The organism is Pseudovibrio sp. Alg231-02, assembly GCF_900143565.1.
Classification (GTDB): domain Bacteria; phylum Pseudomonadota; class Alphaproteobacteria; order Rhizobiales; family Stappiaceae; genus Pseudovibrio.
On sequence record NZ_FREX01000006.1, the window covers coordinates 285703 to 337023 of the forward strand.

The 51321-nt window shown below is 49.7% G+C and carries 34 protein-coding genes and 2 pseudogenes (1 of these 36 only partly in view); 16 read left to right on the forward strand and 20 right to left on the reverse strand.

Annotated elements, in window-relative coordinates; genetic code table 11:
- The 3 genes in view from DHN43_RS17445 to DHN43_RS17455 are tightly spaced (at most 60 nt apart) and all read right to left on the reverse strand, a layout consistent with a single transcriptional unit that may run on beyond the window.
- A protein-coding gene (locus tag DHN43_RS17445) for a nuclear transport factor 2 family protein (RefSeq protein ID WP_108819446.1) crosses the window boundary here: on the reverse strand, window positions 1-4 show its 5' portion. Its footprint begins 374 nt before the window's first position; 4 of the gene's 378 nt are visible here — the first part of the coding sequence; the start codon lies at window positions 2-4; its stop codon lies off the left edge, out of view.
- 60 nt (window positions 5-64) lie between these two features.
- Window positions 65-991, reverse strand: coding sequence for a DMT family transporter (locus tag DHN43_RS17450; RefSeq protein ID WP_108819447.1), 927 nt, complete (start codon window positions 989-991; stop codon window positions 65-67).
- Window positions 991-1962, reverse strand: a complete 972-nt coding sequence (locus DHN43_RS17455; protein WP_108819490.1) for a glutathione S-transferase family protein — start codon at window positions 1960-1962, stop codon at window positions 991-993. Before DHN43_RS17455 ends, DHN43_RS17450 begins: the two co-directional genes overlap by 1 nt.
- 114 nt (window positions 1963-2076) lie before the next feature.
- On the opposite strand from DHN43_RS17455, the gene DHN43_RS17460 reads away from it, so the two are divergent.
- Window positions 2077-3021: a LysR family transcriptional regulator gene (locus DHN43_RS17460; RefSeq protein WP_108819448.1), complete on the forward strand. Its 945-nt coding sequence runs from the start codon at window positions 2077-2079 to the stop codon at window positions 3019-3021.
- On the opposite strand, the gene DHN43_RS17465 is transcribed toward DHN43_RS17460, so the two are convergent.
- Window positions 2985-3623 (reverse strand): TetR/AcrR family transcriptional regulator, encoded by a 639-nt coding sequence (locus tag DHN43_RS17465; protein WP_108819449.1) that lies wholly within the window; start codon window positions 3621-3623, stop codon window positions 2985-2987. The genes DHN43_RS17460 and DHN43_RS17465 overlap by 37 nt on opposite strands.
- Window positions 3624-3921: 298 nt before the next feature.
- On the opposite strand from DHN43_RS17465, the gene DHN43_RS17470 reads away from it, so the two are divergent.
- The 6 genes from DHN43_RS17470 (at window position 3922) to DHN43_RS17495 (ending at window position 11291) form a co-directional block, all read left to right on the forward strand.
- On the forward strand, window positions 3922-6207 hold the full coding sequence (locus DHN43_RS17470) for a TonB-dependent siderophore receptor (RefSeq protein ID WP_108819450.1): 2286 nt from the start codon (window positions 3922-3924) through the stop codon (window positions 6205-6207).
- A gap of 69 nt (window positions 6208-6276) precedes the next feature.
- On the forward strand, window positions 6277-7317 hold the full coding sequence (locus tag DHN43_RS17475) for an iron-siderophore ABC transporter substrate-binding protein (protein ID WP_108819451.1): 1041 nt from the start codon (window positions 6277-6279) through the stop codon (window positions 7315-7317).
- Window positions 7317-8366: a FecCD family ABC transporter permease gene (locus DHN43_RS17480; RefSeq protein ID WP_108819452.1), complete on the forward strand. Its 1050-nt coding sequence runs from the start codon at window positions 7317-7319 to the stop codon at window positions 8364-8366. Before DHN43_RS17475 ends, DHN43_RS17480 begins: the two co-directional genes overlap by 1 nt.
- The gene (locus tag DHN43_RS17485; protein ID WP_108819453.1) at window positions 8363-9403 is read left to right on the forward strand and encodes a FecCD family ABC transporter permease; all 1041 of its coding nucleotides are present in this window, start codon (window positions 8363-8365) and stop codon (window positions 9401-9403) included. The genes DHN43_RS17480 and DHN43_RS17485 overlap by 4 nt, the downstream gene beginning before the upstream one ends.
- A complete protein-coding gene (locus DHN43_RS17490; protein ID WP_108819454.1) occupies window positions 9403-10194 on the forward strand; it encodes an ABC transporter ATP-binding protein in 792 nt (263 codons plus the stop codon). The genes DHN43_RS17485 and DHN43_RS17490 overlap by 1 nt, the downstream gene beginning before the upstream one ends.
- Window positions 10195-10232: 38 nt before the next feature.
- Window positions 10233-11291 carry a siderophore-interacting protein gene (locus DHN43_RS17495; RefSeq protein ID WP_108819455.1) on the forward strand — a complete coding sequence of 353 codons (1059 nt, stop codon included), beginning with the start codon at window positions 10233-10235 and terminating at the stop codon, window positions 11289-11291.
- Window positions 11292-11297: 6 nt separating this feature from the next.
- Here the strand turns inward: DHN43_RS17495 and feoB are convergent, their stop codons facing one another.
- Together feoB and DHN43_RS17505 are read right to left on the reverse strand one after the other, a co-directional pair.
- Complete coding sequence (feoB, locus tag DHN43_RS17500) at window positions 11298-13121, reverse strand: ferrous iron transport protein B (RefSeq protein WP_108819456.1); 1824 nt, start codon at window positions 13119-13121, stop codon at window positions 11298-11300.
- Complete coding sequence (locus DHN43_RS17505; protein WP_108819457.1) at window positions 13105-13434, reverse strand: FeoA family protein; 330 nt, start codon at window positions 13432-13434, stop codon at window positions 13105-13107. The genes feoB and DHN43_RS17505 overlap by 17 nt, the downstream gene beginning before the upstream one ends.
- A 219-nt stretch (window positions 13435-13653) precedes the next feature.
- Here DHN43_RS17505 and DHN43_RS17510 point away from each other — a divergent pair, with 219 nt between their 5' ends.
- Window positions 13654-14982: an MFS transporter gene (locus tag DHN43_RS17510; protein WP_108819458.1), complete on the forward strand. Its 1329-nt coding sequence runs from the start codon at window positions 13654-13656 to the stop codon at window positions 14980-14982.
- Between the two features lie 8 nt (window positions 14983-14990).
- Window positions 14991-17195 carry a TonB-dependent receptor gene (locus DHN43_RS17515; protein WP_208995470.1) on the forward strand — a complete coding sequence of 735 codons (2205 nt, stop codon included), beginning with the start codon at window positions 14991-14993 and terminating at the stop codon, window positions 17193-17195.
- A 118-nt stretch (window positions 17196-17313) separates the two neighbouring features.
- On the opposite strand, the gene DHN43_RS17520 is transcribed toward DHN43_RS17515, so the two are convergent.
- The 3 genes from DHN43_RS17520 to DHN43_RS17530 form a co-directional block, all read right to left on the reverse strand.
- Complete coding sequence (locus DHN43_RS17520; RefSeq protein WP_108819459.1) at window positions 17314-18759, reverse strand: carbon starvation CstA family protein; 1446 nt, start codon at window positions 18757-18759, stop codon at window positions 17314-17316.
- A 183-nt stretch (window positions 18760-18942) separates the two neighbouring features.
- Window positions 18943-19653, reverse strand: coding sequence for a two-component system response regulator BtsR (gene btsR / locus DHN43_RS17525; protein WP_108819460.1), 711 nt, complete (start codon window positions 19651-19653; stop codon window positions 18943-18945).
- Window positions 19650-21332: a sensor histidine kinase gene (locus DHN43_RS17530; RefSeq protein WP_108819461.1), complete on the reverse strand. Its 1683-nt coding sequence runs from the start codon at window positions 21330-21332 to the stop codon at window positions 19650-19652. The genes btsR and DHN43_RS17530 overlap by 4 nt, the downstream gene beginning before the upstream one ends.
- A 1089-nt stretch (window positions 21333-22421) precedes the next feature.
- On the opposite strand from DHN43_RS17530, the gene DHN43_RS17540 reads away from it, so the two are divergent.
- Both DHN43_RS17540 and DHN43_RS17545 read left to right on the forward strand, forming a co-directional pair.
- Complete coding sequence (locus tag DHN43_RS17540) at window positions 22422-25763, forward strand: M10 family metallopeptidase C-terminal domain-containing protein (RefSeq protein WP_108819463.1); 3342 nt, start codon at window positions 22422-22424, stop codon at window positions 25761-25763.
- An 89-nt stretch (window positions 25764-25852) separates the two neighbouring features.
- Window positions 25853-26260: a hypothetical protein gene (locus DHN43_RS17545; protein WP_108819464.1), complete on the forward strand. Its 408-nt coding sequence runs from the start codon at window positions 25853-25855 to the stop codon at window positions 26258-26260.
- A 146-nt stretch (window positions 26261-26406) separates the two neighbouring features.
- Here the strand turns inward: DHN43_RS17545 and DHN43_RS17550 are convergent.
- Window positions 26407-27758, reverse strand: a pseudogene (locus DHN43_RS17550) (IS3 family transposase).
- A gap of 698 nt (window positions 27759-28456) precedes the next feature.
- Between DHN43_RS17550 and DHN43_RS17555 the strand changes: the two are divergent.
- Both DHN43_RS17555 and DHN43_RS17560 read left to right on the forward strand, forming a co-directional pair.
- Window positions 28457-32965 carry an autotransporter domain-containing protein gene (locus DHN43_RS17555; protein WP_159096915.1) on the forward strand — a complete coding sequence of 1503 codons (4509 nt, stop codon included), beginning with the start codon at window positions 28457-28459 and terminating at the stop codon, window positions 32963-32965.
- A 400-nt stretch (window positions 32966-33365) separates the two neighbouring features.
- A pseudogene (locus DHN43_RS17560) lies at window positions 33366-33934 on the forward strand (IS110 family transposase); the annotation flags it as partial.
- Window positions 33935-34504: 570 nt separating this feature from the next.
- On the opposite strand, the gene DHN43_RS17565 reads toward DHN43_RS17560, so the two are convergent.
- From DHN43_RS17565 to DHN43_RS17590, 6 genes are all read right to left on the reverse strand, one after another.
- Window positions 34505-35221, reverse strand: coding sequence for an N-acyl homoserine lactonase family protein (locus tag DHN43_RS17565; RefSeq protein WP_108819466.1), 717 nt, complete (start codon window positions 35219-35221; stop codon window positions 34505-34507).
- A gap of 131 nt (window positions 35222-35352) precedes the next feature.
- Window positions 35353-37107, reverse strand: coding sequence for a hypothetical protein (locus tag DHN43_RS17570; RefSeq protein WP_108819467.1), 1755 nt, complete (start codon window positions 37105-37107; stop codon window positions 35353-35355).
- A complete protein-coding gene (locus DHN43_RS17575; protein ID WP_108819468.1) occupies window positions 37108-38955 on the reverse strand; it encodes a hypothetical protein in 1848 nt (615 codons plus the stop codon). It abuts the gene before it with no gap.
- A 1-nt stretch (window position 38956) separates the two neighbouring features.
- The gene (locus DHN43_RS17580) at window positions 38957-39268 is read right to left on the reverse strand and encodes a CU044_2847 family protein (protein ID WP_108819469.1); all 312 of its coding nucleotides are present in this window, start codon (window positions 39266-39268) and stop codon (window positions 38957-38959) included.
- 32 nt (window positions 39269-39300) lie between these two features.
- On the reverse strand, window positions 39301-41247 hold the full coding sequence (locus DHN43_RS17585; RefSeq protein WP_108819470.1) for a hypothetical protein: 1947 nt from the start codon (window positions 41245-41247) through the stop codon (window positions 39301-39303).
- A 9-nt stretch (window positions 41248-41256) separates the two neighbouring features.
- Window positions 41257-42354 (reverse strand): hypothetical protein, encoded by a 1098-nt coding sequence (locus tag DHN43_RS17590; protein ID WP_159096917.1) that lies wholly within the window; start codon window positions 42352-42354, stop codon window positions 41257-41259.
- Between the two features lie 382 nt (window positions 42355-42736).
- On the opposite strand from DHN43_RS17590, the gene DHN43_RS17595 reads away from it, so the two are divergent.
- The gene (locus tag DHN43_RS17595; RefSeq protein ID WP_108819472.1) at window positions 42737-43702 is read left to right on the forward strand and encodes a helix-turn-helix transcriptional regulator; all 966 of its coding nucleotides are present in this window, start codon (window positions 42737-42739) and stop codon (window positions 43700-43702) included.
- Between the two features lie 622 nt (window positions 43703-44324).
- Here the strand turns inward: DHN43_RS17595 and DHN43_RS17600 are convergent.
- Together DHN43_RS17600 and DHN43_RS17605 are read right to left on the reverse strand one after the other, a co-directional pair.
- Window positions 44325-45704: a serine hydrolase domain-containing protein gene (locus tag DHN43_RS17600; RefSeq protein ID WP_108819473.1), complete on the reverse strand. Its 1380-nt coding sequence runs from the start codon at window positions 45702-45704 to the stop codon at window positions 44325-44327.
- 279 nt (window positions 45705-45983) lie between these two features.
- Entirely contained in the window at window positions 45984-47147 is a 1164-nt protein-coding gene (locus DHN43_RS17605) for an NAD(P)-dependent alcohol dehydrogenase (protein ID WP_108819474.1), read from the reverse strand.
- A 231-nt stretch (window positions 47148-47378) separates the two neighbouring features.
- Here DHN43_RS17605 and DHN43_RS17610 point away from each other — a divergent pair, with 231 nt between their 5' ends.
- Window positions 47379-48089, forward strand: coding sequence for a TetR/AcrR family transcriptional regulator (locus DHN43_RS17610; RefSeq protein ID WP_159096919.1), 711 nt, complete (start codon window positions 47379-47381; stop codon window positions 48087-48089).
- Between the two features lie 101 nt (window positions 48090-48190).
- On the opposite strand, the gene DHN43_RS17615 is transcribed toward DHN43_RS17610, so the two are convergent.
- A complete protein-coding gene (locus DHN43_RS17615; protein ID WP_108819476.1) occupies window positions 48191-48781 on the reverse strand; it encodes a GNAT family N-acetyltransferase in 591 nt (196 codons plus the stop codon).
- A gap of 866 nt (window positions 48782-49647) precedes the next feature.
- On the opposite strand from DHN43_RS17615, the gene DHN43_RS17620 reads away from it, so the two are divergent.
- Window positions 49648-50280 carry a tyrosine-type recombinase/integrase gene (locus DHN43_RS17620; protein ID WP_108819477.1) on the forward strand — a complete coding sequence of 211 codons (633 nt, stop codon included), beginning with the start codon at window positions 49648-49650 and terminating at the stop codon, window positions 50278-50280.
- A 113-nt stretch (window positions 50281-50393) separates the two neighbouring features.
- Here DHN43_RS17620 and DHN43_RS17625 read toward each other — a convergent pair.
- Window positions 50394-51321, reverse strand: a 928-nt coding sequence (locus tag DHN43_RS17625) for an HlyD family type I secretion periplasmic adaptor subunit (protein ID WP_108819478.1), incomplete at its 5' end; no start/stop codon positions are given.

The following is a 51321-nucleotide window of genomic DNA, read 5'->3' on the forward strand; positions in this document are numbered from 1 at the left end:
TCATTTTCTTTCCTATCGTTCTTTTAGGTTGGGAGAGTGGTTGCTGCATCTGAAAGGGCAGTATTCAGGGAGCTCGAAGTTTCGTGAGTTGAATGTGTCCGTTTGTCAGTGCTAGTCCAAAGAACAGAACGGCAATAGCAGCGAAGATGGCCATGCTGATGGGTTCTGAAAACACCAGTGCAGCAACCAAAATACCTGAAACTGTGGCAAAATATCCGACTTGGCTGAAGCCAACACTGTCCGTTCTGTCTTGAATAAAGAACGTGAGAGCATAGCTCGCTGCACTAAGAAATCCGATGCCAAGGATGATCCACCAGATGTCCTGGATTGGCTCGACAACCGCTGGCAGACTATCGCCAAGAAGAAGCAAAGGCAGCAGCAACAGCACTTGAGAGAACATGGTCCCGGTTGCAGTCCCAACTGAGGAGGCGTCTTTGGGATAGGCTTTGTTGCGGTAGATGTTTGCAATTGCCAGCGACAAAGGCATGCCTGTCCCAATCAAAATCCAGATAGGATCAAACTGACTGACTTGAGCACTACTGAGTGTCACAAAACTAATCCCGGCAAGCCCAACCAAAATCCCGACAAGCCGCTGTGTTGCAATCAGCTTTCCATCGACGATTGATGAGAGCACCGCCGTAATCAAAGGCGATAGAGTTACAAGAACAGTCAAAAGCCAGGCTGGAATATGCTGTAGGACTAGGTATGCAACCAGCGAAGGCACTGTGATCCCAAGAAAGCCATTGATGATGTAATACTTGATATGGCGGCGTTTCAGCGAGAGGCTCTCATGCTTCAGATGAAGCAAGAGGTAGAGGAACAAACCCGCCAATAGTAACTGCGCAAATGTTGCGCTCAGTGCTGTGACCTCAGCTTTTGTCACAAGCTTGGCAAGAGCGTAATTAACGCCAACAATTGCCCCGATCAGGATGATGTAACCCGTTGGATTATTGTGCTTTCCAGTTTCCGTATAAGTTACTTGACGATCCATTAAGCAGCTCCTTTCTGGAAGACACTGGTCAGGTCACGCCCATACGGTTTCAGCAGGTCCGACTGCGGGCCAATTGAAACGATACCTGTGGGATTGAGATGACGGTGGCTGCGGAAATAGTGCTCCCGCATACGTTGGAAGTTCACTGTTTCTGCGATACCAGGATACTGATAGAGCTCACGGAGATAAGAGCTGAGATTAAGATAATCTGTAATGCGTCGCAGATCGGTTTTGAAATGTGTTACGTAAACAGCATCAAACCGAATGAGACTAGCAAAAAACTTCCAGTCAACTTCGGTGATTTGAGCTCCTGCCAGATAACGCCGAACACTCAGCCGCACCTCCAAGAGATCGAGAGCATCAAACAACTTGGAAACAGCAGCATCATAGGCACTTTGAGAAGTTGCAAAGCCAGCGCGATAGACACCAGAACCCACGTTTTCCTGAATGAAATCAGCAAGCTCATCAATCTCCCCGCGCAATGCTGCTGGATAAAAATTGATGTTTGAGGAAGCCAGACCAGCAAAAGCTGTGTTCAGCATCCGCATAATGTCCGCTGAATTATTGCTGACGATCTTGTTTGTCTTCTTATCGACCAGGAGAGGGACCGTAAGCGCGCCGGTGTACTGGGGGAAGGCGCGCAAATAGACTTCAAAAATAAATGCGTCTCTTGGAACACCTGCTACATCATCAAACAAGGTCTGGTCAATCTGCCATCCCTTATCCCCCATGACCGGATGCATCTCGCTGACAGAAATGATCCCCTGCAACCCCATTAATGATCGCATCACCATCACACGATGGCACCACGGACACGCATGTGATGTATAAAGATGGTAGCGATCTACTTCTGCAGGAAACTCAGCAGTCACATCCGGCTCTATCCAGTTGCGAATATCGCTGCTGATAGGGCGATAGGTTCCGTCACTGCTTTTGGGTTTTTCATGCAGTTGCCCATTGATAAGCATCATAGCCATCGGATTGTCCTCTTCTTCTAAAGAGAACTTAGTAAGTTTCTTATTTTGCGATAATCACCTAATATGGAAACTTGTCGGTGAGAAAAAGAGAACGAATAAGATGGGCGAATGGAAAATATAAACGCAATACCCGTTTTCGTAACGGTGGTTGAGCAAAAGGGATTTGCCGCTGCTGCGAGGCAACTCGGCGTTTCAAAGTCAGCTGTCAGCAAGCGGATTTCTTTGCTGGAGGAACATCTTGGTGCGCGTCTTCTCCACCGCTCCACCCGCAACATTAGCCTCACTGAAGCAGGAGAACTTTACTACGCTCGCGCAGTAGATGCTTTGGCAGCAGCACAGGAAGCAGAAAGTGCCGTTGCGCAGCTACAGGGCAAGCCGAAGGGGCGGTTAAAGATAAATGTCCCAATGACATTTGGCCGGCTACATATAGCTCCCCTGATCCCTAAGTTCCTCAAGAATAATCCAGAAATCAGCATTGATATGATCATGGATGATCGCTTGGTAGATTTAGTTGATGGCGGATTTGATCTGGCAATCAGAGGAGGGCGCCTTCAGGACTCGTCCTTGATCGCTCGAAAAATAGCACCTTGCCGCAACGTGCTGGCAGCCTCTCCGGGGTATCTGGATGAGTTTGGGATGCCAGAAAACCCGGAAGACTTGCATCACCATAACTGCCTGCATTACGCATACTTTAGTGACCAGCAAGAATGGACGTTAGAGGGTGCAGACGGACCCATCAAAATCGAAGCCTCTGGCAATTTCCAAGTCAACAATGGCGACGCCCTCACAGTTGCTGTTTTAGGTGGTTGCGGAATCGGTCGACTGACCACCTTTGCAGCAGGTGATTACCTAAGATCAGGAGAATTACGCCAAGTCTTGCCAGAATACACTTTACCAACCCAAAACATGTACGCCGTCTACCCCGCCCGTCAATACCTCCCCACTAAAACCCGCAGCTTCATCGACTTCATCTCATCAGAAATCGGTGGCGATGAACCTTACTGGGATGAGGGGCTCTACCCCTCCAGCCTCTCAACATCAAACACCAGATAGAGCAGGTTTTTGCACCAGTGCATGACGGTTTTGCGTTCTTGTTCGTCTGCTGTGAGGGCGACGATGTTGAGGCAGGAGACGCTGATGAGGTTTTGGAGATAGGCGAGGCGGTGCGGGTTGTTTGGGAGTTGGCGGCCAAACTTCTCCTGGATACGGATGAAGCGCGCCAGAATTTGGTCCATGTGCGCTTCTTCAAGCTCTGACAATTCTTTAGAGGAGTTCATGGAGCGGCGAAGCTGCCAATGGCCTGCAGTGTTCGCTTGTGCATTGATTGCCATTTGCTCGAACATATCATCGATATAGTCCCGGATTGGCTCACTGCCATCATAGCGTGCATCAAGGTCATCCAGTCCGGTCAAAGCATTTTCCAGCCAACGGCGAAACAGCTCATAAAGAATGGATTGTTTGTTGGGAAAGAAGTTGTAAAGCGACCCCACACTGACGCCAGCACGGCGGGCAATCTCATTGGTGTTGATCTTATCAACCTGACCTTCGCTCAGCATATCCAGCGTTGTCTGCAGGATAAGTTCGATTTTTTCTCGTGAGCGTTGTTGTTTGGCTTTCTTTCGCAAAGCGAGTGATTGCGCGTTCATGGATGGCATGGGCTGGCTGTCCTTTGTAAAGCTCGCTTTCCCGTGTTCTGCACAACAAGATTTCCGGTGGCAAGCCCTTAAGAAACAAATTAGCAGATATACTCACTGAATAACTTGACTTATAAAGTCATATTATCTATTGGAGTCAAAATCGAGTGATTGCTCAACTTTTTGGTCGTTAGATCGGAAGTTGCTGTTAATTCTAAAAGTATTGAAAAATCAAATGATTGAGCTCCAGCCAAATTAAACGTCAAGCCAGAAGCCAGACATCTTTGGAGCGATTATCAGTGGGATAGGTGTTTAAAACATGGGTATCCACTACAAGTCTGCGCTTCTGTCTGGCTCCTCTATTAGCTTGCTGCTGTTTGCTGGAATCGTGAACGCGCAAGAGGCGGGTCCTCCCAATCAAGATCTGGATGAAGTTGTTGTATACGGCTCTTCCGTTGCCGAAGACGCGTTGGCGCCGACCCTAGGTTATGTCCCAACTGAGACAGCGAGTGCTGGCCGTATTGGTTTGCCGATCGAGGAAACACCGCGATCTGTTTCGGTGGTTTCCTCTCAGCAGATGGAAGATCAGGGCGCTGAATCTATTGTAGATGCGATTTCCTACAGCGCTGGTGTTGTACCTGCGATCTACGGATTTGATCTTCGCTACGATAACTATGCAATTCGTGGTTTTGAAAGCGCTGTTGGTGGGCTTAACTACCGCGATGGGTTGCCGTTGCGAATTTTTGCCTGGGGTGGCTGGAACATTGAGCCATTTGGTGTCGAGCGCGTTGAAGTGCTGCGTGGCCCGTCCTCCGATTTGTTTGGTGCGAACCAGCCAGGCGGCCTGGTCAACACTGTCACCAAGCGCCCGCAAGAAGATTTTTCTGCGATTTTGCAAGCAACCTATGGAAACAACAACCGTAAACAACTTGCTGCAGACGTAACAGGTTCGCTCTCAGAAGGTTCTCCAATCAGCTATCGGTTGGTTGGAGTTGGCCGTTTGTCAGATACCCAAGTGGATCATGTGAATGATGACCGGTTCTATTTTGCTCCATCTATAACTGCAAAGCTTGGCGACAACACAAAACTTACATTGCTGGCTCAATACCAGAAAGATTTTCAGGGTGAGAGCTGGCAGATACTACCGCAACATGGGACTCTGCTGCCAAATAGTCAGGGTAGTTTCGACTACGACACATTTGCCGGTGATCCGGATCGCAAAGGGCTGAACCGTGACCAGCATTATGTTGGTTATGAGTTTGATCACCAGTTCGACAATGGCCTTGAGTTCTATCAGCGTGCACGCTTGGCTTATAATAATATTACCTATGATGGTGCCTACAATGGGGGCGCAATAGACTTTGACACGCTTTTAGCAAGTGGGGTTCCGAAGGCTTCGGGTGTTGATACCGTTGTTCTTGTCAAAAACAAAGTCGAAGAAACTGGCTATCAGGGATCCATTGATACCGCACTCAAGTTTGATGCCACATTTGAGGCGGTTGAGACGCAATTTATTGCGGGTCTGGATTACTATAAAGGCTATTCCGAAGCTGATTTAGGAAGCGGGTATGCCGGAGAAAAGAACCTCTTTACGGGCCAAATTACAAATCTCCTACCTAGCCTGCCAGGAATTAACGCGGCTTTGTTGAGCGACTATACAGGGTTCTCAGATCAATCAGTTACGCAAACCGGATTGTATGCTGCAGCAAATTCCAAGATACTTGATAAGTTCCGGCTTGATTTAAATGTTCGTCATGATTGGCTAGAGCGAGACACCAAAGGGCAAAGACCTGAGCCATTTGCCGTAGTGGCGGATGAGCAAACATTTGACCGTGCGCTTACCGGACGTATTGGTCTCTCATATGTGAGTGATTACGGCATCACACCCTTCGCGAGCTATGGGACATCCTTTGATGCTCCTCCTGCTGGAACGACCAAGGAGGGTAGAGCCTTCAAACCGACTTATGCAAAGCAGTTTGAAGTCGGCATCAAGTATGCACCTACAAGTTTTGATGGTTTCTTCAGCGTAGCCGGTTTTCAAATTACAAAAGATAATGTTCTGACAAATGACCCGAACCACGCAGGACCTGCGCCAGCGTCGATCCAGGCCGGAGAGGTCAGGGTGCGTGGCTTGGAGTTTGAAGGTGCAATTGAGCTATACAGTGGTTTGTCTGCGCTCGGCAGCTACACCTATCTGGATACTGAAGTCACAAAAGATACAACTTCGTCTCTTTTAGGAAATCAACTTGAGCGCATTCCAGAGCATGCAGGCTCCCTCTGGCTCAAATACGACTTTGCGGAAAATACCTGGTTAGATGGTTTGAGTGTTGCCGCTGGAGCGCGATATCTGGGAGACCGATATGGTGACAATGAGAACGCGATTAAGCTTGATCCGGTGACACTTCTGGATGCGGCCGTGAGTTATGAATACCAAAACTTCAAACTCTCTTTCACAGGCCGGAATCTTGCGGACAAGTCATATATTAGTCATTGCGGTAAAGCGACACTTGCATCGCTTGTGCCTGCAAGTCTGAATATGGACTCCCACAACTGCACATATGGCAAGGGACGTGAGCTGCGGTTGCAGTTGACCAGTACTTTCTAGAGCTTCTCAATCAGTAAATACGGTGATGCCACGGGCTTTTCAGTCCGTGGCCGGTTTTGTGAGAGTGACATGCAAACCATCCACGCATGCATCAAAAAAATGAAGCTGCTGTTTTACAGCGCTGTGCTGTGCCTTGCTGTGACTTTGCTGGGCCTTCAGCAGACGACAGCAGCTGAATTTCCAGTGGTGTTTGAGCATCAGTACGGGACAACGACGGTCATTGCAGAGCCTAAGCGGATCGTTTCTGTCAGCTTCATTGGGCATGACTTCCTTCTGGCGTTGGGAGTGAAGCCGGTAGCGCTTCGGCGTTGGTATGGTAGCTATCCGAGTGGTGTCTGGCCTTGGGCGCAACCTGCTCTGGGGGATGCCAAGCCGACAGTCATGTGGGGTGAGATCAATGTGGAGCAGATCGCTGCTCTGAAACCTGATCTGATCCTGGGTTTGTGGTCTGGAATGACCCGTTCTCAGTACAAGATACTCTCGCAGATTGCGCCCGTTCTCGTGCCTGAAGAGCGCTTTGGGGATTACGGAACGCCGTGGCAGCAGATGACACGCACAATAGCAAAGGCTGTTGGGCGCACTACAAAAGGTGAGCAAGTGGTGCAGGATCTGGAAGCTCGCTTTGCGGCCATTAAGGCCCGCAATCCGGCATGGCTCGGCAAGTCTGCTGTGGTTGTGTGGCCGGGAGATATCGGGGCCTATCCCTCCTCAGATCTGCGAGGCCGATTCCTGAGTGATCTTGGGTTTGTTGTCTCTGAAAAAGTAGAAACGCTTGTTCGCAGTGATCTTTTTTATGTTCGTGTTTCTCCAGAGGATTTGGATCCGATTGATACGGATGTGCTGATCTGGCTCGACTTTGGCTCAGGTGCCTCCCAAATCAACACTTTGCGACTCCGACCAACAATGCGCGCCTACAATGAAGGCCGTGAGGTGGTGGCAACGCCTATGATCGCAGCTGCCCTCTCACATTCCTCACCACTCAGCCTGAGCTTTGCTTTGGACCAGCTGGAACCGCTGATCGCAGCAGCGATTGATGGCAACCCGGCAACACCTGTTGCAACTTCGGTTGAAGCAGGCATCACCCGTGCACAGCAAATGGAGGGGCAGTGATGTTTGCTGAAACCGCTCAACGAGTTGCGACTGGTGATAGTCTTGCTGACTCCGGTCAATCTCGAGGTGGCTGGTCACTGGCGTTTGTAGCCATTTTGGTTGTTTTGTCTGTGGTGTCGCTTGGTGCAGGTGTGCGGGCAGTTCCACTCTCGGCAATCAGTGATGCTTTGCTGGCAACTGATCTGAATAATCCGGATCATATCGTGATTATGGAAATGCGTGTGCCGCGGCTCATAGGTGCGCTTTTGATTGGTGCATCTCTGGCAATGGCTGGTGCCATCATGCAGATCGTAACCCGCAACCCGCTGGCTGATCCGGGACTGTTCGGGGTGAATGCCGGTGCCTCCATGGCCGTTGTGCTTTCCATTTGGGGAGCAGGCATTTCAGCAGCTGGGATGTTCATCTGGCCCGCGATGGCTGGTGCATTTGTGGTGAGTGTTGCGGTGTACGGGCTTGCCAATCTGGGGCAGGGCGGTGCCAGCCCTTTGCGTATGGCTTTGGCTGGAGCTGCTGTCAGCTCGTTCCTCTTGGCATTGGTGCGCGGTGTATTGCTGGTCAGCCAGCAAACGCTGGAGACCTATCGCTTCTGGGTCGTTGGGTCACTGCAAGGTGTGAAGCCGGAAATTCTACTCCAACTCTGGCCGTTCTTTGCTGTTGGTTTTCTGGTCTGTCTTATTCTCGGGCGTTGGCTTAATGCTTTATCGCTTGGTGAGGATTTAGCGAAATCCCTTGGCACTAAAATGGGCCTTGTCAAAGGACTGAGTTTGTTCGCCGTGGTCTGCCTTTCGGGCGGGTCCGTCGCATTGGCTGGGCCAGTCGCGTTTGTAGGGCTTGTTGTGCCGCATGTTGCACGACGTTTTAGTGGAGCGGACAGCGCTTGGTTGCTGCTGTTCTCAGCTCTGCTGGGCGCGCTATTTGTGCTGTCCGGAGACATTCTTGGCCGAATAGTGCTTGAAGGTCGTGAGTTGCAAATTGGAGTCACAGTGGCCTTGGTTGGTGGTCCGTTCTTCGTTTACCTCATCAGAAAAACAAGGATGATGTCTCTATGAAGTTGCTCAGTCATCATCTCGTCATTCCGCTACCCGGTGGTGCATTGCTCATGCGCAAGCGCAGCGCTGTGGTTGGTATAGTCTTGCTAACACTCAACCTTGTTTCGGTGATTGCTGCGCTTTGGTATGGAGCCTATCCCATCGCGGCAAGCCGCATCCTTCCGCTGTTCTTCAGCGGGGAGGGCGGTGTAGACCAGCTCATCCTGCTGGATGTGCGGATGCCGCGTATTCTTGTCGGGGTGTTTGTGGGCGGTCTTATGGGCATGTCCGGTGCAATCTTTCAGGCACTTATGCGTAACCCACTGGCATCACCAGATGTGCTGGGGTTCAATGCAGGTGCTGCGTTTGGTGCGTTACTGACGATCTTCCTGTTTGGATCGGCCGCCTACGTGTTCTGGGGTGCTGTGGCTGGTGGTGTGCTGACGGCGCTTCTTGTTGTTGCACTGTCCTGGCACCGCGGCTTGGATCTGTTCCGGTTGATCATGGTTGGCATTGGTATTGGGTTCACCTTGCTGGCATGTGCTGATTTCCTCATGTCGCAGCTTGATATTCAGCGCGCATCTGACATGGCCAAGTGGCTTGTTGGCAGCCTTGGGCAAGTGCAGCGCGAAGATATTGCTCCTGTTGCTGTTGCATTTGTGGCTTTGGGCTCACTGGGTATTGTGTTGCAGTACTTTTTGGACAGGCTCGCCTTTGATGAGGATCTGGCAACCGGGCTTGGTCTTAAAGTGAATGGACTTCGACTGCTCATGGTTGCTGTTGCTGTGGTCATGACCGCGACAGCTGTCGCGGTTGCTGGCCCAATTCCTTTTGTGGCGTTCGTCTCCGGCCCCATAGCACGTCAGCTTTCCCGGACTCCATCATCAGCGCTCATCCTTGCTGCTGGGATTGGCATTCTCGTCACTTTGTTATCTGACACCGCAGCACGCACACTGGTTGCAGCTTTTCAAATGCCGACCGGTGTTTTTACAGCTCTGATCGGTGCGCCCTATCTTATTTGGTTGCTTGCCCGGCAGGCGAAACGGAACCTCATCTAATGCTTGATCCTAAAGAACACACACCGTTAGAGGCCAGGGGTCTTGGGCTTTCGTTTGGATCTCATAGTGTCCTGAAAGACTTTAACCTGACTATTCCAAAGGGGCAGATCTCTGTCGTAATTGGCCCCAATGCCTGCGGAAAATCAACGCTTCTGCGATCATTAGCCCGGCTGGAAAAGCCGAGTGCTGGCACTGTATTGCTGGATGGCAAATCCATCCATAAGCAGCCTACCCGTGAGGTTGCCAAGCGTCTTGGTATATTGCCCCAGATGCCTGTCGCGCCTGAAGGTATCACTGTCGGTGATCTGGTCAGCCGAGGCCGCACGCCTCATCAGTCTGCTTGGCGCCAATGGTCCCGGCAGGACGAAGTGGCCATTCAAAATGCGATGGATATGACAAAAGTGACTGAGCTGCGAGACAAGCCTTTCAGCTCGTTGTCAGGTGGGCAGCGTCAACGTGTGTGGATTGCGATGGCGCTGGCACAGGAGACCGATCTGCTGTTGCTGGATGAACCAACCACCTTTCTTGATCTCGCCCACCAGATAGAACTGCTTGAGCTGTTGAAGCGATGCAATGAAGAACAACAGATGACAATCGTTGCTGTGTTGCACGATATCAACCTCGCTGCGCGCTACGCTCACAATCTCATCGTGTTGAAGGACGGGCAGATTGAAGCGCAGGGCAATGCAGCCAAGGTCATCACGCAAGACATTATGAAATCAACCTTCGGTCTGGAATGCTACGTGATGCCCGATCCGGTGAAGGGTACTCCGCTGGTTGTTCCAGCTTGATGCCAACAATATTTCGATAGAACAAGACGAGCACTTTGATGACAACCACTGCAACAGAACTTCATAAGATCGAAAGCCTCATTCCCGGTATCGAGTTTGCCAAAGCCATTGAGCTTTTTGCTGCCGAAGCAAAACTCCATAATCTGACGCTGGAAGAAATTACCAGTACCCACTACCGCGTGAATTCTCCAGTCGGAATGGTTGAGTTTCTGAAGGCAGATGCAGAGGCAAAGCTGGTGATCTCAGCACCATCTCAAGAGGCACTGCATCTTCTCAAAGAGAGTGTCGAGCATCTTATTGGCCACATTGACATAAACATTCCACCTCAGATGGTCTGGAGCAGGGATTTTACAGCAGGCGTTCACCCGCCCAACTTTCTCGAAGTTCAGGTTGTCAGAACAGCGGCTTTCAGCTCCAATTTCATACGGGTAACCGTTGCAGCGAAGGGAATTGAGCGCTTCTTTGAAGGTGGGCTGCACTTCCGTCTGTTGTTCTCGAAAAATCTGGGTTTTGAAGCCAGATGGCCCTATTGGGATGACAAAGGCCGCACGGTCTGGCCTGAGGGTGATTATGAATTGATGCGCCCTGTCTACACTGTTCGCCAGTTTGATAAGTCAGCAACGACTATCGACTTTGATGTTTTCCTGCATGAAGGCGGGCCGACAGCAGAGTGGGCTGCTCGCGTCAACGAAGGGGACAAGGTTGGTCTGCTTGGCCCTGGTGGCGGGTGGATTCCTGAGGCCAAGTATCTGTTGTTGGCTGGCGATGAAACAGCCATTCCAGCTATCTCACGCATTCTCGAAAGTTCTCCTGCAGGTACGAAAGGTGCGGTGATCATCAGTGTTTCAAAAAAAGGTATGGAAGCACCAATCCCGTTACCTGAGATAATGAGCCTTGAGTGGATTTATCGGGATACTCATGGTCATGACGGATTATTTGAAGCTGCAAAACAAATAGAAATCCCTGAGGTTCAGGAGGCATTCCTCTGGTTTGCTGCGGAAAAGAAAACTGCCAAGAAAGCGCGCAAGTATTTCCGCAATGAAGTTGGTTTCAAAGCCGACAACTGCTACATCGCGGGGTTTTGGGAGGAGGAATAAGCTCTCCTAAAACCCAAAGAGCTTTGCGCCTTGATAAAACAGGAATGACACCAGCCAGGCATAGCTTAGAGACAAGATCAGCGAGAAACTGGTGAACTGCCATGACTTTCCTTCTGAATGCACCGTCGCAATGGTTGTTAGGCAAGGCGTGTAAAGCAGGCAGAACAAGCAGAAACTATAGGCTTCCAGCGGTGTGACACTCATCGAAATGGCTTGAGAAACACCGCTGGCAGATAGTGCGTAGATTGTAGACAAAGATCCGATGACGATCTCTTTGGCGATAAAACCGAAGATCAGTGCCAGAGTAAGATACGGATTGATGCCGATTGGCTCCATGATCGGTTGAAGTAAAACGCCCAGTTGGCCGCCATAGGTATTCAATCCTTCTGCGCCAACTGGCAGGTTCGTCAATAACCAAACCAGAATGCAGCCGATGATAATGAACCGTGAAGCTCTTCTGATGAACTCACGCACCTCACCCCAACCTCTGAGTAAAACTTGTTTGACTGTCGGAATCCGATAGGGGGGTATCTCCAACAAGAAAGGTTCCTGGCTCTTGAACTGCTTGGAAAAGCTGAAGATGGCAGCCGTTGAAAAAGCGGCGAGGAAGCTGATCACATAAAAGGAGAATAACACCAGCGCTCCCTTGGAACTGGGAAAGGTGGCGCTGATGATAAACACGAACACAGCAAGGCGCGCAGAGCAGAGCGAAAATGGAATAACCAGCATAGCCAGCAGGCGCAAGGAGCGGGTACGCATGACCCGCGTGCCCATTAATGCGGGTACATTGCAACCGAACCCCATCATTTGCATCACAAAAGCGCGGCCATCCAGCCCAACGCGGCGCATCAGAGCATCCATCAAAAAGGCAGCACGCGCCAGATACCCGCTATCTTCAACAGCGGCCATGCAAAAGAAGAAGAGCACAAGAAGCGGCACAAATGATGCGACCGTCGACAGACCAAGCCATATGCCATTGATCAGGAAGCTATTGAGCCAGACAGGCGCCCAGGCCAAACTCGGCTCCAGCAGTATCGTTTGTACCCAGTCAGCACCTCGGCTCACAAGATCCTGAGAAGGAAGGCCGATCTCCCAGATCACGGAGAAGATAACCAGCATGCTGAGGAAGAACATAGGCAAGCCCAGCAGCGGATGCAAAAACAGCTGATCCAGCTTTTCTGTCAGTGTTTTCGGCCAGATTTTGGGAAGAGTCACGCAACCTTTCAAAGCATCATCGAGCGTTTCCTCGGTCATCAGTGTTTTGAACAGCGAGTCATAGTCCGCCAGAACCGGCTTGCTGGCAAAGTCAGAGCTTAAACTTTTCGAGACTTGTTTCATGGCATCGTCAAAGCCGGTGCCGTATTTGGCGCTGATCAAAGCTACAGGCATCTTGAGAGAATTCTGCAACTGCTCAAGATCAAACGTGATGCCGAGCTTATGAGCTTCATCGCACATGTTGAGCATGACAACAGCAGGCAGTCCCAGCGCCTTCACCTGCAAAGGCATCAGGATCTGTCGTTCAATCTGCGCTGCATTGATAACGATGATAACCAGATCAATCGGAAATTTTGTCAAAAACCGGTTCACGACGGCTTCGTCTTCAGATCCGCCTTCCAGATTATAAATACCCGGCAGGTCAACATATTCCACGTTTCGCCCTGCTAAAGGCACACGCGCGCGCATCACATTAACGGTGATGCCTGGCCAGTTGCCAACGGAGGCGCGGGCATTGGTGATGCGATTAAACAGCATGGATTTGCCAGTGTTTGGCTGACCGATAAGTGCAATACGTGGGGTACTCTGGGCACCTGCCTCAGGCCGAGGGTTCATCGCCTTTGATCTCCTCCACAACAACGCAACGTGCTTCAGAACGTCGGATCGCAACCTGTGTTACCTGATTGACACGAAGCAACATGGGGCCACCCAACCAAGCCAGCCGTATAACGCTGACTTCCTTTCCAATGTTGATCCCGAGTGCGTTCAGGCGAACGACCAGAGCGCGTCCATCAGATGTTTCCTCACTCTTGATCTCTCGCACAATGGCTCTTTCGCCTTTGAGAAGGTGATCGAGACTGCGTGTTTTCGGTGCACTGCTCATAATCTGTTTTTGGGGCGTTGGGATGAAGTTGAGGTTTAAACTCATAAATACACAAGCTCCTCTCAGCAAACTGGTTAGAAGCGTGTTGCTGCTGGCTTGAAAACTTAGCTAAAGCAGAAATTATTGTAGTTTCCCCATAAGATCTAATTGCGAATAACTTGCAAGTAGTGATTGAAAATATGAGTGTAATTCTCTAGTTAAAAATCATTAGTTGGTTAGCCAGAACGACTCGTTCGAGCCAGGCCGTTGAGTGCTAGGTAGAAAATGGCTAACGACAGCAGTGCCCATATTGCAGGGCAGGCGCGCGCAACTTCACAAAATGAGCAAGGTGATCGTACAGCCCGTTCAGTCATTATCGTGCTGGCGGGGCTTTATGTAGCTCAGGCTATTCCGGTTTATCTTGTCGCTGCAGCCATGCCGGCGATCTTCCGCGCACAAGGCATCAGTCTTGTCAGCATTGGCTCTATGGCACTTTTGATGCTGCCCTGGGTTGTCAAATTCCTCTGGGCGCCAATTGTTGACCGTTATTCCTTCGCTGCCTTTGGAAGACGCCGAAGCTGGATCATCCCTATGCAGCTTATCTCCGTGGGCATCATCACTTACCTTTCAACACTCAATGTCGCCGAGCAACTGCACATCCTGTTTCCATTACTGATGGTTCTGGCGCTGTCCTCCTCTACACAGGACATTGCGACAGATGGCTTTGCCGTTGAACACCTCGCCCCGAAAGACCAGCCCCTTGGCAATGCAGTCCAGGGAGGCAGTGTTGCCGCAGGTGTGTTGATCGGTGGTTCTCTGTCTCTGTTCCTGCATGATCTGTGGGGGTGGAGTTTTGCCCTTAAAACAGCTGCTGGCCTGTCATTTCTCACTTTGCTGCCACTGCTTTTCTTCAAGGAAAACCCACGGAAAGACAAAGGTGTCGATGGAGAAAGCAAACCACGGCCATCGATCATTGGATTTGTAAAGCGCAACAACACGTTGATGTTGTTGTTTTTTGCACTGCTGTTCCGCCTGCCTGAGGGGCTCGTGAAAGGCGTTGAGCAAGCGTTTCTGGTGGACTTCGGCTTTTCTCTTTCACAGATCGGATTGGTTAGCGGAGGTGCAGCCGCTTGCGTTGGCTTGGGCGGTTCAGCGATTGCTGTGGTGCTGATCAAACGAGCTGGCCTGATGCAGTTCCTCTGGCTTATTGGCACTTTGAGGACTTTGTGTTTCCTCGGCTACGCATCTGTAGCGTTGCTGGACTATCGCGGTGTCGCAGTGCTCGTTGGCCTTTCTGCCGCCAACACCTTCATCCGCTACATGGAAATTGTTGGTCTTTACAGCGCATTCATGCGCGTCAGTTCGCTCAAGCAAGCTGGTACCGACTTCACCATTCTCAGCTGCGCAAATCTATTCGTCTACATGCTGGGTAGCGTAGCTGCTGGCTTTATCGCGCAGCATTCCGGCTACGGCATCCTCTTCTCGCTCGCGACGGTCTGTTCAGTCGCAGGTATTTTGGCGAGCATGCACTTCTTCAAAAAAACATCCATCGGCAAGGGGCAACAAACTGCCGAAGGTGCAGATCTTTCAACAACATCACCGATAAAAACTTAGGGGGCAATATGAAACGCGTCGCTATGGGGAACAAAGGTTCCTTCGCGCGAGTGCTGCTGTGCACTGTCGCGCCTTTCGCAATGTTTCAAACAACATCCATCGCAACCGCACAGGATGCCATCGAAGACGATACCGACCTAACCGTCGTCGTAACCGCCAGCCGCACCGAGGAATCCATCTCCTCCATCCCGGGCACGGTGCAGGTGATTGGTGTTGATGAGTTGAAAAGCGCGGTAGATGCCTCTGGCGATATTACTTCTGCGTTGGAACGCCTTGTTCCTGGCTTCTCACTTGATAATGAGACATTGTCTGGCGGGGGCCAGAATTTCCGTGGTCGATCCGTACAGATTCTGGTGAATGGCGCTCCACGCACAACTGCGCTGCGCAAATTGAGCCGTGCACTCAGCCTGATTGATCCCAATAGCATCGAGCGAATTGAAGTGATCAATGGCGCAAGTGCTGTTTACGGTGATGGTGCGACAGGTGGCGTGATCAACATCATCACAAAGACCGCAGAAAAAGAAGGCTGGTCAGGTGAGGTTGGCACAACGGTCTCAGCATCGGAGCGTGATGTCAAAGATAGCCTGAATGTGCTGACCAGTGTGAGCGCAGCATTCCGTCAAGAAAATACTCATGTTCAAGTAAATGGTCAGTTCAAGAACACTGGCGACATGTTTGACGGCTCTGGATCGCAGATTTCTGAGGACCCAATTACGGGTCAAGGGGGAGGTTCAGGCATCGAGCAGTACAACCTTTCTGGCCAAGTGGGCTATGAAGGCGATGCATTTGACGTGACGCTTTACGCGAACCTCGTGAAGATGGAACAGGACATCAAGTTCCAAACCGATTACACGACTGATCCAGTTTCCTTGGATCCAAGTAAACCATACTTGGGTCTTCCACCACTTGAAGATAGCAAGAATATAAATGCTACTTTCAACTTCTACAAGATTGGAGGGCTCTTCGATGCAAAGGTTGAGTTATATTACAACGATGCTGAAAAGCGTGCTGCATATGTGCCGCTGAGCGCTGCAAATCCAGTCGCATATCTACCGGATGTAAACGAATCTCAAACTGTTTTGTTCGCTAAGCAAGCTGGCGTGCGTACAACTTTTGATGCTGACTTAAGCGCTGTTTATGAAGGCCTGGCTGTCACCTGGGGGAGTGACTATAGCTATAACGACATTACTCAGACTGTGCCGGATGGACGCGATATCATCTCCCCGATGAAACAACACGGTTTCGCGCAATTCGCTCAGGTGAAAGCACCAATCGGTGAGATGTTTGAGGTTCGTGGGGGTGTTCGTCATGAACGTTTCTTCCTGAGTATGGACAGTTTTGTTCGTCCGAACGCTTTGGTTCCGAACCCGTACTACAGTCCTAGTAACGGTCAGCCGGCTACATTAACGATTGGCAAACACACGTTTACTGCTGCTGATAAAGACTACAGTGCAACGGTTTTCAACTTGGGTGGCGTTATTCATCTGACCGATGAACTTGATGTTTTTGCTGGTTTTTCGCAAGGGTTCTCCGTACCGGATGTGGGCTCATTCACACGCCGTGCTATGCCTGCAAATCCGTTTGCAGACGGAGTTGTTGATGTGTCTGATGTGGCGCCGGAAGCTGTCATCGTCGATAACTATGAGCTCGGGGCTAGGTACAACACTAACGGGATCTCAATTGCAGCTTCTGCTTTCTATTCAACCTCAGACAAAGGGGTGAACTTTGATGACGCGACACAGACAGTCACACAGGCGGAAGAGCGTATCTGGGGAGCAGAACTTAACATTCGCGGCCAATTGAGTGAAGCCTGGGCCGCTGGAGCTGTACTGGCCTATAAAGAAGGTGTTTGGGATGAGAACAAAGACGGTGATATCGATGAAGATCTTCCAAATAACCGTATCGGCTCACCGTTCAAAGCTACTTTGTTCTCTGATTACAATTTCGGAAATGGCTTGAGTGTTCAAGGTGAAGCAGTGTTCGGTTCAGGCCGAAATGGCAAAGAAGGAGCTAAGGGGGACCTGAAGAAGCTAAAGCCAACCTTCACCATGAATGCAAGTGCTGGTTACAACTCTGACTATGGTGACTTCCGCTTCGGTGTCTCAAACATCTTCGACACCAAACAGCAAAATACCACTGCAACAGCCTTACGCGATCGCGAAGTCCTGGCCGAAGGCCGCCGCGTTTTCCTGCAGTATACCAAGACGTTCTAAGACTTGTGAATTTGAGACAGGGCTTTGCCTTGCTTGCAGGTCCATCTGATAAACACAAAAAAACAGCGCAGGGACTAGGATCCTTGCGCTGTTTTTGCTTTAGCGAGTAGAGGGAGGGTTACTCGCCGGGTTCGAGCACGTCTTCGTGGTCGACGACTTTCCCTTTCACCTTCATCCAGACTGCTGAGGCAATCAGCAGGGCTGCGAGGATGCCGCCGATGGTGGAGACTGTCATTGGCAGGCCGAATCCAAGTTTGGTGGAGTTCAGCAGGAAGGTCACAACAACGGTAGTCATGAAGGTTGCCGGAATGGTGCAGATCCAATGCAGCTTGTTATGACGCAGCAGATAGGCAGCAGCAGTCCACAACATCAGGGCAGCAGTCGCCTGATTGGCAACGCCGAAGTAACGCCAGATCACGCCGAAATCCACCTGAGTCAGGAGTGCTCCGCCAACGAACAGTGGGATCGCCAGCAACAAACGCTTTGGCATCTGGTTCTGTGGCATGTTGAAGAATTCAGCCAGGATCAGACGTGCAGAACGGAAAGCTGTGTCGCCAGAGGTGATCGGCAGGACGATAACACCGAGTACTGCGAGGAAGCCACCAAACGTGCCCAGAAGACCGTTGGATGCTTCGTAAACAAGGTTCGCAGGATTGCCGCCCATGCCTTCAGAAAGGCCTTCAACGCCGCCGAAGAAGGACAGAGCAATCGCACACCAGATGATCGCGATCACGCCTTCACCAATCATCGCACCGTAAAAGACGAAGCGACCATTTTGTTCATTCTCCATGCAGCGCGCCATCAGTGGAGACTGAGTGGCATGGAAGCCGGAGATCGCACCACAAGCGATGGTGATGAACAGAGCAGGCCAAAGTGGCATGTCATTCGGGTTCAGGTTCTGGAAGAAATCACTAGCTTCAACACCTGGCAACATGGAATGTTCGCTGGACAGCAGTAAAGCGACGGTCAAACCCACAGACATAAACACCAGCAGAGCGCCGAAGAACGGGTAGAAGCGTCCGATGATCTTGTCGACAGGAACGATGGTTGCAATCAGGTAGTATGCGAAGATGCAAACTAGGAAGATTGTAACATCAACACCGGTCAGGCGGCCGAGCAGGCTTGCTGGAGCAGACACAAACACCACGCCCACCAGCAGAAGCAATACAATTGCAAAGATGTTCATGAAGTGTTTTGCGCCGCTGCCGAGGTACTTGCCAGCAAGGTTCGGGACGGATTGCCCTTTGTTGCGAACGGACAGCATGCCGGAGAAGTAATCATGCACCGCACCTGCAAAGATGCAGCCAAAAACGATCCAGAGCATTGCTGCCGGACCATACAGGGCGCCAAGGATCGGGCCAAAGATTGGTCCAACGCCTGCAATGTTCAACAATTGAACCAGATAGACCTTCTTGGTGGACATCGGCACATAATCGACACCGTCAGTATGTGCGTGGGCAGGTGTCTGGCGTGCGGGCTTAATCCCGAAAACCTTCTCGACAAACATGCCATAGATAAAATAGCCGCCGAACAGCAGGCCAATACTCAAGAGAAACCAGGACATCTTTCTTCCTCCACAAATCTCTGGGAGCGAATAGACTGGTTTCAAGGGCAGGTTGTTGAGGTTTCAGCTAAGCGGCAGATGAGGCGGGGTGAGCGGCAATTAAAACAAATAAGCGGTTAATTGAGACGCGGCAGTTTCACTTAAATGTGAAGCGGCCTTATAAGGCTAAGTGTATATACGCACTCATGAATATCCAAAATGCTGCTTCAGGCTTTTTAGGTATCGACGCGAAACTGGGATCTTGGTTCCGCTGTGTGTCACCACTTCCGCTCCCGTTTCCTGCAACACAATCTCCGAAATCGCATCCGGTGAGACAAGGTACTGGCGGTGACAGCGGGCCAATGCGGTTCTTTGTTCCAGCACTTTAAGGGTAAGGTGTGTGTGCACATAAGACTCTGCTGTCGCCACATGGATTCCAGACAGGTCGCTAAATACATATTCAACGGCAGTCACCGGAACAACCTTCAGCTTGTTTCCAAGATAGCAGGGGAGGTGTTGAAGTTCCTGAGGAGTGATTTCTTCCATCAGTTGCGGACGCAGATCAGACCGGACACGACCAAGCGTCTTGGCGAGCCGGTCTTCTTCAACTGGTTTGAGCAGATAATCAAAAGCATGATGCTCAAATGCTTTGATGGCATACTCGTCGTAGGCGGTAGAGAACACGATACGCGGCATGGTTTCCGGGTCCAGCATGCCAATCATTTCCATGCCAGAGATCCGCGGCATCTGAATGTCGAGAAACACCAGTTGTGGCTTGTGTTTGTTTATAAACCCAAGGGCATCAATAGCATTACTGCATTCGCCGAGTACCTCAATCCCATCGGCCTCAGCGAGCAAGTCTTTCAGCTCCTCACGAGCGTATGGCTCATCATCGACAATCAAACAACTAATCATTGAGCTGCCTCCAACATAGGAGCGGGGAGTAGAATTGAAACACGGGTGAAAGCGTCTTCTTCCCATTCAATATGCAGGCCAAATTCCTCACCCCATTGTTTTTTTAAGCGTTTGTCGACCAGTGAAACCCCAAGTCCTTCGCGATTTTGCGGTGGCACATATAGCCCGGCATCATCTTCCACCCGAAGTTCCACCTGCTCATTGCTCAGGGCCCCGCTAATTCGAACACATCCACCGTCAATGCTTTGCGAAATACCATGCTTGATGGCGTTTTCAATGAGTGGCTGTAACGTAAACGCCGGAATTTTCAGAGACAGCAGTTCAACTGGGACATCCAACTCAACATCCAGTTTGTCCGGGAAACGAGCTTTCTCAATCGCCAGATACGCATCCACGTGGTCAAGTTCTTCACCAAGTGTGACAAGGCCTGAGGTGCGCTTCAGGTTAATGCGCAAAAACTTGGAAAGTTGCAGCAGCAATTCCCGTGCTTTCTCCGGGTCCCGCTTTGTGATGATTGCGATTGTATTGAGCGTATTGAACAAGAAGTGCGGGTTCACCTGCGCTTGCAGCAACTTCAACTCAGCCCGTGTTAAAAGGCTCTGCTTTTCTTCCAGCTCTCCATAAAGGATCTGGTTGGAAAGAAGCTTTGCAATGCCCTCACCAAGTGTTCGGTTGATATTCAGGAACAGCTTGTTCTTCTGCTCGTAGAGCTTGATTGTACCGATTACTTCGGAGTCGCTGTGCAGCGGAATAACAAGGCAGGACCCCAACTTGCAGGCAGACGACAGCGAACAGCCATAGGGCTCTTCAACACCATCTGCATACATAACCTTGTTTTGCTTGATGGCATCAAGAGTCAACTGAGAGGAGATCTCTGTTCCCGGTTTGTGATGATCCGATCCAATACCAATAAATGCAAGCAACTTGTTGCGGTCCGTAATTGCAACAGCCCCTACATTCGTCTCGTCTTTCACAATCTGGGCAACTTTGCCTCCGGAGACTTCATTCAGCCCCTTGGCCAAAACCCCAACACAACGCTCGGCAATCTTTAATGCCTGACTGGAAAAAGCTGATGACAGTTTATCAAACATCGTCTTTTGATCGCGAACAATGCTCATAAAAAACGCTGCGCCAAGTGAATTGACGAACAGCATCGGAGGCGCAATTTGCTGCACCAACGCAAGAGCCTGATCAAATGGCCGGGCCACAATCAGGATGATGAGCATCTGTACAACTTCCGCCACAAAGGTGAGGCCAAACACAAACATCGGGCGAAATAGCAACGCACGCTTGTTATGCGTGCGCAAATAAAATGCAGTCATTCCGGCCAGCAGGCCTTCTGAGGTGGTTGAGATCGCACAGGCCAGATCAGTAAACCCACCAAAACCGTAGCGGTGCAAACCGCCCGTCAATCCAATCAGAAAACCCGTGACCGGACCACCTAAAAGACCACCTAAAACCGCACCCATGGCACGCGTATTGGCAATAGCCCCGTCGACCTGCTCACCAAACGTCGTAGCAATCACACAAAAGCCAGAGAACACCAGATAAATAAGTACCTTGTGCGGTAGGCGAGGGGCGTCTTCCGTAAAGATCTTAAACAGCGGCGTTTTGCTGACCATATAAACGATCACCAAATACACACACATTTGCTGCAGCAGATGAAGAATGAGGGCCATTTGTTGGCTTTACTATTGTTTCTTGAATAAGCCCCAAAAGTGTACCGCCTCACAACAGATTTTCAATCCACCAAGCAGACCACGAACACCAAATTACTTTACCTCTAAAGTTTTGATATATTTGAGTTATTACGCCTGCCTAACTAAACGCGCGCAATTGTCGCGAAGCGTAAAGAACTAAATATATAGGAGACGTCGCTAGTTCTTGGCAGTGAGGATAGCTCTCTTGCTGGCAAAATTGATCTGTGGAGCGAGAATGAAGTGTGAGGATCACGTAAGGTCGTTAAGTTCCCAAAAGTGAAATTTCCTCAAGAACGTCGATCAACCGCAAGCTGGTTATAATGATAAATCTTCACAACCTCAGATAGGTTATGAATAAACGCAATCGCACGAAATAGCGATAAAGTAATTTATTGTATTATTGATTAAATATTTTAGCATTACGTTTGGTAACTTAAAAATTATCATCTTTAACAGCGTTGACTTTAAACCTCATTTAAAAAAGAATTCTAGCACCGCATGCAGTGTGCTTAGGTTAAATCTACACAAGGCATTGAAGAACCAAAAGAATTCTGATGTGCTTGCTCTGGAGGGGACGGCACTTCACCTGAACTTGGGGCTGTCGAAATGTTTGATTACTATGAGGAATCTCTTGCCGAATGTATCGATAAGCGCACTCGTTCTTCGCGAGCCACAACTAGTGCCATCGCCAGCCGGTTTCTGGGAGGAACCGACAGCCCAGAAAACTTGTGGGAACCTCTTAGAGGCAGCATTTACGCAGCCAGTATTGCTCTTACTCGCAGATTGAAGCCTACGCTTTTACTCAGTCCGGGTTCATCAAATTTGGGCAGTCTGATTAGCTCTTATCGGGCTCATTCTGAGGCATTCACTGCTGCAAGATCTAGGGCAACCTCTAAGCAAAGTATGCCTCAGGCCGCAGCTTTCATAGCCTCTTAGCCAATCAACTCCTTCAGTCATCCTTCAATGCCATTGAATGCATTCGTGCATGCGATGTCAGGCTTTAATTGGCCGCACCATAAAACCAAGCAGCATTAAACACCCAAACTTTGTATAACGGGAGAGACAAAGATGCCAAATTCAAACCAGCCCAACGATCAGTGGTGGGTTAATGACCAAACGCCGGATAATCCGTTTGGTAAAAGTGAAGATTACGAAGCTTACATCGATTACGTCAGTGCATTGCCTCGCAGCCTGACACCTGAGATTGCAGCGCAGCCGCTGGTGATCAATGTCAGCGGATTGAATGATTACCCGGAATACAAAGCAGCAGCTATTGGCGCTTTGGAGGTGTGGTCTGCTGTTACTCCTCTCCAGTTTGAAATTGTAGATGATGTGCCATTCGACTCTGAAACACAGTGGATGGAGGTCGTTAGTCCTGCGATAGGTGAGCAAAGCGACGGTAGCGCTTTCTCAAGCAACCGCTATGTCAGTATCGGTCAGAAGTTCCACGATACAGAGCCTAACAAAACCGACATCGGCGGTTATGTTTTTGACAGCTTCATCCATGAGTTCGGTCATGAATTTGGCCTGAATCACCCGGGTCTTTATAACTACAGCGGCCCTGGAGGCGTTCAGATCAACTATCTGAACAATGCGACCTGGATTTATGATCGTCAGCAATACAGCGTGATGTCCTATTTCGATGGCATTGACGTTGGAGAAACAACCCGCTGGTCAGCTTCCACGCCATTGATGGCGGATATCGAAGCCACCATCCGCCGCTTTTTCTCCGAGGTCGACGAGGATGGTGCACGGACTTACCAAAAGATCGATCTCAACACAGGTGACAACACGTACGGCTTCAACAGCACAGAGTATGGCTATGAGCTAACATCCTCTGGCATGCAGCACGATATCGGATTTACTATCCACGATACCGGTGGTGTTGATACCATTGACTTCTCCGGATCAACGGCAGGCACGATCCTTGATCTGCGTGCTGGTCAGTTCTCCAGCGTCAATGGTCACAGCAACAATGTGTCTATCTTTGCTGGCCACAATGCAGACCAGACCGAATACTACATCGAGAATGGCATCGGTAGTGAATACGATGACATCTTGATCGGTAACGATGGCGACAACGTTCTGGACGGTCGCGGCGGTGCTGACAAAATGGCTGGCGGCAAAGGGGACGATGTCTACTTCGTCGATTCCGCTGATGATATCGTACGCGAGGAAGCCGACGGCGGAAACGATACGATCATTGTGCTGAACAGCGACCTGGACCTGGGTGAAATCGAGAACGTCGAAAACATCATCTATGTGGGTGGCACTCCGACCCAACCAGTCGATACCGGTAACGACGACACCTCAAGCGATTCCGGTGATTCTCTGACCAGCCTCATCTTTGGTGATGAAGATAACAACACCCTTGAAGGTGGAGCTGGTGGCGACACGATCTTTGGTCTGGACGGTGATGACCTCATCATTGGTGGTCGTGACTCATTGGCCAGCCGTGATATCAACAACACCATTGCATTCGAAGATCTTGAAGATCAGACCGAAAGCGATGACGGAAATGACGTGCTTTATGGTGGTCGCGGCAACGATACCATCTTTGGTGGTGCTGGTGACGACATCCTCGATGGCGGCGACGGCGACGACACACTGATGGGCCAGGATGGTGTTGACATCTTCCGCGGTGGTGACGGCGTTGACACAGTGGACTACAGCCACGAGAGCCCATTCCAGCTGCTTGTCAATCTTGAGACCAATGTTGCCAGCGGTGGTACTGCATCAGGTGACACGTTCTATAGCATTGAAAACCTGATCGGCTCTGATGACCGTATTGACCGCTTCATCGGTACAGACGACAACAACCATTTCTGGGGTCGTGGTGGCGGCGATGTCTTCAACGGCGGCGGCGGCGATGACATCCTCGACGGCGGCAACGACGGTGACCTGCTGTATGGTGATGAAGGCAATGATACGCTCATCGGCGGTTCCGGTCAGGATTATCTTGACGGTGGCGAAGGAATCGACACAGTCGTTTACTCTGGAAGTTCTGAGGGAGTAACGGTTGATCTTGCCAACGGCACAGCACGCGGTGGCGACGCAGATGGTCCAGTCCAGATTGTAGGACGAGGCACAGTCATCAGGCATGATATCATCGTTGACGTTGAAAACGTTGTTGGCTCTTTCTTCGATGATCACCTCATCGGCAATGACCAGACAAACGAACTCTCTGGCGGTTCAGGTAACGACATTCTGACCGGTGGCGAAGGTGCTGACATCCTGAACGGTGGTCGCGGAAGTGATACTGCGGACTATTCCGACGCAACCAGCGGTGTCAATCTCAATCTGGGACGCGGCAAGTCAGAAGGTGACACTTACATCTCGATCGAGAACCTCTCAGGTTCTGGACATAATGATCGCATGAAGGGTGATAACGCTGCCAACACCTTGACTGGTCAGGGTGGCAACGATGTTCTTCGTGGTGGCAAAGGCGATGATGTCCTCTTCGGCGACTTCGCTGATCAAGGTGAACCTATCCCACGCCCAGGCATGGGTACAGGCTACGCGACGCTTGGTCCGGATGCGACGAACAACTCAATCGCGACTGCATTCGATATCTCCAATAACTTCTCTCTGACAGAAGATCCTGACATCTTCGATTCAACAACTGTTCTTCATACAACAGTTAATGCGACCGGAAATGGCCAAGGTGGATACTATGGTATCGAGCTTGCTGCAGGTACGACCATTACTGTCGATATCGACGGTATTGCAGATCCAAACGTCCATGACAGCTGGGTCAGACTGCTCGATGCTGATGGAAATATTGTCACCCAGAACGATGATGGCGGCGGAGATCCCGGCTCTACAAGCAACCGTGATTCAAGCATAGTCTTCGTTGTTGAAGAAACCGGCACCTACTACATTCTGGAGGGTGCTTGGTCACCGGACGTTCCAGGTGATGGTTGGTCAGAAGCAGTGCCAGAGGGTTCAACATACAAACTCAACGTATCAGTTGAATTCCCACCTGAGCCAATTCAGCCGGGTGAAGCTGGTAATGATAAGCTCTACGGCGGAAAAGGTAGTGACTTCCTTGACGGCGGCTTAGGTGCTGACATTCTGGTGGGTGGCGCAGGTGAAGATTCCTTCCGCTTCTCAACAGAGCTTGGCAACGACAATGTCGATAAGATCAAAGACTTCAGTGTTGGTGAGGATCTGATCCTTCTCGACAATGGTATCTTTGCTGAACTGGGCGGCACTGGCGCTCTTGATCTGACTGCATTCCACATGAGTGCTGCAGGTGTTAGCCAGGATGCTGCTGACCGCATCATCTACGATACCGACAGCGGTGCTTTGCTGTATGATGCAGATGGTTCAGGAGACATCGGTGCAATTCAGTTCGCACAGTTGAAGACTGGTCTGTCACTTTCTGCAGATGACTTCGTTATCGTCTGATAACTTACAAGAGGGGAGCTCTCATGCTCCCCTCTTGCTACCTTTATGCACCTAAACTGTTTTGATGACGCAATCCGATGGGGAAAAGAATGAAGCCTCTGATCAATCGTAGTGTAGCTTTGTTGGCAGCCGGTCTCCTGGCCGCTGGAACCGATGCGTATTCTAAGACCACCGAAGCGCAAGCATCAGACATTCGCGGTACCCTTACGTTCGCAGGCGATACAGAAATTCCCAAGGGCCAAATCAAAATCTACATTGAAGACACTGCCATCAAAGACAGTACACGAGAACTCACCACCCAGACCCATCTCAAAAGCTCAGGCAAATCAAAAACCATCGACTTTTCCGTCACTCGCCCCTCCAACATTCAGGCGTCACCAACACTCCGGATCATAGCCCAACTACAACGCCCCGACGGCTGGCTCCTCGCCCAAGGCAGCACGAAGATCAAGTCCAGCAAGCCATTGGGTATTATGCTTTACAGGACGATGTATTGATGAGTTACTGATGTGCTTACACTTGGTGTTTGTTTCACATGGACAGGTAGGTTGATTTAAGTGAAAGGCATTGTCCGTCATCGAATGAATTTAGACAGAATTAGCTTCTGAGTAGCAGAGTGTTTGGCCCGGTTTGCGTTTTGATTTTAAGCGGCTTGCGCGTGGTAGCACAAGCGACGGTTTTGAAGAGTTTTCCGTTTAATCATCTGACTGTGCTCCAGGACCTGCTTATGGCGTCCCCAATAGGCACCAGCCGGGGTTACGTTCCCAAGGCTCTCGTGATAGCGGTGGTGATTATAGTAATCGATGAACCTTTCAATCTGGGCTTCCAGATCCCCTGGCATGTAATAGTTCTCAAGCAAGATGCGGTTCTTCATGGTTTGATGCCAGCGTTCGATCTTGCCTTGGGTTTGCGGATGATAAGGAGCCCCCCTGACATGCTTCAGATCTTTTTCCTCCAGCCATTCGGCCAAGTGCGACGAGACGTATGAGCTGCCATTGTCAGAAAGTAGGCGCGGTCGATGAAGCACCTTTGGTTGCTCGCTGCCTGAGGCATCGAGCGCCAACTGAAGAGTGTCGGTGACGTCCTTGGCTTTCATTGTGGAACACAACTTCCAGGAAATGATGTAGCGGGAATAATCATCAAGCACGGTGGACAGATAAAACCACCCCCAGCCTATGATCTTGAAATAGGTGAAGTCAGTTTGCCACTGCTGATTTGGAGCCGTGGTTTTGTCCCTGAACTCATCAGTGGCCTTGATGACCACATAGGCCGGTGAGGTAAGAAGGTCCTGCGCTTTCAGCAACCGATAGACGGAAGCCTGTGAAACAAAATAGCCTTTTGTGTCTGTGAAGCGGACCGCGAGCTCTCGTGGTGACAAATCTGGCTCGTCTAGCGCCATCTCGATAATCTGTGCTCTGATCTCATCGGGAATACGGTTCCAGACCTTGGCGGGACGTGAAACTCTGTCCTCCAACGCTTCAACGCCGCCTTCCAGATAGCGATCATACCAAACATAGAACGTTGAGCGTGGAATACCCAGCAGCTCCAACGTGCGCTTGATTGGCTGATGTGATCCTTCAACCAGCCGGATAATCTCCAACTTCTCGTGGGCGGGATATCTCATTCGTCGTCTCCCCCATCCTCGAGCATGCTTTTTTTAAGAAGCCGCAGCTACAGAGCTTGTTCGGCGACCACCTCCTTGAGATCGCGTGCTTCTTTGCGCAGCACCTTGACCTCACCGGTGCTGACCTGACGGGCCGTATCAGCAGCAAGTCGCTTCTTACCAGCTTCCAGAAACTCCTTCGATCAGCTGTAATAAAGCCCCTGTGAGATGTCCTCTTGTCGGCACAACTCGGCAATACTGTCCTCACCGCGCAGTCCAGCCAGCACGATACGGATCTTGTCTTCAGTGGAATAGCGCTTTCGGGGCGTGCGCGGGATGTCTTTAACCGCCTCCTCAGCTGCAGCGCTGGCGGTCCTTGTGTATTGCCCCATTGTTCACTCCTAATCTAGTGATCATGGGCCAAAACACTCCCTTACTCAAATCGATCGATCTGTCCATAAGGCTCGCCGATAAACAACTTTGCCTTTCCTGTATGAAATTGGAAACCAGTTGAGTTAACAATTACCTTCGCCTCTGCGATGCAGCGAATGCTCAGTTTGTCTGTTGTGTTGCAGCTCGCAGACAATGTGATCCGAGGCAACTAATCACATCTGCAGTTAAGGTGAGTTTGGCCTTTCTGAGAGATATCGACGACTCGATGAAAAAATCAGGCTGTTTGCAATTTGAGGATTGCGTGAATTTTACCGTTGGCTGCGTTAGCACTCATATCTGAGCAACTTCAACTCGCTCAAGGGCTAGACACTTCACTATTTCATAGTCCATCTTGCTTAGATATACCTAATAATGGCTGAAATATGAAACCTTGTACCTTGAGTATATGCAAGATGAATTCAGTTTTATATTTGTAATATTTTATCACTTAGTATTCACACATCATGACATTTTTTAATTTACTGTTAATTTATTTAAAGAAGATACTGTTTTGTAGAGATTTTATTTGCATCTCCCTTAAAGTAATAGCAGATGAATCATAGCCAATGGACAGTAAATAGTGACTCTGCGCTTTCAACGGTCGGTTTTAGTTCTAGGATTATTGTTATGGGCTTGTCCTGACGCATATGCGCAGGCTGTGATTGATGATGATAATCCCTTGGGCCCAAACCAGACGGTTGGCGGGCCCGGTTCCACACATGGAGATACTTGGAATGTTGGCGGCACGCTCGTCGTTGGTGACAACGGAGCTGGCACGTTAACTGTTCAACAAGGCGGAGACTTAACCAGTGATGTAAGCACGTTAGGTACGAATGGCTCATCAGGAACGGTGACAGTTACTGGCAGTGGTTCTACATGGACTGCAGATGGTAATCTTCGTGTTGGGCGTGGAGGGACGGGTATCTTCAATATTGAAGATGGAGCTACTGTTGCTAGTACTCAGGGCCGTGTTGGAGTGCTTGGGTCTCAAGGCACAACGACGATTACCGGAACTGGATCTTCATGGACCATTGATAACGACTTGATCGTTGGGAATGGTGGAACGGGCGATCTGATTGTCGAACAAGGTGGAGCTCTTATTACAGGTGAAAGCTCCGTTGGCGAAAACAATGGCGGTAGTGGCACTGGAGTTGTTACTATTCGAGATGCAGGTTCAACTTGGGATCTGAGTGATCGTTTGCGTGTTGGTATAGCTGGTACTGGTACTGTCAATGTTGAAAATGGCGCTAGCGTTACAAGTACAGATGGACAGCTTGGCGTTTCTAACAATTTAGGTACAGTGAATGTAACTGGAGCAGGATCAACCTGGAATGTTTCTGACGAGCTTGTAGTTGGAGCAACTGGAGCTGCTGGTGGCAACTTGAATATCTCTGATGGTGGTTCGGTTACCTCGCAAGACTCTATTGTTTCTGAATTTGCAAGCAGTAATGGAGCGGTGACAATCTCTGGTTCGGATTCAATCTGGACTGTTTCAGGAAACATAATCATTGGCCGACAAGAAGATGCAACCATTACCGTTTCCGATGGTGGGACGCTTGATACGCGTGCGAACAACACGATGGGTCTCTTCAATGGTACGGGCTCAGTTGTTGTTACGGGCACGGGCTCGAACTGGACGGCTGCAACCAATATTGTGGCAGGTCGTTCAGCTCGCGCGACCATCACACTCTCTGATGGTGGTGTTTTAGAGATTACTGGCGGAAATCGCAGATTGGTACTTGGTCAAGAAGCTGGGGCTCGTGGAACATTAAATATTGGTTCCGCGACCGGTGAGGCGGCAACAGCAGCTGGTACGTTCATTGGCAATCAAGTACGCCTGACAGCTAATCGTGATGTGATCGTCTTTAATCATACGAGTACAGATTACACATTTGATGCTGGGCTCTTCGGAGACGGCGATGTTCTCATTGAGAGCGGCACAACCACATTGACAGGGAACAACAGCTCTTACTCAGGAACCAACACGATCACGGGTGGGACGCTTCGCGTTACAGATATTGATCAACTGGATGATAGCTCTACTGTACTTAATGGTGGGAGGTTTTTATATGCTGACACAGCAGGTGGCTCAACCTCTGCACTAACGATTGGCAGTAGCGATGGAACGATTGAGGTCTCGGAGAGCTCTGCCACTTTTACAGTTTCAAGCGAGTTGACAGGAACAGGCAGCCTTAGCAAAGACGGGGCCGGCGTTCTTCGTTTGACCGGCATGAATGATTATAGCGGTGGCACGACCATAACTGATGGAAGTGTGCAGGTTGATGATATCAACAGTTTGGGAACAGGCACGACGACACTTGATGGCGGAACGCTGAGCTACAGCGGAACAACAAGTGCCACATATTCAAATCTTGTCTTAAGTGCTGCAGGCGGCGCCTTGGAAGTTACTGAGAGTTCTGAGACACTTGAGGTTAGCAGCGATCTTTCGGGAACAGGGATCCTAACCAAGCAGGGCAGCGGGACATTGGTTCTCTCTGGGACGAACAGCTACAGCGGTGGGACTGTTATTTCAGCGGGAGTACTGCAAGTTGATGACCTGAACCGTCTTGGCACGGGATCTACTACCCTCAATGGTGGGGCTCTCAATTACACAGGTACAAGCGCTGTCACCCTCGCCGATTTGGTTTTAGGTTCCGCTGACAATACGCTTGATGTCAGCAACAGTGTAGCGAGTATTACGGTTTCGAGTGACCTTTCGGGCACGGGCAGCTTAACCAAGAGCGGAGCCGGTACTCTCATCCTCACCGGTACCAACACCTATAGCGGCGGAACAACAGTTTCATCGGGAACGCTGCAAGGCGATAGCTTAAACATTCAGGGAGACATGTCTGTCGCCAATGGGGCTACTGTGGCCTTTACTCAAGCGACAAACGGAACCTATAGCGGAGACCTTTCCGGCTCTGGTGCACTAACGAAGACCGGATCTGGTATATTGACCTTATCAGGCAACAACTCCAGCTACTCCGGTATTATCTCCGTTAATGGCGGTGGGTTGTCGATCTCGGCTACCAATCAGCTGGGTACGGGGACCACCACACTCAATGGCACCTCCCTCAGCTATACAGCAAGCACCAATGCCACCTTATCGACCGTGGCTTTGGGGTCAGGTGCCAGTACGTTCGATGTGACTAGTGCCGCAGGTACTCTGACGCTTTCCGGCAACTTGGCCGGTGCAGGCAGCCTGATCAAGACCGGAGCAGGCACTCTTGTCCTATCCGGCACCAACACCTTTAGCGGCGGGGCGACCGTTTCTGTGGGAACCTTGCAGGTCTCTCAGGTCTCTCAGTTGGGCACAGGAACCACCACACTGGACGGAGCCACGCTGGCTTTTAGCGGAACTGGAACGCAAAGCTATGACGCGCTGACCGTTGGAGCTTCCGGGGGTACGGTAGAGGTGCAAAACGTTAACAGGACGTTGCAGCTTACGAACACTGTAACCAGCACAGGAGCCTTCACCAAGGCGGGCAGCGGATCGCTTGTGTTCAATAGCAGTAGCAACTCATTTGGAGCGGGCCTGACAGTTCAGCAAGGAACGTTGCTGATTGGCGATACGACAGACTTTAACACTGCATCTGTTCAAGCAGGTTTTACAATTGCCTCTGGAGGGCGTCTGGGCGGGCATGGAACTGCAAGTGGCAGTGTGACACTGGATGGCGGCGTTATCGCACCCGGCGCTTCGTTCGGCATAATCACGCTCGGCAGTCTGGATGCGACTGGCACTGGCGGCACGCTGGAAATGGAGTTTGGCTCTGATCCGGTATCTGGAATGACAAATGTTGATCAAATCCAGATCCTCGCGGGTGGTAGCGTGGACCTGAATAACATAACCCTTAATCTCGTTAACGTCATGGGTCCAACACCAGTCAAGATCGGCGATGAGTTCGTCATTATCGACAATCTCTCCGCACCAGGGACAGAGCCACCGACAGGCACATTCAGTTCAGTCAACCATGACATGTTCATGTTAGATGTGAACGTTATCTACGGTATCCCAGGAGACGCAAACGATGTTGCAATCCAGTTCATCCGAAGCTCCAATAACTTCGATGGCCTGGCAGATACACGCAACGAGTATGCAGTCACACAGGCATTGGATTCCATTAATGAGAGCGGCGAACTCTTCACACAGCTTGCCCCCATGAACAACGCTCAGATTAAAGCTCTTCTCGATCCCCTTGCTGGTGAAATCAACGCTTCAACCCGTGCAATCCTTCTTGCAGACAGCCGCTTCCTGAGACAAGCGGTGAATGACCGCCTTTACAAGGCCCACAGCGCTTTTGCTGCAGACGTGGATGACGATACCGTTTCCCGAACAGTTGGCCCCTTTGAGATGTGGGGACAGGTCTACGGCAGCTGGGGTCAATTCTTCTCCGATGGCAATGCTCGCACCACAGGTAGAAGCGTCGGCGGCGTTCTGGTTGGTGTTGATGCGACCTACTTTGACATGGTGCAGCTGGGTGTGGTTGCAGGCTTCGGCAGAACATCCATCGACATCAGCTCCATCGATGCCTCATCTGACAGTGACAGCTACAGTGTCGGCGGCTACGCCAGTGCCAATCCGATCGACAACGTCAAACTGCGTGGAGGTGTTGCAGGTACATGGTACAACATTGCAACTGATCGCGATGTAAGCCTCTTCCCGGAAGAAACACTGTCATCTGACCAGTTCGCCGGTTCTGTGCAGGTGTTTGGTGAGCTTGGATACACGTTGGAAAGCACCTACGGCAATCTGGAGCCTTTCGCAGGGGTTGCCTATGCTTACCTGTCCGGCCCCGGCTTCAACGAAACCGGCGGCGCAGCAGCACTCAAAGCAGATGGGCAGTCCAACTCCCTCACTTTCCTGACACTGGGAACACGCGGCGAGTTTGACCTTTCCAACTACCTTTATGGGGACACAAGCTTTGTTGGCTTGGCTGCATGGCAATACTCTTCCGCTGATACGCTCGACTACACCCAAAGCTTCATCGACAGCGGCAACCCTTTCACCGTCGCCAGCGTCCCAATCGCCCGCAACGTGGCCCTGATCGAAACCGGCCTTGAATCCCGGCTGGCCGAGCACATCCAACTCAACATCAACTACTACGGCCTCCTCGCCGACCAAACCCTAGACCACGGCGCCAACGCAAGACTGTTCGTGCAGTTTTAAGCTGAGAAACGGAGTGCGCCCACAAGTGTTGGGCAGCTGCTTAGAACTGGCTGATCTGTTTGCTATTTTGCGTTAAGCTCGAACTGACGCGGTCTAGTTCTTCATTTGGCTCAAGGTTCGCCTTGTTGGAAACAGCTCGACGACCTGGCTGTGGGAGGAAAGTAATTTATCACTCTAAATAGAGAGATTTTCTTCGCTTTTCACCTCAAACTCAAACAAAATTCATTCTCCCCGCGATAAAGATGAAATCGAAATTAAGGTTCGATTTCATAATGACTTAGCTAACTTGTGCACAATCCTTGATGGAAGCATTTGAGTGTCCGGTAATGGGGTGGACCGCCTGTTCCCCCGAGGCGCAGGCTCTATAGTGATCCTGTTCTCATGAAACCGGAGCAGTCCCATGACCACAGAACTTCTCTCCGTCGGCATCGACATTGGCAAAGACACATTGCACATCGTGGGTTCAATGATGATGGTAGCTACGCTTTTCGGAAAAAGATCAAGCGTCTGTCCCTCGTGGCTACGTTCGAGAAGCTGCCGCGCTGTATTGTGGGCATGGGGGCGTGCATGAGTGCGCATTTTGTTAGCCGAACATTACGCAAACTGGGGTTCGATCCGCGTATCATCGCCGCCAAATACACTAAGCCCTTCGTCAAAGACCAGAAGAACGATTACAACGATGCTGAGGCTATTGCTGAAGCTGTGCTGCGGCCCAATTTGAATTATGTGCAGGAAAAGAGCCAGGATCAGCTCGATCTGCAGGCTCTGCACCGGGTCCGGTCCCGATTGGTCTCGCGTCGTACCGCCACCATCAACCAGATCCGGGCCTTCCTGTTAGAGCAGGGAATTGCGGTGCGCACAAGCAGCAGCAGCCTGAGAAACTCTCTGTTCGCCATTCTCGACGATCGCGCCAATGAGATTTCTTCGCGCATGCACGACATCCTGATCGGCCTTTATGAAGACTGGCTAGAACGGGCATCCAAGCGAATGCATAAGAAAAAACTGGCCGTCGCCCTAGCCAATAAGCAGGCAAGGATCGCCTAGAGTGTAATGTATAATTGCACGGAGTTTGACAACCATACAACCGACATGGAGGCGATCTAATCAGAACCTCCTTAAAAGTTCGCGACAGAGCATAAGCATGGAACGGAAGAAAGAACGCACCCAAAGTCAGAGAGCCATAATGGCTCTAAGTAACCTGTTCAGTAATTAGACTGTAGGTACGTGCGTATTACCATCAAGGCCACGGTCTGCGTATCGATAAACAGGTTGGATACATAGTATCTACTTCTAGGTTACAAGTAAAAATTCTCTTGCGAAATGCAGGTGGTCCATACTTCTAGACATTCTTGACAAGTAGCAGCTGACCAAAAGCCGACATTGGTTTGGATAGAGTCATCTCGCCAGAATTGTGTTCTTGCTACCTCTGATTGATTATGCATCAAACTGATACCGTGATGGAAAGTGTAATTGGCTTAGATACAGACCCAATACTACTAATCATAGTTTGAGGTGGTTATTGATGCCGGATGCAGTAGCTTAATCGTAATAGTTTGGAGCATGCCGCAGAGTTGCCCACTGCTCACTATCATGCCCGTAAATGACAATAGCCGCGTTTTCTTGATTTGCCATGTCACAGATTTTCTGCGTGCTAGCCCGTATTCGCGCTTCGTCATCCATGTCAGTGATATACATCACCCGCGTTCTGGCATCTGCCATTGAACTGTGCATCACAGCATCAATAGCAAGCAGGATCGGTCCAGATTTGGGCAAGCGGACAAGTAGGGATTGATGACCTGGGACGTGACCGCTCGTCTCTAAGAGCTCAACACCAGGTACCAGCTCCATGTCTCCTTCGACGACGCGGTAGTTAAGCAATGGATCATCCCACATGTCTCTGTTGGCAGCAAAACGGGGATGTCCACTCTTAGCAAGATCGAAGTGCTCACGTTGTACGATCAACTCCGCATCGATGAAAAGGTCATGGTTGCCCGAATGATCATCGTCTAGATGCGAGCAAATAAGATAATTAATGTCCGTAGGAGAAAGCCCAATTGACGAAAGACGGGCGACAATAGAATCCTCGGGCAACATTTTGACTGTGAGACCCAGCGGATTTTGGGGGTTGTTAATAAAGGATCGTGGCCAACCCGTATCAACGAGAATATTGACGTTCGCATCTGTTTGGATGACGTATCCAGGGACAGGAATGTTGCCGGGTTGCATAGTGCCCAATGGAAGCAAATATAGTCGCATAAGTCAGATCCATTCATAAATGCTTGGTTGATGCAATAGTGTGCTAAATCTGATAACTCACAACAATGGGTTTCACCGGCCTTTTACAAACGGATTAACCGCAAAACCAACCAATCTTAAAAGCTGTGTCGTTAGTTGCTTATTGAGCCAAGAACTTGTGGAGTGAGCTCGAGGTAACTTGTCGGTTCCGACTTAAAAATCCGGCGTGCCAAAACCTCTAGTACGCGGATCGCCATAAACTCTAGTTCTTCAGCGACAAAGTTGAGCATAATTTCTGGCGCAACCACCTGATCAGGGAAAAACGCAGCTAAATCACGATCCGATAATAGCTTTTGTGCTTCTTCCGGTGTCATCTTGCGTAGACGTTCAGCGAGTTTAGGATCATCGATTTCAGCGATGTTGTTGGCAAGTTCTTCCAATTGAACTCGTTCGGGGGTCATTCGTCGCTCACTGTTGGCAAGAAAAACGGGATCCAACACGTTGTTTAAGATAAGCTTACCACGCAGAGCACGCCGATCATAACGCCCACCATGAGCGTCAAATGCTGTTTGTCCAAATACCCAGGCAGATTTGTCGATCGCACCTGAAACCCTGCCTTCATTCTTTTGGCTACGGAGTCGGTTGACGTATATGGGGCGCACACGTTCTCTGGCCAGAATCTGACTAAATGGCAAGGGACCTATCACCTTGCCACCGCTTGTTCTGTAGATTAGCGCGTTAGCTGGAATGATAAACTCGGCAAGCTCGGGTAACCGCATCGTCCACTTACTGGTTTGCATGTATGCTTGTATGTCGCCAGAGAAACCCGACTTCAACTCGTGTATTTGCTTAGGCTCAAGTGTAGGTGGTCTGTCTTTACCGCGTGGACGGCCAGTAAACACCGCCAAAGTCCCATCAGACATATCGACCGATGGCTTGATGACACGGTCAAACATACGGGCTTTGGGCCCCAGGATGAACAAGGGCTCACCAGGTCCTTTATGCAAGCGGCTAAAATCGGAGAGCATTTCCAACTGCCGCTCACGCATCAATACTTCAAAAAGTAACCCTTTCATATGACCTATGTAAGCAGCATTGATCCGCGTGGGGCGGTAGGCCGAGATATCCATCACGTGATGAGCTAGATCGTCAGCCGAACCCGACTTGATAAGTTCTTTCAGAACCTCGCGAATTTCTCCACGCATACTGGAGCCGTCTATAAAATGAGCCATCTCTGCTGCAGACAGATCGAAGAGAGGTCGCAACATAACCTCAGGGTCGCGCGGGCGCATGACTTGCTCGCCGCCCGGCAAGATGACACGGCCATGCATCCTGCTCAAAGGATTGGAAACGAAGGTGTGCCTAAAATCTGGGTGAGCGACTTCACAAGACAAAATCTCACGTTGGCGTCGGGTGGAAATCGTATTTTTAATAATGTCTCGGAAGTCTGGTCCAAAGTAATCGCGCAGTAATCGTCGCACATGTATGTGATAATTTATGCGACTATCGACAATACCATACTCTTCTTCGTGGATTATGCGTATCAACCAGTGTGTGGGAGAGACCAAGCCATGGGTGTCTTTGATGTGGTGTTGGTGTAGGTCCTCAGGAATAAAGCGGCGATTATTCGCGGAAATCATGCTTCCGACCGACATGGGCAGTCCGACGAGTTTGCGTAAGATCTCAGAACGCCGCTTCATCTCTTCATTTGTTGGTCTTTCCCACAATAGATAGCGCTTCGCTAAATCTATCATGAACTCAAAGTCTGCCTGAGTGATAGTGCCCGAGCGTAAGTTGTTATTTAACGCTTCGTCTGCTGTTTGACCCTTGTGCGCATGTCTTGCGTTTAAACCAACCTTACGTTTGCTTTTCAGTCCTTTAGGCTTTGAACTTTTAGGTTTTAACACTTAAAAAAACTCCGCAGTTTGTGCGGGGGGAGATTCAAAATCAGCCACATCCCATACATCGTAGACTGTTTTGCCCAACATTGCGGCGAAGCTGACATTTGTGGCAACTTCAGCGGCCTTAAGACTGGCGGCCAAGCTCTTAGGTAACTTTGTCCCGCTGTTAAGCAACGACCGGCTCATAAATGGGAGTAAACCGAGACCCAAAAGCGCCAAATCCGCTCTAGTCAACTTACGCCCAAAGGCATCGCGTCCGGTGCTCACCCCCCAAACAAACTCTGCGATGTCTGCTGCATCCCCAATAAAAGGTATCATGCGAAAGGCGGTGTCGAGCAGATCGACTTGTAACTCTTCCGATATAAGTTGCGCCCGAGAGCGCTGACCTTCTGGCTCGAGCCATTCGAACTTGTCTGGAAAGATCCCGCGATGTATCCCTCCCTCTTCAGGCATCTCAGGCGGCGTTTTCACCTCCATACAGGCAACCATATTCGCACCCAGAACATGCTGTAGTTCTCGGCTACCTGTGGCATCGCGCGTACCCGTTCGGTATTCAGCCATCCGCGCGGTAATTTCGGTAATCCCCGGAGACGAAAGTGTTACACGCACTGATGGGGTTTTTATGATCAGGATCGGTGGTGCTCCTTGTTTGTCCGGCTCCGGTGCAAGTAGCCAATGTACACTGTTACTGACAGCAGCATTGTTCACAGCTACAGACTTTACGTCCTCTTCTTCTCTTTCCTCTTCGGACATCGCACCGAAAAACTGAGTAACCGGAATGCCGACCCATTTCATCAGATCACTACGTTTCTCCATCCTTTGCGCCAGAATATTAACCTCAAATGCCGCATTAAAATCACTGTGACTGGTTTCTTCATGTACCGGCCGCCCCAGCACTGCCTCGCGTAGGTCACGGTTAAACCATGGGTCTTTTTGCATTGTTGGTACACGGACATCGACTGCAATCAGCGACTTAAGATGCACCAGCCGTACTCCCCAAGGTTTTGGGTCGAACTTCACCTCATCCCCTGTGAGGCATAGATTAGCCATGAGGAAGTAGGAAGCGGCATAGAGCTCAGCATAGAGCATTGGCTTATCTTTCCTGACGAGTTCCATCGGCTGGAAGAAATCGCTCACCGCATAACTCTGACGAGCAAAACTGTGATCCATATGGATCATGTCGAGTAGTTCCCCAACACTCAGATCACTCACCACATTGTCGAAGTCGAGCATCAGTGCGGCGAGTCTTTCCATTTCTGGTGCCGGTTGAAGGCCTGCCAGTTTGTCAGAATGAACATAGCTGGCCAAAATTGTGCGCGGACTGACCGCCTCACCAATCCGCGGGATGCGCCAGGGAGATTGAATGCGAATTATTTGCAGGTCCGGTGTGTATCCGCGCAAAGCAGCGCTTGCATTACCATCGCCATATTTCCCTCCTGGCATCAATTGGCGAATTTTATCATCTGGTTTAACCGAGATCCCTGGTCCTGCATAAATGCGGATCTGATCAAATCTGCGCTGCGGTGGCAGCTTGAAAGGGAGGGCTCCACCGCTGGGTTGAACAAGTCCAGCAAGTGCATTTCCGAACGCGCTGAAGTAACGGATGGCATCCTCTTCGCGCCCGGTCTCCCCCTTAACAGCGTCGAGAGGCGGTAGCTCTTGGACGGGGTGATATGACCATGACACGGGCGGTGGTGTAGATTTATCAAGCCTCCGGTCTGTAATCTCAATTTTGTGTCTGATCGGAATTGTACCGATGGAAACATGAACTATATGTTGCAGTTCAAAGCCGTTCTTTGTCGTCACGACCCTAAAGCGCGAACTCGCTTTAACATCATTGGCTGGAATGACCATGTTAGCCCTCTCCTGGAGATATGTCTGGGCCCGCAAGGTCTCCCGCAAAGCGCATTGTTACGCGCAAATGTGCCTTCGATCCGCCTCCTGTTATCGCCATACCACCATCAACTGAGGGCGACAGACCGAAGGCAATTTCGGTCTCTTCGGGAGCTCCCTCTTCAACTTCTTGCATGCTAGCCTCGACCGCACTGGCTATGGAAGAGAGTACCTTGAGCGCATCATCCAGCGAGCCACTGCTGCTGCTATCAGTTTCAACCGCAAACTCAACATCAGAGCCTGATGGGGTGGAGAATCTCTGTACTTTAACCATTACTTGTTCCCGTGTGTTGGCAATTGCGCGCGTCAGGTTTCGTCCGGCGAAGGCAGCTCTACGTCATTTGAGAGCCAAGTCATTGGCATCGGTACAGAAACTGTCCAGGCCTTAGGATCATCCGCGTCTATCTCTACGTCGCCGTCGAGGTTTTCATAAGGCTCTTCTGCCTCCAGCTCCCTAATGAAGGAATGGTAGAGTTCAAACTCGGGGTCGCGATTGCTCTCTTCGTTGGAAGACAAGGTATCCGAAGGATTATTGGCATGAAACATCGGCACATCGTCATCGGGTGACGTATGACCTGTCAGTTGAAAATAAAGAATCCGGCGAGCATAGTCAGGGTTCACTGGCACGGTGACCATGGCCCCTCCCGCACGGAGAAATTCACGAAACAGAGGGTCAGGATCGCTGAGTGCCATTGTTTCGAGCCATTTTTCTTTGCGCCCCCAATAATAGGGCAGTAACTCATATGTCATCAGGTCCCAGTCAAAGCCCTTTTCGAGCAACTCGACATCCTTCGCCAATGCTTCAGCATTGTCGAGGTGAACACGTGGGAAGTTATCAGGGGGAGCGCCTTCGGGGTTGTGTAAAATCCCTGGGGCGTGGTCAAAAGTATGACCGGTCCATGTCGTGATGCAACCTTTCTTTAATTCTATACGCTCGGTTTGGCGGTTGATTGCAGGTGGTTGGCCTGTAATCTGGAATCCTCCACGCGTCTCAAGCTCGGCCAGAGTTTCTTCGTAGTCAGACCTTTGTTTATGAAAAGCCGCCATGATGGCGTCATAGGTTTCCATCTGCCACTTCCGGAACTCCTGTGCCAGAAGTTTGCACTTAATGCGCACAGCCGCATAAACTCCATAACAACCGTAGTCTCCATCCGGAAGGGCATCGAACTGGGCACCAATTGGTACCTTACCAATGTCGCCGGCCACGGCATCAGGATCATAATTGACGATAACGGGATCAGCGCCGTTTTTTGTTTCAACTGAGAAATATGTTTTGCCCACAATGATATCTAGATCGGATTTACGCACCTCCGCGCCGTTTCGAAAGTTCATCCATAAGAACCGAGAGACTCCGTCGATCTTATGCGCACGATATCCTTTTGGAACGTCAACCTGACTTGGGGTGATGACAAAATGTGAAGTTAGCTCCCGAAACTCGCGATTTATATGTTTGGTAACATACGAAAACCTGGCAGGTGGTGGCTTCACTCCTCCTGCCTCAACCCGGCCAACCAGTCCACGCCAGTTCCCGCGATTAATCATCGCAGGAGTGAGTTTCTTGCCGTTGTGATTGGGGTATTCTGGCTCTGCTGGCACATCCTGCTGATGCTGGCGTGCTTGCGACATAATCCAGAACGCCGCTGGCTCAGGAACGTAGAAGCGATAGAATAGTCGCAAACCATAGTTGAATACCTTTAATCGCGAGACTTGATCGATCCAAAAATAAAGACCTGAGCGGTTCTCACCATCGTCATTCGCAAAGCGGTTTAGGTTGCGTTCTTCGAACTCCTCGACAAGTCTGGCACTTCTCTCATCAAAACTCTTCTCGGTAATGCGCTTGACGGCGCGCTCCACCACTTCACGAGCGTATTGTGTGCTTGTAACAGAGGTCTCTGTCTGACTGTTTGTCTGGCTGAAGTCAAAATAAGCACTCGCTGAAATCGGCCCAAAAGAAGTTGATACTTCCGCCCCGGCTCCAAAACTGGTCTCGGACAGGATCATCTTTTGGGTTTCGTTCGTCAGCTCGAACCGATCATTAGTCTTACGCTCGCTCTCTTCTTCGGAGATTCGCTCAAAACGGCTAATAATCTCACTCTCTTCCCTACGTAGGGAGCGCGTGCTTCGCTCGAAATGCTCTCCGGCCATTATTGTGCGGATGTCTGCGAGTTCGGCAGTGCGATAGCCAAGAAGGTTTTGCTTGACGACATGAAGATCGCCGATGAAAGGTGTAACACGACGGGGTACAGACGACATAACTTTTCCTCAATCTAGCTGCACGGTTCGCTTAACCAATACGGCACCGCGCATTGTCAGTTCTGATCGGATCGACAAGCGCTGTCGCTCCAGCTCGAGTTTTTCAATCTGCTCGTCGATGTCGGCATCAACTTCATCTGGCAGTTGGTTGAGCCAAACAATGCCGGCGGAGGTCAATAAATTTGAGGCATCATCACTGAGCGTTGCCGCCTTCAATCGAGATGTGGATGGGAACTCGCCGGTGCTCGCAGGTTTCGGTTCTCGGATTTGATCACCGGAAAAGACTTTTCCAGTTACAACCGGCGGCAAGAGTGCATCGACTTGCTCCAACTCGTTCTGCGCTTTAACCAACGCTACAATATCATGGTCAATCTGAGTGATACGCTCACGCCGAGCAACGTTCTTCATTTCTGTGTCATCGACGCTGTCTACTGGTAACGGACCAGGCTGCGGCGGCAAAGTATTCGGCACTCCGATGGGGATTGCTGTGAAACGTACGGTTTGCTCACCGTCCTGCGTATTCAGTGCCAGGTGCAACGCAGTAAAGAGCCTTAACCAGAAGAAGATCGAAGAACGCACACGGGCATCGCTGTCTTGTAATGCCGTCAACGCATAGAGTGTGGACCAAAGCGAGGATTGCAACATGTCGGCTTCGTTTGAGCCAAGCCAGTCACTCAGGTCTTCGGTAGACGCCTGTGCTGAGGCAATCAAGGCTGCTGCACCACGAACCCACGTGGCGTTGGGTGAAAGTGGTAATAGAGGGCCTTCGGCCAATACAAGGTGGCGCAATGACGACTCTGCTCGTCGTAATTGTTGCCATTCAGCTTTGCGAGTAAAGGCCTCATCTGACGAACGTAGCTCTACTGACCGATCTATAAGTGCACGGCGACGTGTCTCGTAGTCGCTGCCAGAGGAAACATTGATAGAAGCAAAAAAACTACGTTCTGCCTCCGGATCTGTGATGAGCTGAGCATCTGGACTAGAACCGACGGAAAGATCTGGAAAAAACTCAGCTAAAACATTGAGGAAGTTAGCTTGCTCCAAATCGGGTGGTGAGTATTTTGGTGCCCTAAGCGATGCGAATTTGAATACATTTCGTGAACTCATTGTCAGCTCCAAGTGGCATCGGGAAATACAGGATCGGTGAAATAAGATTTACTGGTGGCGACGCTGCGCAAGTCGTCTGAGGTAATTCTCATCGTGTCAAATCTGATACAACTTAGGAGGATCAGGTCTCCTCGCGGAGGTGACTTCTCTTCGTAGCATTCTACCTTCTCCAAGTTTTGGATTTTGGTAATCGTGCGTTAGCAGCTGTTCAAACCATGCAGATCAACTGTGCAGACGGAATAGGTGGCACATTAAAGACTTGCTAAAACTAATTCTTGGACAAAGCGGCACTGGAAAGAGCAAAAACTAAGACAGAACGGCATAAACACTTTCTTTGCCACCCTGCCAAAATGTGTAATTGTTATCGAAGAGCAACTTCTGAATGAGGCAATTAGGTGCCATGGAGCAAAAACAATTCTTTTCTAGTGATATCAAAGCTGTTTTGCGCCGACAGGCGATTGAAGAGATCTTCGAGTCGCATTTGAAGATGAGTATTGATCTGCCTGAACAAGTACCGGCTACTATGCGACTTAGTGCATATTCCTGTTCTCAATTGAACCTATTATCAATTTCCGGGACCCCGGCTCAGGCAACTCGTAGTGTCAACCAAACCTTTCAATCTCCAGACGACCTTGTTCTATGTGTCACTTATGCTGCAGATGTTTGCATCAAAACAAGTCGTAGCGCTGAGCAAGTTTTTCAGTCGGGAGATGCGCATGTGTGGAAGGCAGACAAAGAATTTTTGTGCAAAGTCAACAAGAACTTCACGACAACTATGATTGGTGTTCCAACTCATTTGATCGAAGGATACGGCATTGACCCTCAACAGATCCTTGACCAGGGTGGAATAGCATCTTCTGCCGAGCTGCGACTTGCCGCCAGGTACTCTCGGATCTTAATTGACGAATCTGAACATCTAGGAATGGAAACTGCGGCGCAGACAGTTTCACATTTGCACGATCTGATCACTTTTGCTCTTGCTCGCGAAAAAGACAGGCTCCACATGGACATCTCAGATAGTGCACGTGCGGCACGATTTGTGTCCTTGAAGAAAGATATTAGCTCTCATTTGCTAGATGAAAACCTAAATGCTGCATCAATTGCTGCACGCCATGGGATAAGCCAGCGCTACTTAAGAGATATTTTTGCTTCCGAGCAAACCAGTTTCAGCAAATATGTCTTGGAACAGAAACTAAGGTTAGCTCATAGAAAACTTTCTGATCCGAAACTGAGGCAATTAAATATTAGCGTTATTGCATATGGGTGCGGATTTGGAGATTTGTCCTATTTTACTCGTTCTTTTAAACGCCTATACGGAGCCACTCCGTCCGATGTGCGGAACCGGTAGTCAATTTATCTCTGTTACAAAAATTAACTGTTTTTTGCTATGAGGCTCATTCAACATCGCTTTGATTTGACAAGGGAGTGTTTTGGCCCATGATCACGACGACAGGAGTGAGACATGAGGTAGAACGGCATGCTACATGAATGGCTGTTTAGAGAATTGCAGGCCCGTCATGAAGATAGCTAACGACGCTTCTGGATGAATTAGCTCAACCCTTGATGGAAACACGCGAATGGCCGCAGTTGGCCCGAAATTCTAGCCATTCCTGACGCGTCGCGCGTGACCATAAGCTGACATTTGCTTCGATGCGATAATTTCCTTGACCTGAATAGGCTTCAACTTTGAGGTGTCCTCATCTAACTTTATACTGAAGTCAGAAAGCACGTGTTCGGTGAACTGAAATAAACACCGTATTCGCAAGTTCAACATTCACTATGACTGAGGACACTCAGGTAACTCATGGACCATGAGGCTTCACAGGCAGTTATGCTTTGCAATCTGATGTTTGCCAACAAGGGGTGAACTGTCTGCATAAAGAACACTCCGGTCACTTTACTCAAGTGTTGAATGGTTTAACCGTCGGTCTGTGGAAGTGCAAAATCTAAGAGAAGGAACAAAACGCTCTTTAGCTATGATCAACGAGATGTTTTGCTAGCATTGGTACGATCTCATTTCTCATTATCTTGAGTGGGTTAATTTGGCGGGAGCGGCCGAAATTTCTACTGGTGAAAACAGCGATTGTGCTTAGTTTAGGTATTACAAACAGGAACTGCCCGCCGCTACCTTGTGCTTGAAAACTTTCGAAAAGTACCTCTCCTACTTTAAATTCATGCTTCCACCAAAGATAACCATAGTTTGGGAAACCAAGGCGTTTCTCTGTGGTTTTGGTGTGCACATCAGTGGAGCGAATGACCCAATCAGGCGAAACGATTTGTCTGCCCTCCCATGATCCCATGTCCAGGTAGAGCTGACCTAGCTTGCCAAGATCCCGACTTGTGAGCTGGATACGATATGGAACATCTGGCCTCCCCTCCAGACGATGGGTCCATTTATAATTCTTAATGCCCAGATGTTCAAATAAATAGACTTTAGCAAACTCGTCAAGCGGCATACCGCTTGCGTTGACTATTGCCTGCCGAAGAGCAATCTCGCCAATACTGGAATATGAGAATTGCTGACCTGGCTTGTTTTTTAACTCAAGCGAAAGAAGCTGACGAACCCAATCTTCGTCACTTTGGTACAACCTGTTTTCGTTGCCGGGAGACCGTTTGTCCCAATCATTTGCATCCAGGCCTGATTGCATTGTCAGTAAATGCTCAAGTGTAATGGTTGCTTTTGGGGGATCTGATTTGAATATGTCAGCATATTCTGGCAGATACATTGCAATGGGATCTTTCACACTTGTGAAGAACCCTTGCTGGATTGCTATGCCGACAAGAATAGAAGTTATGGACTTATTCGCGGAACGTAAATCATTTAAACTATCAATGGTATGCTCGTAAAAATACTCTTCAACAATTACCCTGTTGTTCTTGATTAAAACAAAACTGTGTTGCCACTTGAAATCTGGATCATTCACAAAACGTTCGACAATTGTTTTCAGTCTTTGCTGACTGATGCCTTCACTCGCTGCTTCTCCGATCCACCAGCCGTCTGTTCGTATAGTTGGTAGGGTATAAGTATAAGCATAGTCGCTAAAATACGAATGCGACCGCGCTACGCTAAAGTCATACCAATAGAGGCCAAATCCGATCATGAACGCAATCATGGTTTTAGAAGAAATTAAAATCGTGGTCCAATAGCTTGAAATAGGGCGGAATAAATCCCGCTTCACCAAAGAAATCAGAAGCGTGAGCAGCACGACCCCTGCTGCATAAATCAATAAAAAACTCGCAAGATTCAAATAGGTCTGCATTCCTCTGGCCTCCGTAATCAGCGGGATCAGAAGTGTGCATATGGAAACCCCAAGAGCGGTCCATACGATTGATTTTTTGAGATCAGACATAAGCTAAAAAGTTCCAAAGCATGAAGTAAATTATTGCTAATTCAGAGAGGTACCCGCTTCCTGCTCAGGTTTCTCTGTAAAGTGAATGGTCGTTCAGAAAGCACTGTTCTGAGTAAGCTGAAGGGGCAAAATGGATAGTGCAGTAGAGTTTCATTTGCAGGCGAGCAAATACTTTTTCGGCACCGCCTGAGACCGCTCAAAGAAACCATCAAGCCTTTCGGTAGAGCCAGAGCAAAACCTTATCTGCGTCCGCGAAGGTAAAATGTATGGGGGTAGAGTTTAATGCCCATTGCATTGGCTTAATGGGCTTTCTTCAATACTGCTCTCAGCACGGTTTTCGGGGTTCTCTGGCAGCTCAGAATTTTCAAACCGAATGACAATTCGACCGCGGGTTCTATGCGAGGTCAGAACTCCAATTGCATCTTGAATCCGCTTTAAATTGAATGGTACTTCCATCTCAATTGGTGAGTGGATCTTGTGTTCCGAAGCAAATTGCATTGCATCCTGAGCAACATGTCTGGGTAGGGTTGCACAGAATTTATAACGGGGCCCCCGAAAAATGGTCGAGATGCTTCTCCACATCACATGGCAAACACTTTGGAAAAACTCTTTTCGCGAGAGCTTACGTTCACCTAGATATTGAACTGGGCCAACAACAGTGATGAATTTTCCGCCCAGTTTCAGCCAGCGATATGCGGCTGCCTCATTTCTCAAACCTCCAACCAAATCAAAAACTTTATCGAAAGTGTTGGCTTTTTCTGCAGTAAACTCAGTACTCTGATAATCCAGAGTATTATCTGCCCCGAGAGTGCGTACAAGTTTCGCATTTGCAGCGCTACAAACACCTGTCACATAGGCAGATTTGGCTTTGAGTACTTGGACAAGCACTGATCCGATCGCCCCCGAAGCACCAATAACCAGACACCGTTCACCTGCCTTGATGTTTGCTGTGCGCAATGCACCCCAAGCAACACAGGCTGACAGCATGATTGCCGCAGCTGCTACATGAGACATGTTTGAAGGTTTGAGCATCACATAACGCGCAGAAACACATCTATATGTAGCCCATGAACCATTTTCTCCAGATTCATTCGGGATGACCACAACTTCGTCTCCCAGCTTGAACTGTTTAATAGAACTTCCAATCGCGACGACAATCCCAGAAACAGAAGACCCCATTATGTGAGGGTTATTTACTGAAATATTTTTGGGAGCATAAAATCGGCCAAGTGCAGTGCCTTGGGCTGCATAGATTTCATCAATATGCATTGAAGATGCAATCAATTGAATTGCCACCTGATTTTTAGCCGGTCGAGGAACAGGCAACGTAAGTAACTTCAGTTCATTCGCGACCTGACCGATTTGCGGCTGCTTCGTCAGGGCGATAGCAGAGACCTTTGTGGTGTTGTGGTAGGTTACCGAACTCTCGAGTTGTTCTTTCAATTGCGCAACTCCTTAAAAATCAAAGACACTGGCATAAGACGAAACTGATAAACTGGAACGTCATTCCAAAATCAGCGCTCTGGCACAGCATAATTGGGGGAACATGCTGTGCCAGATTTGTGTATCCATCACGTTGAGTAGACAATTTGCTTTGCCCAGTGAGGTAGCCAAGTTATAAACCGACCGGAAGTCTGTATATTAAGACCGACGGTCGGTTTCAAGGGGAATTTTGTGAAAGCACCAATGCGTAAAAATATGAGCCCTGAAGAACGACGTGCCCAGTTGCTGGACTGCGCGCAAATGTTATTTTTCTCCAAAGGCTTCGAAGAAACGACAGTCCAAGATGTTTTGGAGTTCACAGGTGTGTCGAAGGGGGGATTTTACCATCACTTCAAGTCCAAGGAAGAGTTGTTGTTCGGTGTGTTGGACCGACTAGCTGATGCTGTACTCTCCCAAATGGCAATGGTTGTCGCTGATGAGGGTGCGTCCGCGACCGACCTCCTGCACAATTTCACACACCTACGGGCAAACTATCTGCGGGAGCATGACTACCCGGGGCAAGTGGAAATATTTCGCACGATGAATCAAGAGAGAAATCTGGCGTTGTTGGAGCAGTTCAAACGTAGAGTACGCGTTGGTGCTGTACCAATTCTCTCCCAAATCCTCCAAAAAGGTTGTAAAGAAGGCGTCTTTAAGATCGCCGATCCTGAGACTGCTGCCGAGCTCATTCTTCACATCAGCAACTTTCTTGATTTTGCGCTCTTAAGAGCGATTGATGCGCGGGGAACCAAAAAGGCAGACTTTGCAGCTGAAAAACTACAGGCAGCAATTGACCTACAATTTCTCACGATCGACAGAACTTTGGGTCTACCTGATGGCACAACAAGTTTTGGCTGGCCGGATGCTGTGCATGCGACAATGGAAACTCGTCCAATTGAGTAAGTGGGCGATTGGCAAAGCGCAGCACTGTTGCATCACTGTTTGAGGTGCCGCTCAACTCAGATTTGAAGTATTGGGCCTCAGAAAAAAATGCAAAAGAGTTTCTAAGTCATGCATACTTGATTGAGGGCGGGATTTCTTATGCGCCAGTCTGAGATATTCAAACGATAAAGGACATGCCTTGCTTTGGGATGTTCTTGGTCGAGCGCCGGATGTAAAAAATCTCCATTTAAGTCTCGTTTCATTCCCAGACGCTCCATCACCTTTTGTGAAGGGATGTTCGCTGGAATTGTAAAAGCTACAATTTCCTCTAGATCTAGCTCTTCAAATGCAAAGCGGAGCCACTGTGCTGCTGCTTCAGTGGCGTATCCATTTCCCCAAGCAGATCGTTTAAAGCGCCAACCAATTTCGATGCAAGGATCGAATGGGAGAGGCTTTCCATAATTTGGAATATTCAATCCGACTGCACCTAGAAACTCTCCAGAACTCTTTAAAGTAACTGGCAGCAATGAAACTCCGTTTTGCGCCTGCGCAGCTATGGTTCTTTTGATAAAAGCCATCGCTCCCTTGCGGTCCATTACTTGAGCCATGTGCCGCATAACGACTTGATCAGCACTCATGCAGGCGAACGGACCGAGATCACACTCTTCCCATAACCGATAGGAAAGCCTTTCAGAGGCAATAGGATACTTCATGTTGGCTCCATGAATTGATTGCTAGGGATAGTTCCACTGTGCAGGAATAGACGTAAAGTGAACTCCCGAAAGATGGAAACTCAGCATTAAATGCGATTGCAGCAACGAACTGGTTTACGCAGCCTATTTACAAACCGACCATCGGTTTGTAAATAGGCTGCGTGTCTGCTTTCCAGCATTCCAGTGTTAATGTTCCATGGTAATCTGAGGACTCACTTGTCCTGGAGAGCTATTGCTCGGCGGCCCTTTCCAGCCCAATATACGTATCATCGCTCCAGACCGACCAGGCATTGGCCATTCTGAATATAAGTCGAACTCTCGATTGCCCATTGGCCACAAGACATTCAAGAGCTCCTTGATCATTTGCAGACCCATAAAGCTTTCTTGTATGCCCTCTCTGGTGGCGCACCCTATGCATTGGCTTGTAGTTGGGGTGCTGGCGTTACTCAGAATGATTTGGCGGGTTTCTGACAAGCTTCACTTTCCGACACGTGCATTCGATTAGTCAGCTAGGTACAACACCTTTTAAGAGAAAAGCAGATTTTGAATAGAATGACTTTGGGCTGTATGCCAAGAGACAAGATCATGATGCTTTGATGAGAACGTCTGTAGTAGCTCTCCATCAGAGCTAGCTCAATCGATGCTAGGAACACCCGAATGATCGCATTGGCCCACTTCATAGCAATGCCAACTAGGTAAAGACTTAGGCTTTCAAAACAGACGTAGTTCGCTCATTGAAGTCTAAGCTCATCCTCAGAGCATATTACTACTCTGCCACGTCTGTAGATCTAGATCTCAAAACCGTCTTCTACATGCAGTAAAATCGGTTCGATGTGGTGGTTGAGGGATGGCATGGAGGAGCTGTTATGACCATTACAAACCTTCCTATGATCCGACCAATAAAACCAGCCTGGAATCGTGGCAGGATTGTCGGGCAAAAGCGCCCTTTGCTACCAAAGCACGTTTGGGCCATTCGTGTTCGCCTTGAGCTTGCAGGCAAAGTACGTGAGCTAGCTTTGTTCAATACAGCAATCGATAGCAAACTCAGAGGGTGTGACCTTGTACGTCTTAAGGTTGTCGATGTCTTTACTGCAGGACGAGTGAAAGAGCGCACTTCAATAATACAGAGTAAGACCGGTAAGCCTGTTCAATTTGAACTCATGGAAGGAACCAGATCAGCCTTGTCAAAATGGATAGACAGTCCAGAAATGATCGGGTCAGAGTATTTATGGCCTGGTCGGTTTCATGACAGGCCGCACATTTCAACGCGACAGTATGGTCGAATGCTGAAAGAGTGGGTTTTATCAATCGGGCTAGAACCAAGTTCTTACGGCACACACTCAATGCGTAGAACCAAAGTTGCGCAGATCTACAAGAAGACAGGTAATCTTCGTGCAGTGCAGCTTCTTCTTGGCCACACTAAGATGGACAGTACTGTCAGATACCTAGGTATCGATCTTGAGGATGCACTCTCGCTTTCAGAGAAGGTCGATATTTAGAGGACAAGGAGCTGGAAGGGAGCAGCTCCAAATCCTCTTTCAGTGTTTGACCAGATGCCTATAAACTGATTGCCTTCTCTCTGTATGTTTCAGCAATTTTCTGTATATGCGCCTTACTTCTCCTTCAACGCATGCGCGATTTGGTCTTGCATGGGTTTTATGAAGTAGGAGAGGACGGTGCGTTCGCCGGTTTGGATGAAGCCTTCGACGGGCATGCCCGGGACGAGGGTCTGGCCGTTCAGCTTTGGCATTTCGCTCTCCAGGATCTTCAGGCGTGCCAGATAGAACGGTTCGCCGGTAACCTCATCGCGGGTCAGATCCGGGGAGACGTTGAGCACAGCTGCACCCAGCTCTGGTGTGGTGCGCTGATCGAAAGCAGCAAGGCGCACATAAGCGTCCTGTCCCACTTGCAGCTGATCCACATCAACGGGCTGAACGCGGCTTTCAATCACCAGATCACTGTCTTCCGGCACCACCAGCATGAGGGTATCACCCGGTGCGATCACGCCGCCAACAGTGTGAACGTTGAGCTGGTGCACATAACCGGATTGCGGGGCGCGAATGTCGATGCGCTTCAGGCGGTCCTGTGCAGCCACTTCCTGCTCTTCCAGCTCGGCAATCTGCGAGCGGATGTTTTGCAGGTCGGATAGGACCTTCTCCAAAAACTCTTCGTCCAGCTGTAGGATCTGCACACGCTTTTCGCTGATGGCTTCCTTGGTCTGAGCGACCTGCGAGATCAACCCGCCGCGATCACCAACCAGCTCGGCCCGTTCCCGCTTGATGGCGGTGACCTGAGAGGCGTTGATCAGGCGCTTTTCCAAAAGAGAAGCAAAGTCGGCGAGTTGCTGGGTGACAAGATCAATGCTTTCAGCTTTCGCATCGCGCTGCACCTGCAAGCCTTCAATCTGCTGCTCCAGCTGAGCAATCTGCTCGCCAAGCTGCTTCTTGCGGCCTTTGATGCCTTGCTGACGGGCAGCAAAGAGAGCTTGCTCACCATCCAGAGCAGTGGCAGCAATCTTGTCGGTCTTTGCCAGCTCAACC

What these genes read in the sequence shown, in the direction of transcription:
- DHN43_RS17450 (WP_108819447.1), bottom strand. Translation starts at nt 991, where the DNA reads ATGGATCGTCAAGTAACTTATACGGAAACTGGAAAGCACAATAATCCA.
- DHN43_RS17455 (WP_108819490.1), bottom strand. Translation starts at nt 1,962, where the DNA reads ATGATGCTTATCAATGGGCAACTGCATGAAAAACCCAAAAGCAGTGAC.
- DHN43_RS17460 (WP_108819448.1), top strand. Translation starts at nt 2,077, where the DNA reads ATGGAAAATATAAACGCAATACCCGTTTTCGTAACGGTGGTTGAGCAA.
- DHN43_RS17465 (WP_108819449.1), bottom strand. Translation starts at nt 3,623, where the DNA reads ATGCCATCCATGAACGCGCAATCACTCGCTTTGCGAAAGAAAGCCAAA.
- DHN43_RS17470 (WP_108819450.1), top strand. Translation starts at nt 3,922, where the DNA reads ATGGGTATCCACTACAAGTCTGCGCTTCTGTCTGGCTCCTCTATTAGC.
- DHN43_RS17475 (WP_108819451.1), top strand. Translation starts at nt 6,277, where the DNA reads ATGCAAACCATCCACGCATGCATCAAAAAAATGAAGCTGCTGTTTTAC.
- DHN43_RS17480 (WP_108819452.1), top strand. Translation starts at nt 7,317, where the DNA reads ATGTTTGCTGAAACCGCTCAACGAGTTGCGACTGGTGATAGTCTTGCT.
- DHN43_RS17485 (WP_108819453.1), top strand. Translation starts at nt 8,363, where the DNA reads ATGAAGTTGCTCAGTCATCATCTCGTCATTCCGCTACCCGGTGGTGCA.
- DHN43_RS17490 (WP_108819454.1), top strand. Translation starts at nt 9,403, where the DNA reads ATGCTTGATCCTAAAGAACACACACCGTTAGAGGCCAGGGGTCTTGGG.
- DHN43_RS17495 (WP_108819455.1), top strand. Translation starts at nt 10,233, where the DNA reads ATGACAACCACTGCAACAGAACTTCATAAGATCGAAAGCCTCATTCCC.
- feoB (WP_108819456.1), bottom strand. Translation starts at nt 13,121, where the DNA reads ATGAACCCTCGGCCTGAGGCAGGTGCCCAGAGTACCCCACGTATTGCA.
- DHN43_RS17505 (WP_108819457.1), bottom strand. Translation starts at nt 13,434, where the DNA reads ATGAGTTTAAACCTCAACTTCATCCCAACGCCCCAAAAACAGATTATG.
- DHN43_RS17510 (WP_108819458.1), top strand. Translation starts at nt 13,654, where the DNA reads ATGGCTAACGACAGCAGTGCCCATATTGCAGGGCAGGCGCGCGCAACT.
- DHN43_RS17515 (WP_208995470.1), top strand. Translation starts at nt 14,991, where the DNA reads ATGAAACGCGTCGCTATGGGGAACAAAGGTTCCTTCGCGCGAGTGCTG.
- DHN43_RS17520 (WP_108819459.1), bottom strand. Translation starts at nt 18,759, where the DNA reads ATGTCCTGGTTTCTCTTGAGTATTGGCCTGCTGTTCGGCGGCTATTTT.
- btsR (WP_108819460.1), bottom strand. Translation starts at nt 19,653, where the DNA reads ATGATTAGTTGTTTGATTGTCGATGATGAGCCATACGCTCGTGAGGAG.
- DHN43_RS17530 (WP_108819461.1), bottom strand. Translation starts at nt 21,332, where the DNA reads ATGGCCCTCATTCTTCATCTGCTGCAGCAAATGTGTGTGTATTTGGTG.
- DHN43_RS17540 (WP_108819463.1), top strand. Translation starts at nt 22,422, where the DNA reads ATGCCAAATTCAAACCAGCCCAACGATCAGTGGTGGGTTAATGACCAA.
- DHN43_RS17545 (WP_108819464.1), top strand. Translation starts at nt 25,853, where the DNA reads ATGAAGCCTCTGATCAATCGTAGTGTAGCTTTGTTGGCAGCCGGTCTC.
- DHN43_RS17565 (WP_108819466.1), bottom strand. Translation starts at nt 35,221, where the DNA reads ATGCGACTATATTTGCTTCCATTGGGCACTATGCAACCCGGCAACATT.
- DHN43_RS17575 (WP_108819468.1), bottom strand. Translation starts at nt 38,955, where the DNA reads ATGGTCATTCCAGCCAATGATGTTAAAGCGAGTTCGCGCTTTAGGGTC.
- DHN43_RS17580 (WP_108819469.1), bottom strand. Translation starts at nt 39,268, where the DNA reads ATGGTTAAAGTACAGAGATTCTCCACCCCATCAGGCTCTGATGTTGAG.
- DHN43_RS17585 (WP_108819470.1), bottom strand. Translation starts at nt 41,247, where the DNA reads ATGTCGTCTGTACCCCGTCGTGTTACACCTTTCATCGGCGATCTTCAT.
- DHN43_RS17590 (WP_159096917.1), bottom strand. Translation starts at nt 42,354, where the DNA reads ATGAGTTCACGAAATGTATTCAAATTCGCATCGCTTAGGGCACCAAAA.
- DHN43_RS17595 (WP_108819472.1), top strand. Translation starts at nt 42,737, where the DNA reads ATGAGGCAATTAGGTGCCATGGAGCAAAAACAATTCTTTTCTAGTGAT.
- DHN43_RS17600 (WP_108819473.1), bottom strand. Translation starts at nt 45,704, where the DNA reads ATGTCTGATCTCAAAAAATCAATCGTATGGACCGCTCTTGGGGTTTCC.
- DHN43_RS17615 (WP_108819476.1), bottom strand. Translation starts at nt 48,781, where the DNA reads ATGAAGTATCCTATTGCCTCTGAAAGGCTTTCCTATCGGTTATGGGAA.
- DHN43_RS17620 (WP_108819477.1), top strand. Translation starts at nt 49,648, where the DNA reads ATGACCATTACAAACCTTCCTATGATCCGACCAATAAAACCAGCCTGG.